Genomic DNA, 57,671 nt, shown 5'->3' with positions numbered 1-57,671 from the left:
ACCAGCATGACAATCAGTACGGCGGTAAACACCCCGCCGGGCATGGCTTCAAAATAGCTGTGAATCAACTCTTCACCATTGAAGCCACGAAATACCAGGGAAAAAATGGAAGCTCCAATCAAAATCATGAACACCATGCAGGTGACCTGTGTCGTTGAGCGAACCACCTCTCTCAGCGTTTTGATACTGAGCTGTCGGCGCAGAATCGCCAGCAGGATCGCACCAACCGCACCGACACTGGCCGCTTCGGTTGGTGTTGCGGCACCCGCCAGGATCGAGCCCAGAACCGCGACAATTAACACCAGCGGTGGCAACAGACAGGATAACAGGGAACGGTTGCTGCCCATGGACGCCAGATCGTTGTCGGTCAGTGCCGGTGCAGCATCCGGTTTAACGCGGGCAACCACCACCAGATAGACGACATAACAGAAAACCAGCAGCAAGCCGGGAATGATGGCACCAACAAACAGATCGCCAACAGACACCGTATCCGGTGAGAAGACACCCATCTTTATCTGTGACTGCTGGTAGGCACTGGATAAAACATCCCCCAAAAGAACCAGGGCAATGGACGGCGGAATAATCTGCCCAAGGCTCCCCGTGGCACAGATCGTACCGGTTGCCAGTGCCGGGGAATAGCCCCGACGCAGCATGGTTGGCAGGGATAACAAACCCATGGTGACGACTGTAGCGCCGACAATGCCGGTACTGGCGGCCAGCAGCATGCCAACCACAATCACCGAGAGACCAAGGCCGCCCCGGGTTTTGCCAAACAGGCGGGCCATGCTTTCCAGCAGACTCTCTGCCACTTTGGATTTTTCCAGCATTACGCCCATAAAGACAAACAGTGGAACCGCAATCAGGGTCTGGTTGGTGATAACACCAAACAGCCGACTGGGCAGGGCGTTCATCAGCGAGAAATCAAATACGCCAAACAGTGATCCGGCTCCGGCAAACAGCAAGGCGGTACCTGCCAGGGAAAACGCCACGGGATAACCAGCCAGCAGCACCAGGCAGACGGTGGCAAACATCAGAAAAGGAATGGCGTCCATCATGATCTGTCCTCCTGACGGCTTTCTTTACCGCTAAGGATCATGAGAGAACGCATCAGTTCGGCTACACCCTGAAGCACAAGGGTAACCACCATCACCAGGAGCAGGCTTTTCAGCAGATAGATAAAAGGCAGTCCTCCGGGATCCTGGGACTGTTCCAGAATGTGCCAGGAACGTGCGATGTAATCCCAGCTCATCACACCAATAAACAGACAGACCGGTAGCAACAGGAAAACGGTGCCCAGACTGTTGACCAGTGCCTGCTTCCGTGGGCTCATGGTTCGATAGAAGACATCAACCCGGACATGGCCATTGTGCTTGAGTGTGTAGGCGCTGGCACCCAGGAAGACCATGGCGTGCAGATACATGGCCGATTCCTGCATGGCGATGGAGCCGAGGTTGAGCAAGTAGCGCAAAACCACCACGGTACAGACGACGAATACCAGCAGTAATGTCAGCCAGCTGATTAATCTTCCGGTGTGTTCTGTGAATTGGTCGATGGCGGCTACCACCGACCTGGCATGTTTCCAGGCGGGATTCATACTGTCTTTCCCCCGGCAGCCAGAGCATTTGATGCTGGCCGCTTGTTATTATCATTATTTTTCAGTGTTCCATTACCAGGCCCTGAAAGGGGCATTTTGGTGTTTGCTTGAACTTGAAAAAGTGCAGTAAACAGAACACGTTAAGCGAAGCCATTATAGGCTTTCCCATGAGGGTTGAGCAATTTCACTATCTCACACGACCACTCATGATCTTTCTTGATGGAACCGGGCGGAGATTCCGGCCCGAAATATCGCTATGGGCTGAATTCAACTTGCATAGCTTCGTCCAAAGACATGCCAGCAGCGACAAGACGCCAGATTTCCACGGTGTACTTGCCACTTAAGGTCACCACCTGCCTGCTATCAACACTGAAGTCGGCATACTGAACCGGGTCGGCATGCTTCAGAACGGTCTTCTTCTCCCAGTCGCCTTTGGGATTCCGGCCCAGGATTATTGCAGTGCCATCCGCGCTTGCGGTCACTAAAAGGCTGGCATTGGCGTTGAAGTGTGCACAGTTGATCGGGCCGTTATGGGTGATAGTGGCTCTTGGTCGCCAATTGCCATGCTCATCGCGACCGTAGATTTCTGCCTGATATTCGGTATTCAAGTTCTTTTCGTTGCAACAGAAAGAGACAATATGACGGCTATCAGCACTGAAACTGGCCTTAATGTGTAGCAATCCCCAGTCATGGTTAGGGCTAATGGTGGCTTTTTCTATCCAGCCTTTGGCTCCGTTATAACCGTATATGTAGCAGCGGGCACGATAACCATTGGGGATGACTGTCACATGGCTGCTGTCGGGACTGAAAAAGGTTTTTCCTATTGTTTTCCAAGAGGGATCAGAAATAGAGTTATGTATCCAGTTGCCGTGTTTGTCATGGCTGAGGATTGCTACGCTACAAAGATCTTCTCTAGCCATTACATGGCAGCTATCGGGGCTGAATTGGGGGTATAGGATAGGATGATCGTGTTCCAAAATGGGGATATGGTCAGTTTTCCCTATCCAGTTACCGTTGCCGTCATGACTGAAGATTGTTAGGGTTTTGCTCCTGGTTCCGGGTGTTTGGTTGACGGTAAAGACATGGCGACCATCGGGGCTGGCTGTAGCATGCGTGATCCTGTAGTCATCGTTATCGAGTTTGATGCTCTCCATCGTGATGCCATCTTTTTTGTTCAGGCGAAGGATTTTTGCCATCTCCCTGGAACCGAACATCAGTAACGGGTTGCCATTGGGGCTAAACCTGACGAGTTTAGCACTGGGGTCGCCAATGGTTTCTGATGTCCAGCCACCCTCCTCATTCTGACTGAGGATTTTTGCGCACGGGCCGGGGGGCCTGGGGGACAATGGACGGGCCAGTACCTGACTGCCATCGGAGCTGAAGCAGGCCTTCCAGCACGTGTCATCGGCAATGTCGGCTGTTAACGTCCAGTGACCAGTGTCGTTCCAGCGGTGGATTTTGATACTGCCATCATTACAGGTAATGACTGCCTGATGACCATCGTAACTCAGGTCAGCTGATATGATCCTGTCTTCATGGACCAGAGTGAGTTGCTCTGTGCAGCTGTGATCGGGTTTGTATGCAAAGATTTTCGCAGTATGGCGGTCATCCCAGGTCAATACATGACGGCCACGGGCGATGAAGCTGGTCATGGGGGCGGTTGAAGCAGGTTCTTCGGGGGTGCACCAGGAGCGATAGCTAAAACCAGCTTGTTCATTCCATTGGCCGTTCCCTGTGCAGCCAAGGATTGTCCCGGTATTACTGCTTCTGAAGATCACTAAATGGTTGCCATGGGTGCTAAAGCTGACGTCAATGACTTCCGGCTTTTCAATAATAATGCGCTTTTCCAGAACCGGATCGAATTGTTGACAGCCAGCCATGAGTTGACCCACCTTGTAAAACAGGGCATGGGGGAAGTATTTGTTTTTTTGTGCTTCACCGGTTTTAAGACTATCGTCTGTTGTTTGCTCTGGAAGGAATTGGCTGAGGAGTTCATCGGCTGCTGTTGCATTCGTGGTAAATTGTTCCAGCCAGTTCTGCAGGTCATGATTACTGATGTCCCGGGCAATCTCTTTGAACTGGTTTTGCTGGTGTTCTGCCAATGTTGCAAACCACCTTTTGGCCAGCAGATGTTCACTGGTGATTACCTGATTAAAAAACTTACACGTTTTTGCGATGGCGAGTATATCCCGTGAAGATAAGCAGCCCAGCAGCTTGAGTATGGGAATCCGTGGTATTTTCAGAAATGAACTCTGGTCTTGGTCGGTAACAATCGACATACCGCTGCTGCTCCACACACAACGGGACGCCTCAGGTGTTACTTCGGCACAGTCCGGACTGCTGCCATAACTGCCGTTGTTGTTCTCGTTAATGGGAAATCCCATGGTTAATTGCCCTCGTCTGGTGATTGCTGATCAGTTACCTTGGATGGAAAAGTTGGTCAAAAGTTCAAGGTATTTGGAATGATCGTTTAGAGGATACCTGTCTGCTATCGACTCTGAAGAAGGCGGGATGGGGTTTAGTGCGGATTGTCCAGAACCATGCCAGCAGCGAAAAGGCACCAGATTTTTACGTTGTCCGAGCCATTTACGGTCACCACCTGTTTGCTATTGACACTGAAGAAGGCAGAATTGATCCGGTAGTCATGTCTCAGAATGACCTTATTCACCCAGTTGCCTTCGGCATTGCGGCCAAAGACTACTGCAGTACCATCCTCGCTTGCGGTTACCAGATGGGTGCCATCGGCGTTGAAGCGTACGGAATAGATCGGGCCGGCATGTCTGATAAGGGCTTTTGGCAGCCACTTGCCGTGCCCATCGTAACCGTAGATTGTTACCTTGAATTTGCTACGAACGTTGTCATTCGAAAGGCTAACCGGGCACCAACAGAAAGTGGCAATGTGTCTGCTATCAGGGCTGAAGCTGGCGTTATTGTATGGCCCTTGAAAGTCATGGGGAATGATGGCGCTTTCTGTCCAGCCTCTGGCTTCATCATAACTGTATATTCTGGCAGTGTGATCATCAGAGCTAATGATTGCCGCATGTCTGCTATCGGGACTGAAGAAGGCTCTTTTACTCTTTTCCAGACAGGGAATAGAGGTCGGTATCCAGTTGCCGCGTTTGTCATAGCTGAGGATTTCAAGGTTAGATGTATTTTTGCTAACCATCACATGACGGCTATCGGGGCTGAATTTGGGCCAATGCTGGGCACCATTGTGGATAATAATCGGGATATTGCCGGTTTTCTCTGTCCAGTCGCTGTTGCTGTCACGACTGAGGATTTTCATGGTTATGCTGTCAGTTTCACCGTCTTTCCGGTTGACGGTAATGACATGGCGACCATCGGGGCTGGCTATAACGCGTATGACCGAGCCTTCGTTGTGAGTGAGGGGGTTACTCTCCAGCCAGCCACCATCTTTGTTCAGGCTGAGGATTTTTGCGGTCTTTGCGACGATCCCCTCCTGATAACAGTTGAACATCAGCACATGGCTGCTATCGGGGCTGAAGGTGACTGAGTCGGCATAGAAGTCACTGGTGGCCTCTAATGTCCAGTCACCCTCCTCGTTCCGTCCGTGGATTTTTGTGCATGAGTCTGAGTGGGTCAGTACCCGGCTGCCATCCGGACTGAAGCGAGCCTTCAAGTTCCGCCTGAAATCGGTAATATCCGCTGCCAGCGTCCAGTGACCAGTGTCGTTCCAGCTGTGGATTCTGGCGCTGCCATCATCACAGGTAATGACGGCATGATGACCATCACAACTTAAATCAGCTGAGCTGATCTTGCCTTCATGGATAATGGCGAGTTGCTCCGTACAGCTCTTGTCTGCGTTATATGCGAAGATTTTTGCGGTATTTTTTCTACAGGCCAGCACCTGATGGCCGTGGGTCTTAAAGTTGGGCTGAGGAAAACCTGTGCCGAAGTCGTAATCGAAGCTAAATCTGGCTTGTTTATGCCATGAGCTGTTCGCTGTGTAGCCAAAAATTATCCCGGTTTGATAGTTTTTCAAGATCACTAAATGGTCGCCATGGGTGTTCAAGCTGATGGTATTATCATGAATACGAAGAATTTTCCCTGCCAGAACCGGTTTGAATTGTCGACAGTCAGCCATCAGTTTACTCACCGTGTAAAACAGGACCTGGGGGAAGTATTTCCTTCTTTGTGCTTTACATGTTTTAAGACCATCGTTTGTTGTCTGCTCTTCAGGGCATTGGTTGTAAAGTTTACCGACTAGCGTTGTATCCGTGGTAAATTGCCCCAGCCAGTGCCGCAGGTCACGATCACTGATGTCACGGGCAATCTCCTTGAACTGGTTCTGCTGGTGTGTTGCCAATTTTGCAAACCACGATCTGGCCAGCAGATGTTCATCGGTGATTACCTGGTTTAAATACGTACACGTTTTTGCGGTGGCGAGTATCTCCCGGAAAGATAAATAGCCCAACAACCTGAGCAAGGGAGGCTCAGGCAAATGCAGTAATGGACATTGGTCCTGGCAGGGCACAACCGACATACCGTTGCTGTTCCACACATAACGGGATATCTCAGGTGTTACTCCGGCGCAGTCCGGGTTATCGCCATAATTGCCGCTGGTGTTCACGGTAATGGGAGGTTCCATTGTGAATTGTGATCTTCAGGTGGTTGCCATTCAGATATCTTGGATGGGGTTGCCGGGCAAAAGTTCACAGCAAACGGAATGATCGTATAGCACCAATTCCGCCTTCATAGAATTATCATATTGGAGCTCTAAATTTGATTCCCGGAAGTCAAGCAAGGAGGCTCACGCTGAAATGAACTCCCCAATCGCCTTGTCATGCAACTCCTCGGAACGAGAAAAACATATCGTTCTGCGGGTTAATCGTTTGAGGCGGGTACGGAGTGTCAGGTTTGTTCTCTCAATACTTTGCCACTTTGCCGTGAAAAATATTTTCACGCGCCAACGATCCCTCATGATCTTTCTTGATGGAACAGGGCGCAGATTCCGGCCCGAAATATCGCTATGGACTGAATTCGGCTTGCATGGTTTCGTTCAAAGACCTGCCCGCATTGACAAGACGCCAGATATTCACAACGTGTTTGCCACTTACGGTGACCACCTGCCTGCTATCAACACTGAATATGGCAGATCGGACCGCAAAGCTATGCTTCAGAATGGACTTATTCACCCAGCTGCCGTCGGCATACCGGCCCAGGATTACTGCAGTACCATCCGCGCTTGCGGTTACTATATGGCTGCCATCGGCGTTGAAGCGTGCTGAACGGATCGGGCCAGTATGGGTGATAATGGCTCTTTCTCGCCAATTACCGTTCCCAGTACGACCATAGATTTTTGCGTGATAATTGGCACTGCCATGGGCTCGGCAAGAACAGCCACAACAGAAAGTGACAATATGACGCCCATCAGCACTGAAGCTGGCGTCAATTTGTGGCCTGTTGTGGTCATGGCGAATGATGTTTTTTTCAATCCAGCCTCTGGCTGCGTTAAAGCCGTATATGCTGGCGGAGCGATGACCTGGGACGATTACCACAGCATGGCTGCTGTCGGGACTGAAGAAGGCTCTTTTAATTTTTCCCCTCAAGGGAATAGAGTTCTGCATCCAGTTGCCGTGTTTGTCACAGCTGAGGATTTCAAGGTTAGAAAGATCTTTGGCTGCCATCACATGGCAGCCATCGGGGCTGAACTTGGGGGGCAGGTCAGGGTCAAGGGGGTTAATAATGGGGATATTGCCGGTTTTCTCTGTCCAGTTGCCGTTGCTGTCACGACTGAAGATTTTTAGGGTTATGCTGTCAGTTTTTGCGTTTTGGTGGTTGACGGTAATGACATGGCAACCATCGGGGCTGATTGTAGCCCGTATGATCCAGTTTTTGTTGTTACCGAGGGTAGAGCTATCGAGCCTGCAGCCATCTTTGTTCAGGCTGAGGATTTTTGCCATCCCCCTGACACCGAACATCAGAACCTGGTTACCATCTGGGCTGAAGGTGACAGATTTGGCATCGAAGTTACTAGTGGCCTCCAATGTCCAGCCACCTTCCCCGTTCCGCCTGTGGATTTTTGTACATGAGTCTGAGTGGGTCAGTACCCGACTGCCATCGGGACTGAAGCAAGCCTTCAAGCCCCGCCCGCTATCAGCGATGTCCGCAGCTAACGTCCAGTGACCAGCGACGTTCCAGCTGTGGATTTTGGCACTGCCATCATAACAGGTAATAACTACCTGATGACCATCGTCACTTAAGTCAGCTGATATGATCCTGTCTTTATGGACAATGGAGAGTTGTTCTGTGCAGGTGTTATCGGCGTTATAGCCGAAGATTTTTGCGACATGGTATCCATCCCAGGCCAAGACATGATGGCCGCTGGTCATGAAGCTGGTCTCGACGGTGGGGGAAGGAGGGTTGACCCAGGAATGATAGCTGAAACCCGCTTGTTCATTCCATTGGCAGTACGCTGTGAAGCCAAATATTGTCCAGGTATGATTGTTTCTGAAGATCACTAAATGGTCGCCATGGGTGCTAAAGCTGACGGTATTGACATCAGGGTTATTAAGAATGCTCTTTGTCAGAACCGGTTTGAATTGTCGACAGTTAGCCATCAGTTGACCCACCGTGTAAAACAGGACCTGGGGGAAGTATTTCCTTTTTTGTGCTTCACAGGTTTTAAGATCGTCGTCTGTTGTTTGCTTTCCAGGGCATTGGCTACAAAGCTTATCGGCTATCGTTGTATCCATGGTAAATTGTCCCAGCCAGTACTGCAGGTCAGGATCACTGATGTCCCGGGCAATCTCTTTGAACTGGTTTTGCTGGTGTGCTGCCAATGTTGCAAACCACCTTCTGGCCAGCAGATTTGCATTGGTGATTACCTGGTTTAAATACGTACACGTTTTTGCGGTGGCGAGTATCTCCCGGAAAGATAAGTAGCCCAGCAGCTTGAGTATGGGAAGCTGTGGCAAGTTCAGTAATGAACATTGGTCTTTGGGCACAACCGATATACCGTTACTGCTCCCTGCACTCCCCACACAATGGGGTGCCTCAGGTGTAACTCCCGCGCAGTCCTGGCTGCTGACATAACTGCCGCTGGTGTTCACGGTAACGGGAGGTTTCATTGTTAATTGTCATCGTCAGGTGACTGCCAATCAGATGTCTTGGATGGGGTTGTCGGGTAAAAGTTCAAGGCATTCGAATAAACCTGATTAATCTTCCCGTGCGTTCTGTGAATGGGTCGATAGACCGACCCGACATGTTTCTCAATTCTGTCTGTTTGCTTCCGGCTTTTGGTTGCCAGCATGCAGAACAACACCCTGGCCAGTCGCAGCCTGTGGGGTTCCGGGCGGATTGTCCAGAACCATGCCAGCAGCGACAAGACGCCAGATTTTCACGTTGTGCGAGCCATTTACGGTCACCACCTGTCTGCTATCGACACTGAAGAAGGCAGAATTGACCCGGTAGTTATGTTCCAGAATGACCTTAGTCACCCAGCTGCCGTCGGCACAGCGGCCAAGGATTACTGCAGTACCATCCTCGCTTGCGGTTACCAGATGGGTGCCATCGGCGTTGAAACGTGCGGAATAGATCGGGCCGGCATGGCGAATAAAGGCTTTTGGCAGCCACTTGCCGTGCCCATTGTAACCGTAGATTTTTACCTTGAATTTGCTACGAACGTTGTCATCCCAAAGGGTAACCGGGTACCAACAGAAAGTGGCAATATGGCTGCTATCAGGACTGAAGCTGGCGTTAGAGCATGACCCGTCAAAGCCGTGGGGAATGATGCCGCTTTCTGTCCAGCCTCTGGCTTCATCATAACTGTATATTCTGGCAGCGCGATAATCAGCGCTAATGATCGCCGCATGTCTGCTATCGGGACTGAATTTGGGCCAATACTGGGCACCATTGTGGATAATAATCGGGATATTGCCAGTTTTCTCTGTCCAGTCGCTGTTGCTGTCACGACTGAGGATTTTCATGGTTATGCTGTCAGTTTCACCGTCTTTCTGGTTGATGGTAATGACATGGCGACCATCGGGGCTGGCTATAACCCGTCTGACCGAGCCTTCGTTGTGAGTGAGGGGGGCACTCTCCAGCCAGCCACCATCTTTGTTCAGGCTGAGGATTTTTGCGATCTTTGCGATGATCCCCCGATAACAACTGTACATCAGCACATGGCTGCCATCGGGACTGAAGGTGACTGATTCGGCATAGAAGTCACTGGTGGCCTCTAATGTCCAGCCACCCTCCTCGTTCCGTCTGTGGATTTTTGTGCACGAGTTTGAGTGGGTCAGTACCCGGCTGCCATCCGGGCTGAAGCGAGCCTTCAAGCGCCGCCTGACATCAGTAATATCCGCTGCCAGCGTCCAGTGACCAGCGTCGTTCCAGCTGTGGATTCTGGCGCTGCCATCATCACAGGTAATGATTGCCTGATGACCATCACAGCTTAAATCAGCCGAGCTGATCCTGCCTTCATGGAAAATGGTGAGTTGCTCCGTGCAGCTGTTATCTGCGTTATATGCCAAGATTGTTGCGGTATGTTTATCACAGGCCAACACATGACGGCCGTGGGTCTCAAAGTTGGAGATAGGAAGATCTGCGGTGAGCCAGTAATCGAAGCTAAAACTGGCTTGTTTATGCCATGGGCTGTTTGCTGTGCAGCCAAAGATTGTCCCGGTATGATGGTTGCTCAAGATCACTAAATGGTCGCCATGGGTGCTCAAGCTGATGGCATAACCAGGAGTGTCAAGAATTTCCTTTGCCAGAACCGGTTTAAATTGTCGACAGTCAGCCATCAGTTTACTCACCGTGTAAAACAGGACCTGGGGGAAGTATTTCCTTTTTTGTGTTTCACAGGTTTTACGACCGTCGTCTGTTGTTTGCTCTGCAAGGTATTGGCCGCAAAGTTTACCGACTACCGTTGTATCCGTGGTAAATTGCCTCAGCCAGTGCTGCAGGTCACGATCACTGATGTCACGGGCAATCTCTTTGAACAGGTTCTGCTGGTGTGCTTTTAATTTTGCAAACCACGATCTGGCCAGCAGATGTTCATCGGTGATTACCTGGTTTAAATACGTACACGTTTTTGCGGTGGCAAGTATCTCCCTGAAGGATAAATAGCCCAACAACCTGAGCAAGGGAGGCTCAGGCAAATGCAATAATGAATATTGGTCCTGGCAGGGCACAACCGACATACCGTTGCTGTTCCACACATAACGGGATACCTCAGGTGTTACTCCGGCGCAGTCCGGGTTATCGCCATAATTGCCCCTGGTGTTCACGGTAATGGGAGGTTCCATTGTGAATTGTGATCTTCAGGTGGTTGCCATTCAGATATCTTGGATGGGGTTGCCGGGCAAAAGTTCACAGCAATTGGAATGATCGTCTGGGAGGCTGACCGAAAACCGCTTTGGCAGTTTAGCCACAACCTTTCTTGCCCTGTGTACAACCTTTGCCTACGATAGTATTACTATTTCAATATAGTAATACAGAAAGAGGTGTGACGTGCATAAATTAACGACCAAAAGACAAGTGACTATTCCTCAAAGTATCTGCCAAAAGCTCGGGCTAAAACCAGGCGACTTTATACAGGTTTTCGAGCGCGATGGTGTGGCACATTTGGTAAAGATGACCTCCGATGACCTTTCTGGCACCATCAAATTACCTGGTGATACCCATCAACACCTAACGCGAGAGGACACTAGGAAGGCCATCAAAAACAAAACCGCCAGAAAATTCGCGGGCGAATCATGATTGCTGTTGATACAAATGTACTGTTGCGTTATCTGATAGCGCCGGTCGATGCCCGTAACCCGCCCTGGCAAGCGAGAGTGGCGGCTGAAACCATTAATTCTGCTGACTCCGTTTACCTCTCAGACATTGTCCTGGCCGAAACCGAGTGGGTGCTGGAAACCGTCTTTGAATTAACCAAAGCAGAAATACACTCCGTTCTCAAACAGCTCGCCAGTAACACCCGGTTCATTTTTGAAGACTGGAGTGCCCTGCAGAGCGCGCTTATGGATTACAGCGAAACTCCCAAAGTGGATTTCTCTGATTGTCTGATTGCCCGACGTGCCACCAGCAAAGGCACCCAAACGCTCTACAGCTTTGAAAGCCGCAAAAAGCTGGGGGCTTTATCCATCGTCACCACGCTGGTAAAGGAGCAAGTTGGGAGTGACTGAGAAACGCCTCCTGCTCCCCGTAAAGCTACCGTCTTAAACCTCTTAAAAAATGAAAGACCCGGCCACGGTTTGCTCTCTTCACTTTTTAAAAAGTGGGTGTCCTTTTTCTTTTCATAGAATTGTCACATTCAAGCTCTATATTTGATTCCCGGAAGTCAAGCAAGGAGGCTCACGCCTCAGATCAACCTTTGATAGCCCTTAATGATGAGAAGGTGCTGTTAATCGAACAGGGCGCGTAAATCCTGGAGAGCAAATGATGAAAATAACAACACACGTAACGGCATTTAAGCGAGTCCTGGCTGTGTCTGCTACCGCAGCGCTGGCGTTGGCCAGTGGTACTGCCATGGCCAGCCAGCTGGATCCATCCCTGCCAAAGTACAGTAAGTCCAGTGGCGTGTCCGGTAACCTGTCCTCCGTGGGTTCAGACACGCTGGCAAATCTGATGACGCTCTGGGCCGAAGATTTCAAGCGCATTTATCCCAATGTGAATGTTCAGATTCAGGCGGCGGGTTCTTCTACTGCACCTCCCGCTCTGACCGAAAGTACCTCAAACTTCGGCCCCATGAGTCGGAAAATGAAGGACAAGGAGCTGGAAGCATTTGAGAAAAGGCATGGTTACAAGCCAACGGCCATTCCTGTGGCGATTGATGCGCTGGCGGTCTTTGTTAACAAAGATAATCCCATCAAAGGCCTGACCATGGCCGAAGTGGATGCGATTTTCTCGTCAACCCGCAAGTGTGGTGCAGGCAGTGAAGTGAAGACCTGGGGTGATATTGGCCTGAGTGGATCCTGGCAGAACCGCTCTGTGCAGCTGTACGGACGTAACTCGGTATCCGGCACTTATGGCTACTTCAAAAAGAAGGCCCTGTGCAAGGGGGATTTTAAAAACAGTGTGAATGAGCAGCCAGGTTCCGCCTCGGTGGTTCAGTCGGTTTCTGCATCGCTGAACGGCATTGGCTATTCCGGTATTGGTTACAAAACCTCCAGCGTGAGAACCGTTGCACTGGCGAAGAAAGAAGGCCACTCCTTTGTTGAGGCGACGCCGCTGAATGCGGTTGATGGCAGCTATCCTCTGTCGCGCTTTCTGTACGTGTATGTGAACAAGCAGCCTAACAAGCCACTGTCTCCCCTTGAGCGCGAATTTGTTAAGTTGCTGCTCTCGAAACAGGGGCAGGAAGTGGTTGTGAAGGATGGCTATATCCCACTGCCAGGCAAGGTGGTTGATAAATACCTGGCTAAGCTCGGACTGGATAATACAACGATTGCCAGCAAGTAATGTGATTGCTGAGTTGATATAAAGCCACTGTCTTCAGTGGCTTTATTTTTTGGTTAACACTTCAAAGGATACGCCTTGATTACAGAATCATTGCCGCGATCCAGGCAAACAGGATCATGGGAATGTTGTAGTGCATAAACGTTGGAATAACGGTGTCACGGATATGGTCGTGCTGGCCATCCACATCCAGCCCGGCGGTGGGGCCAATGGTGGAGTCGGAGGCTGGAGAGCCTGCGTCACCCAGCGCGCCGGATGCACCAACAAGCGCTGCGGTTGCCAGAGGTGAAAAGCCAAGAGCCAGTGCCAGTGGGACATAAAGTGTGGCAATAATGGGAATGGTTGAGAAGGAAGAACCAATGCCCATGGTGATCATCAATCCAACAGCCAGCATCAGAAATGCGGCCAGTGCCTTGCTGCCATAAACCAGCTCTTCAATCATGGCCACCAGGGCAGGAATATCCCCGGTTGTCCGAAGTACTTCGGCAAAGCCAGAGGCAGAGATCATGATAAATCCACACAGAGCCATCATTCTTACACCCCGGGCAAAGACATCATCCGCTTCCCGCCAGTGCACAATGCCGCCGAGAATCATCATCATAAAGCCTGTGGCTGCACCCATGGCCATGGAGTCGGTGAACAGTTGCACGCCGAGTGCTGCCGCAATGGATACCAGGGTAATCAGCACGGCCTTTGGCTCCATGGATGGCTGCTGTTCCTTAGCGGTTTTCAGGGCGCTCTCTGCAATGTGGTAGTGGCGGGGTTTACGGTAAGTCCAGAACACGGCCACAAGCAGACCAATAAACATGCCGAGTACTGGTAGAGCCATGGCCGATGGCATCAGGTCAGGGTCAATGTTCAAGCCATTATCGTTGAGATTGCCCGCCAGGATCTGGGTCAGGTAGATATTGCCGAAACCAATGGGAACCAGCATATAGGTGGCGATCAGACCAAACGACAGGGTGCTTGCTACCGCCCTGCGGTCCAGCTGCAAGGAGCTGAAAACACCCAGAAGCGGTGGGATCAGAATAGGAATAAAGGCGATATGCACAGGGACCACATTCTGAGAGGCAAAGGCCATCAGCAGAATGCTTCCCAGGATCGAGATTCTGAGGCCAGCTGTTTTGTGGGTCTGTGCTACCCTCTGAATAATTCGATCGGCCAGCCACTGGGGAATCCCGGATGCGGATATAGCCATGGCAAAGGCACCCAGCATACCGTAGCTTATGGCGATGCTGGCACCACCCCCCAATCCTTCGGCAAAAGCGGACAGTGTGGCATCAAACCCCAGTCCACCGGCAAGACCTCCACCAATAGCCCCTAAAAAAAGGGCAAGTACAACGTTTACACGCAAGACACTCAAGGTCAGCATGATGGCAACAGCCAAAATGACAGCGTTCATAATAATCCAGTTTGTGTTCTTTTGAGTTATAAGCGGTTTGCGATACTTCAATCCACAGCATTATCCAAAGCACGATCTATAACAGATCAGTCTAAAGCAGATCAGTGCAGAGCTCGTCAGGAGCTATCGCATTCCTTGATTGGTTGTGCCTTGAACTCTTTTTTCTAGTTGTAAATTAATATATTACACATTGAGGCTAGAAGCTCAGGCGATAAAAGTAAATGTATTCGATCAGGGTCGAATCAGTACTTCAATGGTGATGATGGTGTCGGTGGGCATGCAGGGAAGGGATCATGGAAAGGGCAGAGCTACACTGTTCTGATTGAGTGTCAGTACCGGGTATTGTTAGCAGATTTCTGGGTAACATCGTTATTTTCTCTGATCATGATGCACTTGCTACAGGCCTGTAAGCATTGAAATTCAGGCTTACATCAGTCAATGGCCGTCACTAAATTACAATGATCCGTCGGCCCGGGCAATGATTTTTTCCCGGTGTCACATTACTGTCATATTGATTCTGTAAGTTACGGGCATGATTTAATCAGACTTGCGCCATGTATCAAAATTCGATGGATAACAGCCCGGGTATTGATTTCAATACACCGGCACTAAAAAAATATCGTTCTCTGCGCTTCTTGAAAGACCGTCTCGCCCGTTGGGGGGTTGCCTCCGGTGGTCTTGGCGTGATTGTGGCGATTCTTCTGATTTTCTTTTACCTCCTCTACGAGGTCCTGCCGCTATTTAACCGCGCTGAGATTAACCAGGTTGCTTCATACCCATCGCCCGTGACTGTCGTTGATGAGCCAGTTGCTACGAAAAAAGCACCGATATTTCTCGCCGTTGAAGAGCAGGCAGAAGTGGCCATGAAAGCAGAGGCTTCCGGTAATCTGCGTTTTTTCTCCACCCAAACCGGTGAATGGCTACAGAATGAGTTGCTGCCAATACCTGCGGGCAGTGAGGTGGTCAGGGTGGTCAGGGATGCTGCTGGTTCCAATCTGATGGCGGCCGGTCTGACAAACGGTGAGGTCATACTGTTCGATCAGGGCTATAGGATTACCTGGCCAGATGACCGTCGAAAGATCACACCGGAAGTCAGCTACCCCTATGAGCGGCAGCCCTTTGCCATCAAGGACTTTTCGGCTCCGGTTGCACAACTGGCCATCAGTGACGGTGAGGAAAAGCTGTTGATGGCCGCCAGCAGCAATAACCGGCTGGTGATGGAGGTTGTCCATAAGGAAGCGGATTTTTTAACCGAATCCGTCACTGTTGATCAGCAGTCCGTCGCCCTGCCGGTTATCAGTGGACTTTCTGCGCAGGGTGGCCTGGATATCCGCCAGTTGCTGATTGATCCGGAACAAACTTGGCTTTATGTCCTCAGCGGCAGCAATCAACTGACGGTGATCAATATCAGCGATATTGACCGTCCCTATATCCATGAGACGCTCAACCTGACCGCTAAGGGAGTGGACGTTACCGCGATGACGTTTCTGTTGGGTGGGGTGTCCCTGCTGGTGGGTGACTCAGAAGGCAATATCGCCCAGTGGTTTATGGTTCGTGAAGATGGCCGTCTGAATTTGCACAATATTCGTTCTTTCAGCCTCGGCAGTGATCCCATCGACAAGATTGTTCCGGAGCATCGGCGCAAGGGCTTTCTGGCGTCGGATGTGAAGGGTCAGGTCGGTCTGTATTACACCACGGCAAACCGTTCTTTGCTGGTGGAGCCCTTGGCTGTGGGTCGAATTGATCAAATGGCCGTAGCGCCAAGAGGCAATTATCTGATTCTGGCAAGTCAGGGTGAGACTCAATTCCTGAAAATCGACAATGAGCATCCGGAAATATCCTGGTCTGCCCTGTGGGGTAAAGTCTGGTATGAGTCTTACAATCAGCCGGATTACATTTGGCAGTCCTCGGCATCAAACAATGATTTCGAGCCCAAACTGAGCCTGATGCCACTGTCGTTCGGGACGCTCAAGGCGGCGTTTTACGCCATGTTGCTGGCAGCGCCGCTGGCCATTTGTGCGGCTATTTACACCGCCTACTTTATGGCTCCGGGCATGCGCAGAAAGGTAAAGCCGGTGATTGAGCTGATGGAGGCCCTGCCTACGGTCATTCTGGGTTTCCTGGCGGGACTGTGGCTGGCCCCGCTGATTGAAAATCAGTTGGTGGGTATTTTCGCCCTGTTGCTCTTTGTGCCAGCGGGCATCCTGATGTTTGCTTTTGCCTGGGATGGCTTGCCTTCAACTATACGTCACCGGATTCCTGACGGAATGCAGGCCGGATTGCTGGTGCCCGTGGTGTTACTCAGTGGTGCCCTGGCCATGTCACTCAGTTCCAGTCTGGAACTCTGGCTGTTTGACGGTGATATGCGCACCTGGCTGACCACCGAGCTGGGCATTCCCTACGACCAGCGTAATGCCCTGGTGGTAGGACTGGCCATGGGTTTTGCCGTTATTCCAACCATATTTTCCATCGCAGAGGACGCGATATTCAGCGTACCCAGGCACCTGACCTATGGTTCCCTGGCGTTGGGAGCAACGCCCTGGCAGACCCTGACCCGGGTAGTTCTTCTGACCGCCAGTCCGGGTATTTTCTCTGCGCTGATGATTGGTATGGGAAGGGCCGTGGGTGAAACCATGATCGTGCTGATGGCCACAGGGAATACGCCCATTATGGATGCCAATATCTTTGAGGGCATGCGGACGCTGGCGGCCAATATTGCGGTTGAGATGCCAGAGTCTGAAGTGGGCAGCAGCCATTACCGAATTCTCTTTCTGGCCGCCCTGGTGCTTTTCCTGTTTACCTTTGTGGTGAACACGGCGGCGGAGATGGTGCGTCATCGACTCCGCAAGAAATACAGCTCGCTCTAAGAAGGGAAAGAGGATAGGAAATGACCATGAATAATTCCCTTCAAAGCCCCGGAAAACGCTCTGTTGGTGCTTGGATTAACAGCGGTGCTCCCTGGGTCTGGCTGAATGCCGGTGCGGTTGCCATCAGTCTGGTTCTGGTGATCGGGCTGCTGGGGTTGATTGCTGTGCGGGGGCTGGGGCACTTCTGGCCGGGCCAGATTATGGTGGCTGATTACCAGCCTCCTGGGCAGGCTGTCCGAATGGTTGCCGGAGAGATTACTGACAGTGAAGAGGTTCCTGCGGCTCGTTTGGAGTCGTCCGGCCTTGAAGTGGTCAACGGCCAGGAGCTATATACCCGTGATCTGCTGAAGCAGGGCAATCGGGACCTGAGTGGTGCTGACTTTGTCTGGATCGTCGATGAGTGGCTGAGTAACCGCCAGTACCCTGAAGACATCATGGTGCTTGAGCGTCGTGAATGGGGCAATTTCTACGGTTTCCTTGAGTCCGTTCAGGAAGATGGTGCCACCATTGCCAGTGGTGAATCGGCCTGGACCGTTTTCAATGAGCGTTTGGATCGGGCTCTCGGGATTTATCAAGCAATCTATCAGATTGAAAAGCACGACATTGGCTCAATTAACGCCGCAATTGAGCAGTTGCGGCTGGCCGAGCGTCGTTTGGAACTGAGCGGTGATATGGACCCTGTCCGTCAGGCAGAGATTCAGGCTGAGCGAAAACGACTGAATCAGGAATATCAGCAACTGGAAACCCAGCTGGGTGATCTTTACCGGGCGTTCAACCGCGACAGCTTTGTGGCCAGAACCGTTGCTGGTCAAACCCTGGAACAGCCAATCAGTAAGGTGGTTCGTGCCTATCAGCCCAATACCCTGTCACTGACCGATAAAATCGGCTTCTACTTTGACAAGGTCGGAGAGTTCATCCTAGATGACCCCAGGGAAGCCAATACCGAAGGCGGCGTATTCCCCGCCATCTTTGGCACAGTGATGATGGTAATTCTGATGTCCATTATGGTGACCCCTTTTGGTGTTATTGCTGCTGTCTATCTGCGAGAGTACGCCAGTCAGGGCTGGATGACCCGGGCCATTCGGGTGGCAGTTAATAACCTGGCGGGGGTTCCCTCCATCGTTTACGGGGTTTTTGGTCTTGGTTTTTTCATCTACTTTGCCGGGGCAAAAATCGATAATCTGTTTTTTGCCGAGGCCCTGCCATCCCCCACCTTTGGTACTCCGGGGCTGCTGTGGGCATCCATCACCCTGGCTCTGCTGACCCTGCCGGTGGTGATTGTCGCTACTGAAGAGGGGTTGTCCCGCATTCCCCGCTCCGTTCGGGAAGGGAGTCTGGCCCTTGGTGCCACCAAGGCAGAAACGCTGTGGCGGGTGGTGCTGCCCATGGCCAGCCCGGCCATGATGACCGGTTTGATTCTGGCGGTTGCCCGTGCGGCTGGGGAAGTAGCACCACTGATGCTGGTGGGTGTTGTTAAGCTGGCTCCCAGCTTGCCGCTGGATGGCAACTACCCCTATTTGCATCTTGATCAGAAGTTTATGCATCTGGGCTTTCATATTTTTGATGTGGGCTTCCAGAGCCCGAACGTGGAAGCTGCCAGGCCGCTGGTGTATGCCACTGCGTTGCTGCTGGTGATGGTTATTGCTGTGCTGAATCTGTCCGCCGTAGCGATTCGCAACCGGTTACGGGAAAAATACAAGAGCCTTGAGGACTGAACACGATGTCTGCGGAAGAGCTTTATAACGTCATCGATAGAAAGCCGGAAGGGGATGAAAAAAAGGATGAAAGCCTGAACAAGACTCTGAGAGAGGCTCTTACTGTGAAAACCGCCATAACGTATCCTGAAGACAGCCCTGAGAAGTACGCCAGTGTTACCGCTGATGGTCGTGCTGAACCGGCTTCCGCACTTCCCGGGGCTGTTAATCCTGAGTCTCTCGGGCGTGGTCGTTCTGTACTGAATCTTGAGCTTGAACCGACCAGTATGGAGGTGTCTGGGCTGAACCTGTTCTATGGCGAAAAACAGGCGCTGTTTGATATCTCCATGAAGATACCGCAACAGCGAGTAACGGCGTTTATCGGGCCTTCGGGTTGTGGTAAATCCACGCTGCTACGCAGTATGAACCGGATGAATGATCTGGTGGATGGCTGTCGTGTGGATGGGCAGATAGGGCTCACCGATACTTCCGGTGTGCAGCAAAATATCTACGAGAAATCCGTCAATGTGGCTGATCTTCGTCGTCGGGTGGGGATGGTGTTCCAGAAGCCCAACCCATTCCCAAAGAGTATTTATGAAAATGTTGCCTATGGCCTGAGAATTCAGGGCATCAATAAAAAGCGGGTACTGGATGAGGTTGTGGAGTGGGCGCTGAAAGGGGCTGCGCTCTGGAATGAAGTGAAGGATCGCCTCCATGAAAGCGCACTGGGCCTGTCCGGCGGGCAGCAGCAGCGTCTGGTTATTGCCCGGACCATTGCGGTGGAACCCGAAGTATTGCTTCTGGATGAGCCGGCATCTGCACTCGACCCCATCTCCACATTGAAGATTGAAGAGTTGATCAATGAGTTGAAGTCCAGATTTACCATTGTGATTGTCACCCATAACATGCAGCAGGCGGCACGGGTGTCGGATTACACTGCATTTCTGTATATGGGGCGGATGATTGAGTATGGCGACACCGACAGACTGTTCACCAACCCCCGCAAGAAACAGACTGAAGACTACATTACTGGCCGTTATGGCTGAAGTTCTTTCCTGAATCTCAACAGCTTCTGGCCGCCTCCAAGGATTACCCATGCCTAACCAAAGCGATTTGCTGACCCACCATATTTCTCAGCAGTTCAACCATGAACTGGAAGAGCTTCGCAATAACCTGTTGTCCATGGGCGGCATGGTCGAGAAGCAGGTCAGTGATGCCATTGAGTCGCTGATCAATGCCGACAGTGACCTGGCCATCGTTGTTTGTGAAAAAGACACCGACATCAATTTTATGGAAACGTCCATTGATCAGGAGTGTTCCAGAATTCTGGCCCGCCGCCAGCCTGCAGCCAGCGACTTACGTCTGGTTCTGGCATGCACCAAAGTGGCGACGGACCTGGAGCGCATTGGTGATGAAGCGGCCAAAATTGCGCGATTTGCCATAAAATTGTCAGAACAGGGGGAAGCACCCAAAGGCTATATTGAAACCCGTCATATTGGCAGCCATGTCCGCCAGATGACTCAGGATGCGCTGAATGCCTTTGCCCGGTTTGATGCAGAGCAGGCCCTTGCGGTGGCCAAAGAGGATAAAGCGGTTGATCGGGAGTATAAAAGTGCCACCCGGGAACTGGTCACTTATATGATGGAAGATCCCCGCTCCATTACCCGTGTTTTGAATATTATGTGGGTATTACGCTCTCTGGAACGTATTGGTGATCATGCCAGAAATATTGCCGAGTATGTTATTTATCTGGTAAAAGGCAAGGATGTCAGACACATTGGTCTTAAACGGATGCAGGAAGAGGTGTTTGATAAGCAGCTGGATGATTGAAGCAGTAATGTCTTTTATTTAATCAAAATGGTTTAGGGGAATTTAATTCCCCGGTTTTTATTTCTGATATGAACACTATTTAAAAATTTGGTTTTCAATTTTTTATTTTTCAATTAGCTGTTTGGTATTTTGCGCTAATCTTTAGTTATTAATACCTTTCAGGCAATCATGCTGTTTGTTTCTGAATCAATCTATTGTAAGAAAACACGGATGAAACAATCAGCAGGTAGCTATGAATTACTCCAGTACCCTTCATGACGGCTGGGATATCCCTGATGAACAACCCGTCAGCAGCGATGACCTTCTTGAATGCCTCGCCTTGTTAACCCGCCATTATGGCAATCCGTATTCACGGGAATCTTTAAAAGCTGGAATGCCCCTTGAGAAAGGCAAATTTACAGCAGAAGTATTTATTCGATCGTCCGAAAGAGCGGGGCTGGCCTGTAAAGTTCATAAGCGAGAGATTGCCGAAATATCGTCACTGGTTGTTCCTGCCGTGTTGTTACTGAATAAACGCAAAGCCTGCATTTTGTCGGATATTGACCATGCAAAAGGCACTGCCCGGATTATTATGCCGGAAACCGGTGAGGGCACGACAACAATCAGTATTGAAGAATTAAATGAATTTTACAGTGGCTATGTTATCTATGTCCGTGAAAAGCATCGTTATGATCGTCGGACCCCACAGAAATTAACGGTTAAATCCAGACACTGGTTCTGGGGAACTATTCTCGGTTCATGGAGAATTTACCGTGATGTTTTACTGGCATCACTGTTGATCAACGTCTTTGTGGTTGCCAGCCCGCTGTTTGTGATGAATGTTTATGACCGGGTGGTTCCCAACCAGGCGTTTGATACACTCTGGGTTTTGGCCATTGGTGCGTTTATTGTTTTCAGTTTTGATTTTATTCTGAAAATGGTGCGCAGCTATTTTATTGATCTGGCCGGTAAAAAGTCCGATATCTTGCTCTCTTCTGCCATCATGGAGCAGGTTCTGGGGTTGAGCATGACGGCTAAGCCCGCTTCTGTTGGTTCCTTTGCGAAAAACCTTCAGGATTTCGAAAGTATTCGGGAGTTTATTACCTCTTCAACGGTCACTGCGCTGGTTGACCTGCCGTTCACCTGTATCATTCTTTTCGTGATATTTATGCTCGGTGGGCCGACGGCCGTCGTACCTTTGGTCGCCATGCTCATCATTGGCCTCTACAGTTTCCTTATTCAGGAGCCTCTCAAAAATTCCGTTGAAAAAACACTCCGTTCCAGTCAGCAGAAAAATGCCACATTGATTGAAAGCCTCTCAGGAATGGAAGCCCTGAAAATTGCCCAGGCCGAGAGTGATATTCAGTACCGTTGGGAAAAAGCCGTTAGCCATATTGCCACCTGGAGCATTAAAACCAAACTGCTCACTTCTTCTGCCACCAGCTTCAGTGCCTATGTTCAACAAATGGCCAATATAAGTATGGTTATTCTTGGGGTTTATCTGATTGCTGAAGGCGAGTTGAGTATGGGGGGGCTGATTGCCTCGGTCATGCTTTCAGGCCGCTGTCTGGCACCCATGGCTCAGATTGCCGGGCTGGCAACCCGCTATAACCAGGCCAAATCGGCTCTGGATGGCCTGAATCAGATCATGGACATGCCAACCGAACGTCCTGAAGACAGGGATTACGTTAATCGTCCGGACCTGAAAGGCAGTATTGAATTTGATGGGGTTAACTTTTCCTATCCGGAGCAGGAAATTCAGGCCTTAAGAGATGTCAGCCTGAGAATTAACGCCGGTGAAAAGGTTGGGATTATCGGGCGGATTGGTTCGGGCAAGACGACCATCGAAAAGCTGATACTGGGACTTTATGAACCGGGAGAAGGCGCGGTTCGGGTTGACGGTGTTGATTTACGACAGATCAATCCCACTGACCTGCGCTCCAGTATTGGCTGCGTTAGCCAGGATATCACACTGTTTTACGGCTCCATTAAAGACAATATCACCCTGGGGGCAAACCATGTTGACGACAGCCAATTACTTGAGGCTGCTGAGATTGCCGGAGTAACGGAGTTTGCCAATAAGCACCCTAACGGGCTGGATATGATTGTGGGTGAGCGCGGGCAAAACCTGTCCGGAGGGCAGCGACAAAGTATTGCCCTGGCCCGCGCCCTGCTGATGAATCCACCGATTCTGGTGATGGATGAGCCATCCAGTTCTATGGACAACACCACAGAGCTGCGAATGAAGGAGCAGCTGAAGACCAGGTGCAACGGCAAGACGTTGATATTGGTTACCCATAAGGCCTCAATGCTGGATCTGGTGGATCGACTGATTGTAATGGACAGTGGACGTATTGTTGCGGATGGACCCAAGGATCAGGTACATGCGGCGTTAAGGCAGGGCAAACTCAAAATAGGATAGGCTGGAATGAGTAGCAGCGATGATAAGGACGTAAAGGGCTCGACAGAGGCTCCTGTGAATCAGACTGAACCGTCAGAAGGCCACATTACCAAGTCGGTTGAGTCAGAACAGTTGATGCCAAGCCTGGCATTTAGTGTTGCTGATGGCGAGGAGCAGAATGCTTCTGAGGATGGCAAAAGGGAGGATTCTCTGGAGAACTCTTTAGAGGCTTCTTCAGAGACCTCTTCAGAGAACTCTTCAGAGTCGGCTGAGTCAGAACAGGCATTTAATGTTGCTGATGGCCAAGAGCAGAGTACTTCTGAGGAGGGCAAAGGAGAGGATTCTCCGGAGAACTTCTCAGAGACTTCTTCAGAGGCTTCTTCAGAAAACTCTTCAGAGAACTCTTTAGAAAAGATAGAAGACACAGTGCTACCAGATGATATGGAATATATCTCTGATACTAATGTCGCCATGCTGATAAGAACGCCAAAAGGTGGCCGTTTACTGATATACACTATGCTGCTGGCGCTGTTCTCCTCCATCGTCTGGGCCAGTGTTGCCCGGCTGGATGAAATTACCAGGGGCCTGGGGATCGTCATTCCATCGTCGCGGTTGCAGGTGGTGCAAAATCTGGAAGGTGGGATTCTGGAGCAGATTTTTGTTGCAGAAGGTCAACAGGTGCACTCCGGGCAACCGTTGATGCAGCTGGATGATACCCGTTTCTCTTCCAGCTTTCGGGAAAGTGCCATTGAGTATTACAGTGAGCTTGCCAAAGCGGCCAGACTGAGAGCCGAGTTGTCTGGTGAAGCATTGAACTTCCCGGCTGAGTTGGACGACTATCCGGCTTATATGGAGCGAGAGCGGGAAATTTTTTATCAGCGTGCCGACCGCTTCATCGCAGAACTCAATGTCGCCCGGGAGCAGGCTGTCCAGGCTGAGCATGAGTTAGCCACCACAGAAGATCAGCTGATATTTTTGACCACCAGCTTTGAACTGGGACAGGATGAACTTGAGTTGACTGTTCCTCTGGCAGAGCAGGGTGTTGTCTCCAGGGTTGAGTTGATTCAGTTAAGACAGCGGGTGAATGACCTTGAGTCACAAATGCGAAGAACTGAGCTGAGTATTCCAAAGTTACAGGCGGCCCATCAGGAGGCACTGTCCCGTAAAGAAGAGGTTGTTCAGGAATATCGTGCTGATATTGTTCAGGAACTCAAGGAAACTGAAGTCCATCTGGATCAGTTAGGTGAGTCTAATCATGCCCTTGAAGACCAGGTAGACCGGACTCTGATTAAATCACCCATGGATGGCATTGTTAAGAAAATCCATGTCACTACGCTGGGTGGGGTCGTTCAGCCCGGCATGAGTCTGCTGGAGATTGTGCCACTGGAAGATAACCTGATGATTGAGGCGCAAATTCAGCCCAAAGACATTGGTTTTCTGCGCCTGGGGATGAAAGCTGTGGTTAAGCTGACGGCCTATGACTTTGCGATTTATGGTGGGCTTGAAGGCGAGGTTGAGCATATCAGTGCTGATACCATCAAGGATGAGAAAGGCGAGAGCTTTTATATTGTCCGAATCCGGACCAAAAATAACTTCGTCGGCTCAGAAGATAAACCGCTTATGATTATTCCCGGTATGAGAACCAATGTGGACATTATTACCGGAGATAAGACGCTGATGGCCTATCTGCTTAAGCCGATTCTCAGGGCCAAACAGAATGCGTTGACAGAAAGATAAACAGGATGAGGCTGGTTTTCCGGTGTGATCATAGCCACTGAAGCGGCCAGCCTTACTCAATCATTGTATCCGGTGCGATTCGGGTATTGTGCAGTTGCCACTGATCAATATCTGAGTCTTTGATAATGCTTCCGATAAAACAACTCTGGCTGAAGTGTGCATCGGTGAGGTCGGTATGTTCGATCAATAAATGATTCAGGTGGCAATGGGTAAAGGTGGGTGCTTTTTCCACACTGAAGCAGTCGGTGAAAACGCCTTCATTGAAGCTGACCTTGTTGAATACCGCATTATCCAATTGGGCGCTGGTTAAGCTGACACGTTCCCAGACACACTGAGATATTTCAGTATTGGCCAGACTGACAGACCGTAGTTCACAGTCAGCCATGGTTACTTCACTCATTGTTGCCCCGGAAAAAGAGGGGCCTTCATCAAAACTTTCACACCCTTTGAAGGATGCGTTTTGGATCGCCGCATTGTTGAATGAGGTTTTGGTCAGGGTACAGTGACGAAACTCCATATCCTGAATCTCTGCCTGTGAGAAATCAGTATTATCAAAGAATCCGTGGATGATATGACTGTTGTATAAACGTATTTCCCGGCAGGAGCTGTTGTGGAAGGTTTGTGCGGTCATATCACAGTTTTCAATCACCGCCTTATCCAGCACGGCATGATCAAAATTTGCTGCTGAGAGGTCGGAATCAATGACTCTGGCATTGGCCAGGTTGGCGTGACGAAGGTCGGCCCCATTCAAATTACAGCCATCCAGAATGCAGTCCCGCAGATCGGTATGGCGAAAATCGGCACCACGCAGGTCACAGTTTTTCCAATAAACGCCACGCAGTTTGCCGGACCGGAATTTACAGCGCTGCATCAGGCTGTTTTTAAAGCGCATGCGCTCCAGATCCCGATGATTGAGAGATAGCCCGGTAAAGTCGGATTGCTCCGGGGCGGTCCATCCGGGGTGCAGACTTTCCAGCAATGCCCGTTGCCGCGCAGCCTTCTCTTTTTCCTGCTCAAATTGAGAAGCCAGCCCTGATGTCTGTTGGACCTGATATTTGCCAACCTCTTTATTCACCAGAATGCTGTTATTGGCTCTTAAGCCAGAGGTTTTGAGCCCATCGGTATCCAGAATGTTGTGGTTACCCGACGTTGTTGAAACCTTCTTTTTTGGTGAAGACTTCTGTTCTGAAGACTTCGATGATGGGCGTTGTTTCTGTGGCACAGGTGGAAATCTCCGGACAAACTCATTTTATTCTGAGTCGCCCGGATAGGTTAAAGGTTTAGGCCCTCTTTTTATTTCGCAATAGCCTGAGAGCATTGGCGGTGACCAGGGCTGTGGCACCGGTGTCGGCAAGGACAGCAACCCAGAGTCCGGTCATGCCCAGCAGGGTAGTGACCAGGAACACGGCTTTACTGCCCACGGCCAGGAAAATGTTCTGGCGGATAACGGACATGGTGGCGCGGGAAAGACCAATAAGGTCAGCAAGTTCTACCACACGGTTATGGGTCAGCGCACAGTCTGCGGTTTCAAGAGCGACGTCGGCACCCGATCCCATGGCAATGCCGATATCTGCCGTCTTCAGTGCAGGGGCGTCATTGATACCGTCACCGATCATGGCAACCCGGCCTTGTTTTCGTAGCGACTCTATTTCAGCAGACTTATCTCCGGGCAGGAGATCCGCGCGATAGGCCATTCCCAATTGGCTGGCGACGGCTTTCGCAGCCCGTGGGTTGTCACCAGTGAGCATGATACTGTTGATACCCATGGCCTTAAGGGCTGCGATGGCATTCGGAGCCTCGGCTTTTGGCTCATCCCGCAGGGCAATAAAGCCCACCAAATGCCCTTCAACCGTCACCACCGCAATGGTATTACCCTGCTCTTCAAGCTGTTCAAGTTTTTGTTGAGCGCCTGTAATCAGATCAATACTGTCCTGTAAGTGTCGTGGTGAGCCAACGACCACGGCTTTACCTTCAACCTGACCTTGCACACCCAGTCCGGCTTTGGCCACAATGTTCCCGGCGGCAGGGATCCTGATATTCATCTCCTCAGCTTTGGCGACGATGGCTTTGGCCAGTGGATGTGTTGAACCTGACTCGACGGATGCAGCCAGTCGCAGGATTTCCTGTTCTTGGTTGAGTGTTGAGCGGTCAAAGGATGCTATGTGAGTAACTGCAGGCTTTCCTTCAGTCAGTGTGCCGGTTTTATCAAAAGCGACCGTTGTGACCGAACCCAACAGCTCAAGGGCAGCACCACCCTTGACCAGTGCACCGTTGCGAGACGCTCTGGCCAGGGCCGAGGTAACAGCAGCAGGTGTTGAAATCACCAGTGCACATGGGCAGGCGATCAGTAACAGTGCCAGTGCCTTGTAGATCCATTCTACCCAGAGCCCGGCAAACACCAGCGGAGGAACAACAGCCACCAGTGCCGCCAGAAACATCATTAATGGTGTATACCAGCGGCTAAATGCATCAATAAAACGTTCAACGGGCGCTTTTCGCTCTTCTGCTTCTTCGATCAGACGGATGATACGGTCAACCGCACTCTCTCCGGGCTTTGAAATCACCCTGAGTCGGGCAACCCGATCCACAGATAGCGAGCCAGCCATTACACTCTCACCGGGGTTATGTTCAACAGGGACGGATTCGCCGGTCAGTGCGCTTTCATCAAAGCTAACGTCAGGCGTTAAGAGTTCACCATCAACGGGCAGGCGACTGCCCGGTAATATTTCGATGATGTCTCCCGGTGTCAGCGTATGGGCAGAAACCTCTGTTTTATGTCCATCGCGGTCAATACGGTAAGCCGTTTCTGGCGTCAGTGCCATCAGCTTCTGGACACCCTGTCGAGCCCGCCCTGCCGCAAACGCCTCCAGATGCTCACCAATCATGAATAGCAGAAGCACCATGGCGGCTTCAACGGTTTCACCCAGAAACAGGGCACCAATGGCCGCGATGCTCATCAGGGTTTCGATGGAAAAGGGAGAGCCACTCCTGGCTAATTGCCATGCTTTGGTCGCAACAGGGTAGAGCCCCCAGAGTGTCGCCAGGTAAAAAAACACGTTGCCAGCAACGGGAAAGGTGCCCTGAATCAACACCGCGACCAGCATAAATAAGGCCAGTGATATAATGCGCCAGTATTTTTTCAGGACACTGTCAGCTGCCGTTTCTGAAACGGCGTCGTCCTTAACCGAAAAGCCCAGTTCTTTGAGAGTCTTAAAGATGTCATCACTGATGCCTGCTCGATTTTCGACCTCTACCAGCAGGCGCTCCGTTGCAAAGGTGACCCGAGCCTGAGTAACACCGTTCAGCCCCTTTACGGCATTCTCAATTTTGGCGGCACAGCCCGGGCAGTCCATGCCGGTGATGATCCAGCTTAGCTGCATACTATCGGATACCGAAGAAGTCTGACTTTCTATTGTAGAAGCTTCTGATTGAGTGTTATTGCCGCAGCATGAAGATGCAGCACAGCTACTTTTCATTGTGTCACTCTGTGGGCTGTCACTGTGGGTTGCTGAGCAGGATGACATGACTTCACTCGTATTAATATAAAAATAAGTTTATATAAAAATAATTTTATATTTATGGTGAGTCAAGCCATGAAAATGAATATTGTTAAGTGCATTGTGTAATTATTAAGCGTCTGTTCGATTAATCCTTCCTTATTATGGACCAGAGCATAAACCCGTGTTTGATTCACGGAGCGTAGCGCAGTAACCACTCTGTGGAGAAATCCACTGCTAAGCTGAATACCAGAAATAATGGATTTTTGAATCAGGCAGAATGGTTATCAGGAGAAAGAATAATGAGCATTAACCCCACAGGTCCTTCATCACAATTGACTATTCCAGATAATGACATTGTGTCTGATTCTCCGGGTAAAACCGCTGACAATAAACAGGTGACTTCCACTGAGGCCATCAAGCAGATACCAGAAGCCTCGGGGGAGAACACTAAACCATCAACCTCACTGGCGGAGCGAAAGATAGAGCATAGTTCAGACATTGCCACACCGGATGAATTTCAGGCCAGAATTGACGAAATGATGTACTTAAATTCGATTGGCGAATTGATAGAAGAATCTTTCAGTTCTCATGGTGTACAAAACGGCAAGTCTGAAAAAAACCATGCCACTGCCGCTGGTGCCTCGGTATCAGCTGCCTTCAACTCTATAAACCATGCCAGTGGTGAAAGAATGGAGGCATACGATTTTAATGGCGCTTATTGCGTGGATACGACTCCTGCTGAGGGTGCAACTACCCATGGGGCAAGAGTTCACCTTGAAAATGCATTCGGCCACATCAAAGAGATGCAAAAACAGAAAAACAAGCTCAATGAGTTTTCCAAAGTGGATATTGCCTTGTCTATGACTCAACATAAAAACAGATCCATCCTTAGACCTCATATTGAAGCAGCTTTCAGCATCCAGGAAAATAAACTCAAGCAATAACCCGTACTATCTTACTGACGCTCCTTAACATGATTAGCCATATCAAGAATGACATGACGGATATGGTGGTCATCCAACTCATAGAGTACCTGCTTTCCTTTGCGGGTTGATCGCAGGATTCGGGCTTCCCGCAAACTGCGCAGATGATGGCTGGTTAAAGGTTGCGACATGCCCGAAATTTCCGATAGACAGCATACAGGCTGTGGCTCTTCCAGACAGGCAATGACCAGCTGCAGTCTTTTGGTGTCTCCCAGCAGCCGGAAAATTTTTGCCAGTCGCCCCATGTCCTGTTCAGACAGCTCAGGCAGCAGAGAACAACAGGTTTGATGCATATCGACCATAGGCTTGTCCGAACCTTAAGAAAGTAATTATTGGTAATGGTATTGTGCCATGAAGGCTTAGTCTATTTTCCCGGGTTTGCACCATCAGTCGATAAACGCTTTTCGAGCTTTGCTGCTGGTGGCAAAATGATCTGAGCAAAAAATCAGGCGACAATGATAAGCCGCTGATAGCGGTATAAGCCTTCACCAATAATAATCGGGCCAGCCTGACAAAAGGATGGCCACAACAAGCCGGGTTGTGCACTGTGAAAACCAAAGCGCTTCGAGCAGATATTCTACTACTGGGGGTGTCTGCCATATGGGGATTTGCCTTTGTTGCCCAGATCAAAGGCATGGAGCATCTTGGACCATTTCTGTTTAATGCCTGCCGTTTTGCTCTGGGCTTTATTTCGTTATTACCGGTTTATTTTCTATTGGAAAACATCTCCAGAAAGAAAGTCTCCGGCCATAAAAAGCAATACGACAGTCAATTGCTGCTGAAATGGGGGCCATTGACCGGTGTCGTACTTTTTCTTGCTTCATCCTTTCAACAGGTTGGTCTGTTGTATACCACAGCGGGTAACTCTGGCTTTATCACCGGTTTCTATATCATTCTGGTACCAATACTGGGGATCTGGTTTGGGCATAGTACCCGCCCTGCAACCTGGCTGGGTGGAGCCATTGCGCTGGCGGGCCTGTATTTCCTGACCGTACAGGATGGCCTGAACTTCAATAAAGGTGACGTGCTGACGTTAGGCTCTGCCCTTATGTATGCCGTTCAAATACTGCTTATTGGCTGGCTTTCCCGGCATGTTCATCCGCTGAGGCTGTCATTAATACAGTTTTTTATGACCGCTTTATGCAGCATGATGGTTGCTCTTTATCTTGAACCTATCAGCCTTGATGCCATTCTAAAAAGTGCAGGGCCTCTGCTGTTTGCCGGCGTTCTTTCTACCGGTGTCGCCTTTACGATGCAAATCATTGCCCAGAGAGATGCAGCTTCTTCTCATGCGGCTATCATTATGAGTCTGGAAGCTGTTTTTGCGGTACTGGGAGGCTGGTTATTGCTGGACGAGCAGCTTGGACTGAGAGGTTTTTTAGGGTGCGGCCTGATGATGACCGGGATGCTACTGTCGCAGCTTAGACGCTCCAAGGCCTAAAAGGAAAACAAACAGATGGGTTTGCAAGCTGTGTGGAAAATAGCTTTATTTAACTTCCATATTCCCAGTTTTGCCTGGCCGCCTTTCCGATATTACTCCGGATTTAGCTGATCTTCTAAGCGCTCTGGTATCCCTGTTGGTGCTGTGTCCGCAAAAAAGCACCTTGTAAACCCATCTGCTTGTTACTGCCGACTCTTTATTGTTCTTGTTATAAAACGCTCTGATGAGTCGGCACCAAACCCTGTTATTGTTTTTATGGTGGGTGTTTTGTTCTTGTTGCTTTCACTAATACAACTGCTGTGCCAAAAATAGAGACAATTCCCTGATGCCTTGCTGTACGTGGTTTCCGAATGATGACGTGTTTTTTTATGATTAAATAATGCACAGTTCGTCGGTTGTGATTTGTTACCTGGCTACCACAAAATGTGACAATGCTCCTGCAAGGTAACAAATACCAGTTCTTAGCCTCAGGGCAAAATCCACCAAATCTTTGAGACAGTCTGTTTTTCAGACAGTTGCTGCCGACGATATACATGTTTGATTATTTCGGTTATTCCGTTTGTTCTGCTCCTGCACTAAGGATTATCCTTTGTGCACCTGCTGACACTGCCTGTTATATCAGCAGTTGCGGTTACACTTTTGTTGAAAAAACGGCTGACACATCGGCCGAAAAAACGTAGGAAAACAATGAGCGAACACGACCAAAGCATCCATACTGGCCTCACAGGCCGTTTGTTGCTGGAAAACTCCCTGTTGAACAAAGGGACCGCTTTTTCTATGGAGGAGCGGAGTGAGCTGGACCTTCATGGTCTTCTGCCGCCAAGGGTAGAGTCGATGGAGGAACAATGTCGTCGAGCTTATAAGTCTTTCTCCGTCAAGCCTACGCCGATACTGAAGCACATCTATCTGCGCGCATTGCAGGATACCAACGAAACACTGTTTTATGCTCTCCTGCAACGTTATCTTCAGGAAATGCTGCCTATCATCTACACGCCGGTTGTAGGGCAGGCCTGTCAGCGCTTCAGCGACCTCTACCGTCGACCAAGAGGCATCTACATTTCCTATCCCCAGCGTGAACATATCTCAGCCATGTTGGCCAACTTCAAGCGCAATATTGAAGTGATTGTTGTCACGGATGGTGAGCGTATTCTGGGCCTGGGCGACCAGGGTATTGGCGGTATGGGGATCTGCATTGGCAAGCTGTCTCTCTACAGTGCGGTGGGTGGCATCGCACCGAACAAAACACTGCCTATCGTCCTGGATTGCGGCACCAATAACCGACAGTTACTGAATGACCCGAATTACCTGGGCTGGCGTCATGAGCGAATTGCAGATGATGAATACTATGCGTTCGTGGACGACTTTATTCGTGCACTGAAACGTCGCTGGCCGAAAGCACTGTTACAATTTGAAGACTTTGCAATCGACCATGCAACACCACTGCTGGAAAAATACCGGGATGAACTCTGTTCTTTCAATGATGATATTCAGGGCACAGCCGGTGTTACTGCCGCATCACTGCTGGCTGCGGCCAAAGCCGCAGGCAAGTCCATTGAGGAGATGACAATTGCCTTCCTTGGTGCCGGCTCAGCCGGTTGCGGTATTGCCGAGCAGCTGATCCGCTTGATGGTTGGCCGGGGACTCAGTGAAGAAGAAGCCCGTCAGCGAATCTTCATGGTTGACCGCCATGGCGTGCTGAATGATCAGATGGCAGACCTGCGGCCGTTCCAGCAGCGCCTGGTACAAAGTTGTGAAGAGCTCCGTCAATGGGGGTGTGATGAGAATCCCGGATTGTTAGACGTTGTCACCTACGCCAGACCAGACGCTATCATTGGAGTATCAGGTCAGCCAGGCCTGTTCACCCGGGAAGTCATTGAAAAAATGGCTGAGAACCATGAGCGCCCCATTGTCTTCCCACTGTCCAACCCCATCAGCCAGGTTGAAGCCACGCCAGAAGATATTATTCAGTGGAGTGAAGGTCGGGCGTTGATTGCTACTGGTAGCCCATTTGATCCGGTTGAGTACAATGGTAACCGTTACCCTGTCGCCCAATGTAACAATATCTATATCTTCCCGGGGCTGGGTCTTGGTGTCTTGGCCAGCGATGCTGAAAGAGTATCTGATGGTATGCTGGATGCAGCGGTGGAAACACTGGCCATGGCCTCGCCAGCGGTTATGAATCCGGACGCCGCTCTTCTGCCTGAATTGAACCGTATTCATCAGGTGACCTGTGATATAGCGATTGCCGTAGCCAGAAAGGCGCAGGAAGAGGGGCTGGCACCTAAATGTGAACAAACTACACTGGAAGCCAGAGTCAGAAGCAAGCGCTGGAGCCCTGAATATTGCAGAGTTTATCTGTCTGATTCTTGAAAGTAGTACCCAGATTTACGTTACAGCGTAGAAAAGGATAAGCAGATAAGTTTACAAACTACCAGGCATCTTTATTGTTGTTATTGACTGACAGATGTCTGGTATGTCCCGTTGCCTTCCTGATGGTGCAGTCTTTAAAAAAGCTGCGGCAATCTTGTTTACATTCCAGCACTTTGCCAGTTGATGTCCTTCAGTATCATGCAAACTTATCTGCTTTAATCACCGACCTGTTGTTTTTGTTATTGGTGGTCAGGATTTGCCATGTAGTTGTTATTATTTGGCATTTTTTTGTTTGCGACTGGTTATATACAAAGGGTGTGCCAATAACTTCTGTCGTTGCTTAACTGGTTGATATTTAAGGAGATGATTTTTCCTGTACCGTTCAGGCCATGCCATGGAAAAAGGGTAAACTGTTACTTGTTGAGTACTGGGTTGTGAAGAGTGTAACCCGGGTAACAGACGAACATGGTTCAGGGTTTATGCACTTCTATACGACTGATCAGACCTTCTTTGGAGAAAAAAATCCTTTCTACACCTGGTACATTCACAGATTCATCCGACGCAATATCAGTACCTGTTCTGACAAACTCAAGTTCTACACAACAGCCATTCAGGCTGCGGTAGCTGTTAACATGCCAGTTCACATCAGGGATTTCTGAAAAAAAAGCAGTCATCATATCAAGAATGGCGGCCTTTCCCTGGAAGTCACCAAGAAAGGCAGAGTAGTAGCTGGCACTTTCATCAAACATTTGAGATATCCAGTCCAGCCTGTGCGCATTGGACAGAGCAATATAGGCTCTGGCAGCTTCGATTTGTTCATCGTTGGTCATAATTTGAGATACCAATGGTTTGTGAGTAGATACCCAAAATTCACAACATAGCACTAACTCGACATATCGACCTGCTTCAAGTTGTCACAGGCTGGATTCCGGGGAGTAAAGAAGAGAGTTAAATAAGAAAGGGGGGGAGAAGTTTATAGAATGAAAAAATAAACAAACAAACAGGTTTACAGATACGCAGAAGCTCTTTATTTCTTCCCTGTCGAATGCCCGCGCTGCCTTTTGTCGCCTGTTACCAGACTCAGTCAGTCTTCTCGGCTTTCTTATCCCTGTTTGTCGGCTACCTTAAAGTACCGTGCAAACCTGTCTGCTTGAGTGGCCCGGCCATATATTATTATTTTTGTAGGCTGGGAGTCGTCGTTGTTATTGTTGTTATGTTCTGACGATTTTTGTTCTCGCCTGACATAATACAAGCGGTGTGCCAGCTTTTATAAATGTCTCTACAGGCCTTGGTAAATAAGGAGTAAGCAGGTCATTCATATTTTATAGCCAGATGTCTGGTGCAGTTTTCCTGTTACTGCGTTTACCCTCTGGATGTAACCTTCGGAATAGATGTAACAAATATGATTTCATTTGGTTAGGTATCAAATGCACATTAATACTTTAAATCGGGCAGTTTGACCTTATAGTACTCAGAGACTTTCACGGGGCAGGCTTATGTCGGCTCTGCAATGATCAGGACAATAAAATGACGGCATCAAACCACTTTGATTATCTGGTAATCGGCGGCGGAAGCGGTGGTATCGCTTCAGCAAATCGTGCAGCTATGTACGGGAAAAAAGTGGCGCTGGTAGAGGCTAAGCATCTGGGAGGAACCTGCGTAAACGTAGGGTGTGTTCCCAAGAAAGCCATGTGGTTTGCCGGGCAAATTGCTGATGCCTGTCGTTATGGGCCTGACTACGGCTTTGATATCAGCATTGACCAGCAGTTGCAGTCATTTAGCTGGAGCAAGCTCGTCGATAGTCGGGAGGCTTACATCAGTCGTATACATGCTTCTTATGAACGGGTTCTTGGCAATAATAAAATTACCGTAATAAACGGCTATGGACGATTTGTTGATGCCAGAACAGTAGAGGTGAATGGTGAGCATTACACAGCGGACCATATCACCATTGCAACCGGTGGTGAGCCCCTGATTCCAGACGTTCCCGGAGCCGAATACGGTATCGACTCGGATGGGTTCTTTGAGTTGACTGAGCGCCCTGGCCGGGTGGCTGTATTGGGTGCGGGTTACATAGCTGTTGAACTGGCCGGTGTGCTACACGCCCTGGGCAGTGAAACGCATTTGCTGGTTCGTAAACACAAGCCATTGCGTAATTTTGAAGCGATGCTGTCTGATACGCTGGTAGAAGTAATGGCGTCCGAAGGTCCTCAGCTTCATACCCATTCAGTACCAAAAGAAGTTGTAAAAGAAGACGATGGAAGTCTGACCGTTCATTTGGAAAACGGTAACTTATTAAATGTTGATACGGTGATCTGGGCTGTAGGCCGTAAGCCACATACTGCGGGTATTAATCTTGATGCAGCAGGTGTTACGGTGGACGCCCGGGGTTACATTCCGGTTGATAAATACCAGAATACCAATGTTGCTGGCATTTATGCCGTGGGTGACAACATCGGCAAGGTTGAATTGACACCGGTTGCTGTTGCTGCGGGTCGCCGCCTGTCAGAGCGCCTGTTCAATAATAAACCGGATGAGCATTTGAACTACGACAATGTGGCCACGGTTGTCTTCAGCCACCCTCCGATCGGTACAGTGGGTTTAACGGAACTGGCTGCCCGTGAAGCTTACGGTGATGATAATGTCAAAGTGTATACCAGCCAGTTTACGGCCATGTACAGCGCATTGACCAGTCATCGCCAGCCATCACGAATGAAGCTGATAACTGTCGGTGCAGAGGAAAAAATCGTCGGTATCCATGCGATTGGTCACGGTGCGGATGAAATGCTCCAGGGTTTTGCTGTTGCTTTAAAGATGGGAGCTACCAAGGCTCAGTTTGATGACACCGTTGCCATTCACCCAACCTCCGCTGAGGAGTTTGTTACTATGCGGTGAGCCAATTGGTGGAGGATGATTATTGTTTGGGTGAAAGTCTCATACTGAGCACAACTACAGACCCCGGAGCATAGGATTTACGTCCCGGAGCCAAAATACCCAAACAGGAGAGGCGACCAAACGCAGCTATGATTTTCATGTGACAAAAGAATCATCTGCGAGAGGCCGCCCTATGGAAGTATGTCAGCTACTGACCATTCCCGCTAGAATTCTGCCCTGCGATCGAGATGCTGCAACATCGGTTATCTCTTCTTCGCCAGTCATGCCATGGGCTCCACTGGGAGGATTACGAAAATGAACTACCATTGATCCTAACTCTGATTACGAGGGTTTGATGGTCAGGAAGGATGCGGCACGTTGGTTGAACAAACTGGTCGATTACGGCTACCTGGCTCAGGCACAGCAGGCACAGAAATAAGCCTGAGTTTTTTATTAATACGAAAGTTTTTTGTTCTGTACAGGGCGGTTGCTTGCATCTTGAGTTCCGGGATTTTCACGGTAAAGAACACGGTTTCGATGCCTCCATTGTGCGCCACGCCCTGTTTGCCATCCACGAGAGCATCAAACAGGAATCCGCGCCCAACAGGGCATAAACTACCTGAAAACCGGGGTGTCCACCTTCTGGAACGACCGGAAAAAGCTGATCGAAGTCCTCCGCTACCTCAGCCGCCTCGCCCATATCGACCATATGGAACACGGGGAAACCGACGCCGAAGCCGCCAGCACCCTGACCGGGGCGCTGGAAGATACCAAAGGTTGATAAAAGCAGAGGAGGCAGAGGAGAACGTTGTGGGTTGGACCGGGCTGAAAGTCACTTAAACTTGCACATTCAGCCCCGGCGGCTACATCTTTAGCAACAGGCCTGTAACAGTGCCCATTCATATATTTAGCGAATGGCACGGTTGCAGGCTTTTTGCGTTTCCGAGGATGTATGCACAAAATAGCCTTCTTTATTGACGGTGGTTACTTTATTCGCCGTGTTCGTTTCTTCCCTCAATAAGTAAGTTGGAATTCCATGGCCCAGCGCAGGCCGATGCCACGCTACAAATAACAAAACGCCACCCTGAAAATGGGTGCCCCCTGATGGATTTGCAGTAGAAACCACTGATCATAAATGTACCTACAGCTGATTTTCAGCAGATTGATAAGTGTCACCTCCTTGGAAAAAGGGCTGAAGTTAGTTTGTGGGTAAACCCACGGGCAGTGACGTTATTAGTTAGCTGGCTGGCTTGGGAATACGTATTATGTGCAGCTGTTAATGTGCCGAAGCGTTTTCGAATATTTCGTTTATTGCTATTTCGTTTATTTCGATTAGACTGTAAGAAGTAACCTTATTCAGGAAGCCAGTCTTCAGGGATTTATTATGACGATCAAAGACAAACTGGCGTTGCCCACCGCCGAAGAAGTGGCCATAGCGCAAGAGTGTAGCCGGGAGATTTCCGCCTATCTGGAAACCGGGGGGGAGACCCAGCAGATTGATATCAGTGCCAGAGATGGGAAGAAACACGCTATTTCCATCCCTACCCGAGCCTTGAGTTTGTTGGCTGATATCCTTGCTCAACTCGGGCAGGGTAATGCGGTAAAAATTATTCCTATTCATGCTGAGCTAACGACCCAGGAGGCGGCAGATATTCTCAATGTTTCCCGGCCTTATCTGGTCAGGATGCTGGAACATGGGGAAATTCCCCATCATAAGGTGGGGCGTCATCGGCGGGTTCGCTATCAGGATTTGATGGACTACAAGATGGCTGTGGATGCCAGGCGGTCATCTGCGCTGGATGAGCTTTCTGCCCTGTCCCAGAAGTATGATCCGGAGTATTGATGGCCTCTCAGTTTACGGTAGTTTATGATGCCTGTGTGCTTTACCCGTCTGTCCTCCGGGATGTTCTGATGCGACTGGCCCTGACCGATACCTTCCGGGCTAAATGGACAGAGGCAATTCATGATGAGTGGACGCGCAACCTGAAGGCAAACAAGCCAGACATTGATGAAGGCTACCTGCAACGTACAAGGGAGTTAATGAATGCCCATGTTCGTGATGCCTTGGTGGAAGGCTATGAACATTTGATTAACTCAGTTGTCTTACCGGATGAGGATGACCGGCATGTGGTCGCTGCTGCCATTGCTGCCAGTTCCGATGTGATCGTAACGTATAATCTGAAGGACTTTCCGGATGACGCGCTTGAGCCTTATGGACTTCAGGCCATACATCCGGACAGCTTTATTCATGATTTGATCGATTTACATCCGGCAGAGGTGATCGGGGCCATACGTTCAGCAAGAGCTGGCTTGAAGAATCCGCCCGTCACCGTTGATGAATACCTTTATAAACTCAGAAAGCAGCGATTGCCGGAATCTGTAGCCTGGTTTGAGTCTATCAGACTGGCCTTGTAACACTGCCCATAAAAAGCCCGCCAATCAACCTGAATCGTTTCGAAAAGCTCTACGAGTTTCTGTCTGCCGGAAAAAAGGAGGTCCGTTCTACCCTATTTTCCTAATCTGCGATTAGTGCAAGGAACTCATCTAAAAGAACAAGCAAATCATCCTCTTGAAGAACGACAGCGGAAGGTCGGTTAAAATGGTCTTTTAAACGTTTTGGAGGTAATTTTAATTGGGTCATGGGGTCATCTTGCTGATTAGCAGGCGTAAGCATCAGCTCATAGTAAGGCTGCCTTGTCTCAGAATAGATATTATATTGATAAGTCACCCAAATTGGAGGAGTGGCATCATTCCTTTGATGCGCTGCCAGCCAGCTAAAGAATATTTTTCTTATTACTTCGTTGGAATCACTATCCTCTACACTCTCAGATATTTCGCTAATTACTGGCTTTAAGCCGGATTTTATTTTTTCAGCAATCTTATTATTTACCGCTTTTCTGGACAAAGAAGTACAGTCGAAAATAATAGGTTTGTAGCTTGTAGATTTTGATACGTTCAGGAAAGCAGCCTCGCCGGACATGAGTTTTTCAGGGATGATAACGCTATTGCCCACAGGCTGGTAGTGGAGTTGTTGATGGATGCGAGGCTGGGATAGTCGCTCCAAAAGGGAGCTGCTCATGGTCATCGTTTTGATAAGGTTTATGCAGTGCTGTGAAAATTGTGGATCTGCGCCTTCAAGAAGGCCAACTCTATCGGGCCTTAGAGAATAAGACTCAAGCATTCCTTTTAACCGGCCTTTTAACTGACAGGAATCACAGGACCCAGAGAGCGTCTGTAAGATGGCCAATAATATATATTTCAGAAATTGAGGCACTGAGCGGTAAAGGTCACATAGCCAGTTCAAATAGTGCACATCAGGCTCTTGTGCATGTATCAGTCGAAATAATAGCTTCAGTTTATTTTTGAGTTCTCCTCTCATAATCTGCCTGTCTACTGAATAATTCCAGGCACTTTTTTCTATGATACGTTCCCAGTCTTGTATGTTGTCACCAAACAGGCAAAACATTTGTGGTGATAATAGTATCACCCAATTTTCCGGCAAATCGCTGGAGTGAACAGGTCCTATGTTGAATGTAGAGTAGTTATGTTTAAGTTGGTGCATAATATCAGTCAGCACTGATCTTTTATTGGACGACTGTAATAAATCTGCAAGACACTTGAGAGAATTCTCAATTTTGCGCAATAACTCAGAGCCTCTTTCCGTTGAATTGATAAATTGGTCAGAAGAGGCATACCCTCTTGTAGCGGGTCGTTTCAAGTCAGAATTACCTGGTTTATGATACCCCTCCCAGTTGGGCTCTGTGATAGTGACCTGTTGTTCGCCACCACCGAGTTGGTATTGTCGCCAGGTGTGGCCGCCATCGGGGCTGATCTCAACAAAACGGTGCGAAACATTCCCTACTTGCCGAGCTGGAATACCCTAATAGTGGCAGAGTACCTGGAAGATCATCGCCTTGTGTCGGCAAACCCCTTGTTTCTCCCTGAGCATATTCAGCAAAAGTTGTTCATCTTGTCCGGTCACATTTTTGCTATCGGAGAATGTATCCAGCCAACCCATCAACGCCCTGAGTCGTTGCGGGATATTCCTGATCCTATGGATGTCACGCAGCTCGGCATCGGCTTTGCAGGTGTTGGTTTTGGGATAAAAAATCTGCTTTGCCAGTAGATCTGCAAGCTGTTGACTGCACAATCCCTCTTGTAATGTCAGCAGGTCGCCCGGTTTCAGTTGAGTAAAATAGGCTTGCTCGGGGGCAATGATAAAGTCCACCGTTACCGATGATGCTGCAGATGCCAGACTTTTGATTAACAGTTGTCCTGTCAGCTCGCTTCGGGCCAGCTCAATGGGGGTGTCCGGTGTGCAGCGCAGTGCCCGGAGCTGGTCTTTGGGCGTCAGGGCAGGCAAGGGCTGCCATTGGTTATTCAGGGTCAGCGCAATGTTGCTGGGCAGTTCATCTGGGCCAAGGTCGATTCGCCAGACGAGATCAACAGGCCATCCTGGCACAGAGGTTATCGTGCCGTTTGTCCAGTCGATTGGGTAGTTGCGCAACCGGCCGTCTTCATCCAGACGGGTCTGGAGAAACCAGAGACGATATTGGCGGGCATCGTAAGGGTATTCCGGGTAGTACCTGGTGATCATGTAGTGACGGGGAACCACAATATCGCCAAATTCACAAGGGTAAACCGAATGACCGGTTTTTTGCGGGTCAACAGAGCTTACCGTTGACCCGCTACTGCGGCTGATCTCCATGCCTTTTTGCATGGCCTGCACAATCGTCATGACGTCCTGAACGGTTGCCTCCGGTGTCACTGTGATTTCACGATCACGACAACGGGGTACAGGCCCGAACTGTACCGTGATGGGCGTCAACAGTCCGGGCATGCTATTGGCGCTGGCCTCAAGGTCCCGGCGCTGTTGTTCTTCCTGCTTGATTCGTGCCAGGCGTGCGGTATCCTCCTTCAGCGGCGGCAGCGGCGTCTTTAAAGCGCGTAAGGGCAGTGACAGGTGTTGTTTCAAGGCGTGATCCCACTGTTCAGGGCGGTGACCGGCCAGATGCCGGGCGCTGCTGAACAGGTCGTCCATTGCCAGTTGCACCGGGCAGTTCTGCTGATGCAGCGCTTCGGCCAGTTGGTGGAAGTGACCCGCCAGCCATTCGGGCAAACCGTCCGGTATGTCGGGCAATCCCTGCACCAGCCCTGCCAGGTCCTCCGGGGCAAGGCTGGCCAGCCTGATTTGGGTGCAGCGGCTGGTCAGGGCCTTGCTCAGCGCTTCCCGTCCGGCAAAATAGCTGGGATTGATGGTGGCAAACAGGCGAAATCCCGGCGCTGCATGGCCGGTCAACACATCATTCAGCAACCCTTCTACGTAGTGGCTGGGAATCAGGTTAAGCTCACTGACGGCGATCAGTTGCCCCTGGCTCATGGCCTGTTTAATGCGCTCGGTCAGAGTGGTCCACTGGTTCGGGTTGGCGTTGATATGGACAAACCGTTGCTTCACCCTTTGCTGTTCTTGCCAGAGCCGGATGGTTCTGTCCAGCACAAAGTCCTTGCCCCAGCCTGTCGGGCCTTCCACCAGAACGGCGGTTCGCCCCGAGTCATCCTTGTCCAGACTTTGCCAGTAGTGGTAGACCAGTTGCTGGACAGGCGCTGGAGAAAAGTCACCATCGGGGTTGACGGCCTGCAGTTGCTTCAGAAAAACAGCAAAGCTCTGGTCGACCCCTGCTATAAAGGACAGATCTTCCGGGTACTGGCCCTGGTACCAGAGGTTGAGGGTGTCCAGCTGCTGCTGGTATTCCTTGGTGACGGCACCGGCCAGGCTGTCCATAAATGCCCGCCGGACCAGGGCGTTGACTTGCTCTGGCGTGCTCAAGGTAGTGGCACAGTGCCGGAGAATCTGGCGAACGGTGGCCAGCACATCGATGATATCTCTGGGTGTGGTCTGGTCCAGCAGCTCCCGAAACTGGTTGTACAGGGTTAACAGCCGGTCACGGGCCTGGTGTTTCAGGTGCTCAGGCCAGGCTTTCGGCAGGTTGGGCAGAATGATGGCGTTGGCCAGCACGCTGTCCGGCAGGGGGTTGTAGAAGAAAGTGGGAATCCGTGATTTTAATGCGTTATCCAGGTGACGTCCCGAATAATGGTCCGGATTACCGGTGAGAATAATCCGGTGCCGGTCGGACAGTGTGTACTCCCGGCCCTGATAATGGAGCACCGGCGGCTGCCGGGTTAAACCGGCCAGGGGGGCAAGCAGGCCCTCTGGCACCAGGTTGGCTTCATCGAGCACCAGCAGGGGCGGATTGTCCGTTAATGCTGCCCACTGCAGCAGTGGCCCTTTGCGAAATTCGGTGCGGTGATCCTCCGTTCTATTGCCCGTTGGATAACTGACCAGCTGTTGTCCACCAAACAGGGCTTCCTGTGTGTGGTTGGGCCCAAGCTGAAGCACCTGACAGTCCGGATAACCAGCCCTGGCAGCAATGGCCCTGGCCATAAAGGTCTTGCCGGCTCCGGCCTCGCCCTGCAGGAACACCAAGGGATGCTCCCGGACCCTCCGGGCCAAATGCACCAGACGCCGCTCCTGCCGGGACCGGTCAGGGCGCTGCCGGGCAAGGAGGGCGTCGGGCAGGTCCTGACACTGCCCGGGTAACTGATCATTCTCAAAGGCCGTGGCCAGTACCTCCCGGATCTGTTGTGATTTCTGTTGATCGGTCTGATCTTTCATCACAATGGCGGCAATCTGGCTCTCCAGCGTCCCGGCCGTTTGGCTGATGATGGTGTCTTGCCTGAGTAATGACCGATAAGCGATCAGGGTATCTTTTAAGGCTGAGCGCAGGTTCCCGTCAAACAAGCATTTTTGCCGGGCCCGCCTCAGGTCGACCCCCAGTCGCTGCGCCAGGGTCCACTGCTGTGCCCGGGGGGCGGCGGCGACTACACAGGTGGCCAGCTCTTTCACCGAGTTGTTATTTATGTCATCCGGTCCTTTGCTGTCCTGGTGTACTGTGGCCGGACAGTGCCGGGCCAGCGCCCAGAAATCGTCATTGATGTCCCTCAGCTCCGGGGCCGGGTGGTGGGCCAGCCAGTGCTCCAGGGCGAATCGGTCGGCCCGGTTGTCGGCGGGGTGATCCGGATAATAACCGGCAATTTTGGCCTTGATGAAACTGTAAATCTCCGGATCACCGCGATACGCCTTGGCCAACAGCACATGCAAGGCACGGCGTTGATGGCAGGGCAGACGCTCAGGGCTACCATCCAGCTGGCGCTCTGCCTCGGTCTGTTGGTCAAACCGAAGCTGAAAATCCTCCCCGGTCCAGGGCGGCCTGTCCGGATAGCGCCTTTGACAGGAGCGAGGCAGTGACATCAGCAGGGAGTAGACAGGGTTTGCCGGTGCGGGTTGGCTGTCGGAAACGTTGAGCAGGGCGTTGATCAATGCCGAGCCGGTGGTTTGCTGCCCCGGGGGGGGGCATGAAGGTGACCCGTGCCTTTGGCAGATCCATCTTGCGCCCATGAATAAACAGGTATGGGGCAGGCAACAACAGGGTTTCCAGGTTGGCAGCCAATTTCGGGTTGCGCTCCAGACCATACAGGGTAATCGGCGTCCCATTGATCAGGGCAGTCAACAGTGGACTGTTGGTCAGGGAAAAGGTGAAACGGTCCTGGCTGGTGAGGTTGACCTGTTGCAGGGATTCCAGAGTGTCCCCGGGGTTGATCTGGTAGGTGACAGTGGCGCAGTGTTGGTTGTTGTCTCCAGTGGTTGGCCAGTGGTCAGCACTTGCAGCGAGCAACCGGTAGGTTGGCAAATTGGAAAACAGCCATGGTCTTTTACTCTCCGGTAACGCCTCCAGTTGGCACAGTAACCATAACCACTGTGTGTCGTCCAGCTCGCCAGTGAGCACCAGTTGCCTGCAACCTTGCAGCAGATTGACGACCATGTTCGTTTGCACAACGACAGTGCCCTCTATCATCAAATGGCCCTTGAGACGCTCCATTGAGCTGCCGTTGATCACCACAAACGGGTTTTGGGGTTGGAATAGTGTGTTGTCGCTGATCGTCTGCTCTTTCCGGGCGTTGAGTTCGCTTGCACAGACATGGGCTACGGACAGGGATATCTGCTCAGGCAGCCTGACCCACTGCCGGTTGGCGGTGAATCCGCCATCCCGTATGGCCGTTGCCAGGGCTGTCTGGAAGCCAGCGTCTTCCCAGGGTGCATTGTTAAGCACCAGGTGGGTATTCTCTTTCAGGTTGGCCAGGGCTCCGTCAGAAAAAACCAGCTGCCCCCGATCATTGAGGGTGATACCACCAAACAGTCGGCGGTACCAGTGGTCGGTGGTGGCAAAGTCGAGGGTGATTCGGGGGGCATTGGCCGGGATATCTGCCGTGGTTTTTTGGGCCAGCAGGGTTTCGTCGGTCACCGAATCGGCAATGGCAATATAGTCAGCTTCTGCGACGACCTTTTCCGGCATTCGCCCCAATCTGCGCCAGAGATCGGGGTTAGCGGGCCGGCTCCCGTCCAGCATCCCGTGGTTGACCAGAAATACCCGCCGGATGCGGTCGCCCAGTGGTTTATCGTTACACTTGGGCCCCGCCTGAAGCAGGTCATTAAAACTGGCGATATCACCGGGTATCATGGCAGTCAGGTCAAACACCAGGGTCATCGGCTCATCAATAAATAGTCGGCCTTCGGCTTTGTGTAACTCGCCGTTCTCTAGCCAGATTTGTTGCATCAGGCCGTGTTTTTCCAGATCATCCAGCGTGCGAATGCAATAGGTTGTCGGCTGTTCAAGGCGTAGTTGATCGATAATTCGCTGTTGGGTTAATGGATCATTGGCAAAATAGAACTCACCGGTGCTCTGGCTCTGATGGATCGTTTCCTGATCCGTGGGAGAGTGGCCATTTGGCAAGTGACAGGTAGCTTGACAGGTAGCAGCAGGCCTTTGTGCCAGGTCAGGCATTGGGACTGACCGGGATTCTGTTAAATTTATTCGCTTGACTGAAGGTTGTTGAAGCCTGACTTCTCCATCGGAAAAGCCTGATGTTTTCCTTATATCTCCCGCCACTGCAGAGCGCTTGACTGTTTGACCGGGAAAGAAGGGGGAATTGGTGGCTTCAGTTGTTTTGTCCATTAAACCATCTATGTCTGATTTACGATTGCTGGTGTCTGGACAAAATTGGACAACAAGATAATAAGAAGGTTCCTTTCACGCCAATCCTGTAAGCATCTGTCAAATCGTATATTTCTGGCTAAGTGGGCAGTTACTATGCAGGGCGCAACCCAGGAAGCTGTCCGAGAATAGACTGCATGGATGCAGGATCTTGTTTTTGTTATACCCTTTTCCTAAATTGCGATCTGTGCAAGAAACTCATCTAAAAGAACAAGCAAATCATCCGCCTGAAGAACGACAGCGGAAGGCCGGTTAAAATACTCTTTTAAACGTTTTGGAGGTAATTTTAATTCGGTCATGGGGTCATCTTGCTGATTAGCAGCTGTAAGCAACGGCTCATTGTCAGGCCGCTTTGCCTCAGAATAGATATTATATTGTTGAGTCACCCAAATTGGAGGAGTGGCATCATTCCTGTGATGCGCTGCCAGCCAAATAAAGAATATTTTTCTTATTGCTCCGTTGGAAACACGAACCTTTTCACTCTCACATATTTTGCTAATTACTGGCTTTAAGCCGGGTTTTATTTTTTCAGCAATCTTATCGTTCATCGCATTTTTGGACAAAGAAGTACAGTCGAAAATAATAGGTTTGTAGTTTGTAGATTTTGATACATTCAGGAAAGCCGCCTCGCCGGAAATCAGTTTTTCAGGGATGATAATGCTATTGCCCACAGGCTGGTGGTGGAGTTGTTGATGGATGCAAGACTGGGATAGTCGCCCCAAAAGGGAGTGGCTCAAGGTCATCGTTTGGAAAAGGTTTATGCAGTACTGTGAAAATCGTGGATTTTCGTATTCAAGACGCCTATCTGTTCCGGGTCCTGGAGAATAAGACTCAACCATTCCTTTTACCCGGCTTTTTAACTGACAGGAATCACAGGACCCGGAGAGCGTCTGTAAGATGGTCAATAATTCATATTTCAGAAATTGAGGCACCGAGCGGTAAAGGTCACATAGCCAGTTCAAATAGTGCACATCAGGCTCTTGTGCATGTATCAGTCGATATAATGGTTTCAGTTGATTTTTGATATCTTCTCTTCCAATATCCCTGACAACTGAAAAATTCCAGGCACTTTTTTCTATGATACATTCCCAGTCTTGTATTTTGTCATCAAACAGGCAAAACATTTGTGGCGATAATAGCACCCCCCAATTATCCGGCAAAGCGCTGGAGTCTTCCGGTCCTCTGATGAATGTAGAATAGTCATCTTTAAGTTGGCGCATAAGATCAGTCAAGACTGATCTTTTATTGCACGACAGTAATGAAGCTTCAAGACACCCAAGAGACTTCTCAATTTTGCGCCGTAACACAGAGCCACTTTCCGTTGAATTAATAAATCGGTCGGAATAGGCATACCCTCTTGTAGCGGGTGGCTTCAGGTCAGAACCACCTGGTTGACCATACTCCCCCCAGTCGGGTTCTGTGATATCTGCAGTAACCCGTCCGCCACCACCGAGTTGGTATTGTCGCCAGGTGTGGCCGCCATCGGGGCTGATCTCAACAAAACGGTGCGAAGCATTCATTACTTGCCGGGCTGGAATACCCCAATAGTGGCAGAGTAGCTGGAAGATCATCGACTTGTGCCGGCAAACCCCTTGTTTCTCCCTGAGCATATTCAGCAAAAGTTGTTTATCTTGTCCGGTCACATTTTTGCTGTCGGAAAATGTATCCAGCCAATCCATCAACGCCCTGAGTCGTTGTGGGATATCCAGGACCCCATTGATACCACGCAGCTCTTCATAGGCTTTGCAGGTGTTGGTTTCGGAGTAAAAAATATTTTCTTCCAGGACTTCTACAAGCCGTTGACTGCACAATCCCTCTTGTAATGTCAGACACTCGCCCGGTTTCAGTGGGGTAAAATAGGTTTGCCCGGGGGCAATGATAAAGTCCACCGTGACCGGTGATGAGGATCCCTTACTTTTGATTAACAGTTGCCCTGTCTGCTCGCTTCGGGCCAGCTCGATGGGGGTGTCCGGAGTGCAGCGCAGTGCCCGGAGTTGGTCCGAGGGCGTCAGGGCAGGCAGGGGCTGCCACTGGTTATTCAGGGTTAACGCAATGTTGCCGGGCAGTTCATCGGTGCCAAGGTTGGCCCGCCAGACGGTATCAACAGGCCATCCTGGTACAAAGGTTATCGTGCCATGGGTCCAGTCGATGGGGTAGTCGCGCAACCGGCCGTCTTCATCCAGACGGGTCTCCACAAAGAAAAGACGATATTGGCGGGCATCGTAAGGGCGTTCGGGGAAGTATCTGGTGACCTGGTAGTGGTGGGGAGCCACAATATCGTCAAATGTGGAGGTGTAAGCCGAATGACCGGTTTTTTTCGGCTTTACCGTTGACCTGCTCTTGCGGTTGATCGCCGGGCCTTGTTGCATGGCCTGCACAATCGTCATGATGTCTTGATCTGTTGTCTCCGGTGTCACGGTGATTACCCGGTCACGACAACGGGGTACAGGCCCGAACTTTACCGTGATGGGCGTCAACAGACCGGGTATGCTATTGGCCATGGCCTCAAGGTCCTGGTGCCGTTGTTTTTCCTGGTTGATTCGTGCCAGGCGTGCGCTATCCTCCTCCTGCAGCGGCGGCAGCGGTGTCTTTAAAGCGCGAAAGGGCAGTGACAGATGTTGTTGCAAGGCCCGATGCCACTGTTCAGGGCGGTGACCGGCCAGATGCCGGGCGCTGCTGAACAGGTCGTCCAGGGCCAGTTGCACCGGACGGTTCTGCTGATGCAGCGCTGTGGCCAGTTGATGGAAGTGACCCGCCAGCCATTGGGGCAACCCGTCGGGTATGTCGGGCAATCCCTGCACCAGCTCTGCCAGGTCTTCCGGGGCAAGGGCGGCCAGCCTGATTTGGGTGCAGCGGCTGGTCAGGGCCTGGCTCAGCGCTTCCCGTCCGGCAAAATAGCCGGGATTGATGGTGGCAAACAGGCGGAATCCCGGTGCTGCCTGGCCGGTCAACACAGTATTCAGCAACCCTTCTACGTAATGGCTGGGAATCAGGTTAAGCTCACTGATGGCGATCAGTTGCCCCCGGCTCATGGCCTGTTTGACGTGCTCGGTCAGAGTGGTCCACTGGTTCGGGTTGGCATTGATATGGACAAATGGGCGATTCATTCCTTGCTGTTGTTGCCAGAGCCGGATGGTTCTGCCCAGCACAAAATCCTTGCCCCAGCCCGCCGGGCCTTCCACCAGAATGGCGGTGCGCCCCGAGTCATCCTTGTCCAGACTTTGCCAGTAGCGGTAAGCCAGTTGCTGGACAGGCTTTGGCGAGAAGTCACCATCGGGGTTGGCGGCCTGCAGCTCCTTCAGGAAAACAGCAAAGCTCTGGTCGACCCCTGCGATAAAGGACAGGTCTTCGGGGAACTGGCCCTGGTACCAGCGGTTGAGGGTGTCCAGCCGCTGCCGGCAGTCATGGGTGACCGCACCGGCCAGGCTGTCCATAAATGCCCGCCGGACCAGGGCGTTGACTTGCCCTGGTGTGCTCAAGGTAGTGGCACAGTGCCGGAGAATCTGGCGAACGGTGGCCAGCACATCGATGATATCTCTGGGTGTGGTCTGCTCCAGCAGCGCCCGGAACTGGCTGTACAGGGTTAATAGCCGGTCACGGGCCTGAAGTTTCAGGTGCTCAGGCCAGGCCGCTGGCAGGTTGGGCAGAATGATGGCGCTGGCCAGCACGGTGTCCGGCAGGGGGTTGTAGAAGAAGGTGGGAATCCGTGATTTTAGTGTGTTATCCAGATGCCGTCCTGAATAATGGTCCGGATTGCCGGTGAGAATAATCCGGTGCCGCGGGTTCAGTGTGTACTCCCGGCCCTGATAATGGAGCACCGGCGGCTGCCGGGTTAAACCGGCCAGGGGGGCCAGCAGGCCTTCTGGCGCCAGGTTGGCTTCATCGAGCACCAGCAGGGGCGGATCTTTCAATAATGCCCACTGCAGCAGTGGCCCTTGACAAAATTCGGTGCCATGATCCTCCGCCCTATTGCCCGTTGGATAACTCACCAGCTGCGGTCCGCCAAACAGGGCTTCCTGGGTGTGGTTGGGCCCAAGCTGAAGCACCTGACAGTCCGGATAACCAGCCCTGGCCGCAATGGCCCTGGCCATAAAGGTCTTGCCGACTCCGGCCTCGCCCTGCAGGAATACCACAGGATGCTCCTGGACCCTCTGGGCCAAATGCTCCAGACGCCGCGCCTGCCGCAACCGGTCAGGGCGCTGCCGGGCAAGGAGGGCGTCGGGCAGATCCTGACACTGCCCGGGTATCTGATCATTCGTAAAGGCCGTGGCCAGTACCTCCCGGATCTGTTGTGATTTCTGTTGATCGGCCTGATCCCCCGTCAGAATGCCAGCAACTTGGCTTTCCAGCGTCCCAACCGTTTGGCTGATGATGGTGTCTTGCCGGAGTGATTGCCGGTGAGCGATCAGGGTATCTCTTAAGGTTGATCGCAGGTTCCCGTCAAACAAGCATTTTTTCCGGGCCAGCCGAAGATCGACCCCCAGTCGCTGCATCATGGGCCCCTGCCGTGGGGGGGCGGCAGCGGCGACCACATAGGTGGCCAGCTCTTTCACCGAGTTGTTGTTTATATCATCCGGTCCTGTGATGTTTTGGTGTACCCTGGTCGGACAGTGCCGGGCCAGTTCCCAGAAATCGGCCTTGATGTCCCTCAGCTCGGGGGCCGGGTGGCGGGTCAGCCAGTGCTCCAGGGCGGATCGGTCGGCCCGGTTGTCGGCGGGTTGATCCGGATAATAACCGGCAATTTTCGCCTTGATGAAACTGTAAATCTTCGGATCGCCCCGATACGCCTTGGCCAACAGCACATGCAAGGCACGGCGTTGATGGCAGGGCAGAAGTTCAGGGCTGCCATCCAGCCGGCGTTCTGCCTCGGTCTGTTGGTCAAACCGAAGGTGAAAATCCTCCCCGGTCCAGGGCGGCCTGTCCGGATAGTGCCTTTGACGGGATCGGGGCAGTGACATCAGCAGAGAGTAAACCGGGTTGGCCGGTGCGGGTGGTTGGCTGGCGGAATCGTTGATTATGGCGTTGATCAATGTCGAGCCGGTGGTTCGTTGCCCCGGGGGTTTCATAAATGTGACCCGCGCCTTTGGCAGATCCATCTTATGCCCATGAATAAACAGGTAAGGGTCAGGCAACAACAGGGATTCCAGATTGGCAGCCAATTCCGGGTTGCGCTCCAGACCATAAAGGATCGTTGGCGTCCCGTTGGCCAGGGCATCCAACAGTCGAGTATTGGTCAGGGAAAAGGTGAAACGGTTCTGGCTGATGAGGTTAACCTGTTGCAGGGATTCCAGGGTATCCCCGGGGTTGATCTGGTAGGTAAAAGTAGCACAGTTGCAGGCTTCCATGTTTGGCCGGTGGTCAGCCCTTGCAGCGAGCAACCGGTGGGTTGGCAAATGGGCAAACAACCATGGTCTTTTACTATCCGGCAACTGCTCCAGTTGGCACAGTAACCATAACCACTGTTTGTCGTCCAGTTCGCCAGTGAGCACCAGTTGCCTGCAACCTTGCAGCAGATTGGCGAGCATATCCGTTTGCACAACGGCAGTGCCCTCTATCATCACATGGCCTTTGAGACGCTCCATTGAGCTGCCGTTGATCACCACAAACGGGCTTTGGGGGCAAAAAGCTGTGTTGTCGCTGATCGTCTGATCTTTCCGGGCCTTGAGTTCGGTGTCACAGACATGGGCTACGGACAGGGAGATCTGCTCAGGCAGCCTGACCCACTGCCGGTTGGTGGTGAATCCGCCAACCCGTATGGCCGTTGCCAGGGCTGTCTGGAAGCCAGAGTCTTCCCAGGGTGCGTTGTTAAGCACCAGGTGGGTATTCTCTTTCAGGTTGGCCAGGACTCCGTCAGAAGAAACCAGCCGACCCCGATCATTGAGGGTGATACCACCAAACAGTTGGCGGTACCAGTGGTCGGTCGCGGCAAAGTCGATGGTGATGCGGGGGACATTGGCCGGGATGTCTTCCGTGGTTTTTTGGGCCAGCAAGGTTTCATCAGTGACCGAATCGGTAATATAGTCGGTTTTTGCTACGACCTTTTCCGGCATTTTCCCCAATCTGCGCCAGAGATCGGGGTTGGCGGGCTGGCTCCCGTCCAGCATCCCGTGGTTGACCAGAAATACCCGCCGGACCCGGTCGCCCAGTGGTTTATCGTTACATTTGGGCCCCACCTGAAGCAGGTCATTCAAGCTGGCGATATCACCGGGGGTCATGGTGGTCAGGTCAAAAATCAGGGTTATCGGCTCATGAGAAAATAGCCGACCTTCTGCGTTGCGTATCTGGCCGTGCTCCAGCCAGGTTTGTTGTATCAGGCCGTTTTTTTCCAGATCATCCAGCGCACGAATGCAATAGGTTGCGGACTGTTCATGGCGTAAGTGATCAATAATTCTCTGTTGGGTTAACGGGGTATTGGCAAAATAAAACTCACCGGTGCTCAGGCTCTGATGGACCGCTTCCTGATCCGAGAAGCAGGCGGGAGAGTGATCAGCTGGCAAGTGACAGGTAACTTGACAAGCAGCAGCAGGCCTTCGTGCCAGATCAGGCGTTGGGACTGACTGGGATTCTGTTAAATTTATTCGCTTGACTGAAGCTTGCTGAAGCTTGACGTCTCCATCGGAAAAACCCGATATTTTCCTTATGTCTCCCGCCCGATGTAATAAAGAATGGGTTATTGTTTGATTTGGAAAGGAGTAGTAGTTGATAGCTTCATTTGTTGTTTTGTCCATTTGATCATCCGTGCCTGATTTATAAATGCCGGTGTTCGTGATTCAAAAAATTCTTGGACAAAAAGATAATAAGAAGGTTCCTTCCACGGCAAACGCATGAACATTCTCGAACAGCCACTTGGGTGACTCATTGTATGGTGGCAAGCCATCTTATTTTTGTCATACCCGGAAGGCTTTTCCCTTTCCCCAATTTTCCTAATCTGCGATCAATGCAAGAAACTCGTCTAAAAGAGCAAGCAGATCATCCTTTTGAAGAACGACAGCGGAAGGTTGGTTAAAACAGTTTTTTATATGTTCCGGGGGTAATTTTAATTGGGCCATGGGATCAACATTGTGATTGTTATACGTAAGGAGCATCTCCCAGAAAGGCTGCGCCGTAACATAATAGAAATCATAAAGGTGAGTCAACCAAATGGGAGGAGTGTCATTCATGTGGTGTGCTGCCAGCCAATAAAAGAATGTCTTTTTTATTAACTTGTCTAACGCTACAAAACTCTTTTCACTCTCATATATTTCTCTAATTTCTGACCTTATTCCGGATTTTCTTCTTCGAATAATCTTGCTGTTTACCTCTACTGTTGGTAAAGAAGTGCAATCGAAGATAATGGGTTTGTAGCTTGTAGATTTTGATATGTTCAGGAAAGCCGCCTCGCCGGACATAAGCTTATCAGGGATGATAACGCTATTGCCCACAGGCTGATGGTGGAGTTGTTGATGGATGCGATGCTGCGATAGCCGCTCCAAAAGGGACCGACTCATGGTCATCGTTTTGATAAGGTTTATGCAGCACTGTGAAAGTCGTATATCATCATTTCTTCTTGGCCTGAGACTATTAGTTTTTATAGGCTTTAAAGAATAAGACATAAGCAATGATTTTATCCGGTCTTTTAACTGACAGGAGTCGCAGGACCCAGAGAAACTCTGTAAGATAGCCAATAATATGTATTTCAGAAATTGAGGCACTGAACGGTAAAGGTCACATAGCCAGTTCAAATAGTGCACATTAGGCTCTTGTGCCCGTATCAGCTGAGATAATATCTTCATTTGACTTTCAATGAAGCAACCTTTCATACCGCTATTGCTTTTATTCTCCGCCATACGCCAAGTGCTTTTTTCTATGATACTTTCCCAATCTTTTATGGTTTCACCAAACCGATAAAACATTTGTGGCGATAACAGTATCCCCCAATTTTCCCCAAAATCTCTGATACAAATGTCGGAGTCTTCAGGTATTCTGTTGAGTGCAGAGTAGATATCTCTAAGTTCGTGCAAAATTGTGGTAAAAAGGATTGCGCTTTTGCTTAACTGCAATTGTTTTGTAAGACAATCCAGATAAATGTTAATTGAAATAATGATGTCTTTCGTTGAATCGCTAAGTTGGTCGGAATCGGCATACCCCTCGATTGGTATCAGCTCACAATAGCCTGGTTGATGATAATCCCCCCAGTCGGGTTCTGTGATATCTGCAGTGGACCGTCCGCCGCCACCGAGTTGGTATTGTCGCCAGGTGTGGCCGCCATCGGGGCTGATCTCAACAAAAAGGTGCGAAGCATTCTCTACTTGCCGCGCTGGAATACTCCAATAGTGGCAGAGTACCTGGAAGATCATCGTCTTGTGTCGGCAAACCCCCTGTTTCTCCCTGAGCATATTCAGCAAGAGTTGTTCATCTTGTCCGGTCACATTTTTGCTATCGGAAAATGTATTCAGCCAACCCGTCAACGCCCTGAGTCGTTGCGGGATATTCAGGATCCCATGGATGTTACGCAGCTCTGCATAGGCTTTGCAGGTGGTGGTTTTTTTGGAAAAAATCTTTTCTGTCAGCAGACCTGCAAGCCGTTGACTGCACAATCTCTCTGGTAATGTCAGCCACTCGCCCGGTCCCAGTCGGGTAAAATAGGCTTGCTCGGGAGCAATGATAAAGTCCACCGTTACCGGTGATGCTGAGGATGCCTTACTTTTGATTAACAGTTGCCCTGTCAGCTCGCTTCGGGCCAGCTCAATGGGGGTTTTTGGGGTGCAGCGAAGTGCCCGGAGCTGGTCTTTGGGCGTCAGGGCAGGCAGGGGCTGCCACTGGTTATCCAGGATCAGCGTAAACTTGCCGGGCAGTTCATCTGCGCCAAGGTCGGTCCGCCAGATGATATTATCAGGCCACCCTGGCAAAGGTGTTACCGTGCCATTTGTCCAGTCGATGGGGTAGTTGCGCAACCGGCCGTCTTCATCCAGACGGGTCTCCAGAAAAAAGAGACGATATTGGCGGGCATCGAAAGGGTGTTTGGGGAAGTACCTGGTGACCTTGTAGTGGCGGGGAACCACAATATCGCCAAATTCACAACGGTAAGCCGAATGGCCGGTTTGTTGCGGGTTTACCGTTGACCCGCTATTGCGGCTGATCTCCATTTCTTCCTGCATGGCTTGCACAATCGTCATGACGTCCTGATCTGTTGCCTCCGGTGTCACCGTGATTACCCGATCACTACAACGGAGTGCAGGCCCGAATGTTACCGTGATGGGCGTCAACAGTCCGGGCATGCTATTGGCCATGGCCTCAAGGTCCCGGCGCCGTTGTTCTTCCTGCTTGATTCGTTCCAGGCGTGCTGCATCTTCCAGCAGCGGAGGCAGCAGTGCCTGCAAGGCACGAAAGGGCAGTGACAGGTGTTGTTTCAAGGCCTGATTCCAATTTTCAGGCCGCTGACTGGCCAGATGCCGGGCACTGCTGAACAGGTCGTCCAGTGCCAGTTGCACCGGGCAGTTCTGCTGATGCAGTGCGGTGGATAGTTGGTGGAAGTGACCCGCCAGCCATTGGGGCAACGCGTCGGGTATCTCGGGTAATCCCTGCACCAGCCTTGCCAGGTCTTCCGGGGTCAGGGCAGCCAGCCTGACCTGGGTGCAGCGGCTCGTCAGGGCCTTGCTCAGCGCTTCCCGTCCGGCAAAATAGCCGGGATTGATGGTGGCAAACAGGCGAAATCCCCGTGCTGCATGGCCGGTCAACACATTATTCAGCAACCCTTCTACATAGTGGCTTGGAATCAGGTTAAGCTCACTGATGGCGATCAGTTGCCCCCGGCTCATCGCCTGCTTGACGCTTTCTGCCAGGGAGGTCCACTGGTTCGGGTTGGCATTGATATGGACAAACGGGCGTACTGGCCGTTGTTTCCTCTCTTGCTGTTGTTGCCAGAGCCGGATGGTTCTGTCCAGCACAAAATCCTTGCCCCAGCCTGACGGCCCTTCCACCAGCACGGCGGTGCGTCCCGAGTCATCCTTGTCCAGACTTTGCCAGTAGTGGTAGACCAGTTGCCGGACAGGCTCCGCAGAGAAGTCTCCATCGGGGTTGGCGGCCTGCAGTCGTTGGATAAAATCAGTAAAGCTCGAGTCAACCCCCGCCAAAAGGGAAGGATCTTCCTGGAACTGGCCCTGGTACCAGACGTTGAGGGTGTTCAGCCGTTGCTGGTATTCCGTGGTTACAGCACCGGCCAGACTGTCCATAAATGCCCGCCTGATCAGGGCGTTGACTTGCGCTGGCGTGTTGTCCCCGGTAGCGGAACAGTGACGGAGAATCTGGCGAACGGTGGCCAGCACATCGGTGATATCTCTGGGGGTGGTCTCCAGCAGCTCCCGGAACTGGTTGTACAGAGTTAATAGCCGGTCACGGGCCTGTTGTTTCAGATGATCAGGCCAGGCCTGGGGTAGATTGGGCAGAATGATGGCGTTGGCCAGCACGGTGTCCGGCAAGGGGTTATAAAAGAAGGTGGGAATTCGTGATCTCAGCGTGTTATCCAGGTGTCGTCCCGAATAATGGTCCGGATTGCCGGTGAGAATAATCCGGTGCCGGTCGGTCAGTTTGTACTCCCGCCCCTGATAATGGAGCACCGGCGGCTGCCGGGTTAAACCGGCCAGGGGGGCAAGCAGGCCCTCTGGCACCAGGTTGGCTTCATCGAGCACCAGCAGGGGCGGATCGCGCAATAATGCCCACTGCAGAAGTGGCCCTTCACGAAATTCGGTGCCATGATCCACCGCCCTGTTGCCAGTTGGATAACTGACCAGCTGTTGTCTACCAAACAGGGTTTCTGAGGTGTGGTTGGGCCCAAGCTGAATCACCTGACAGTCTGGATACTTAGCCTTGGCAGCAATGGCTCTGGCCATAAAGGTCTTGCCGGCTCCGGCCTCACCCTGCAGGAACACCACGGGATGCTCCCGGACCCTCCGGGCCAAATGCACCAGACGCCGCTCCTGCCGGGACCGGTGATGGTGCTGCCGGGCAAGGAGGGCGTCGGGCAGATCCTGACACTGCACTGGTAACTGATCATTCTCAAAGGCCCTGGCCAGTACCTCCCGGATCTGTTGTGACTTCTGTTGATCGGTCTGATCCTTCATCACAATGGCGGCAATCTGGCTCTCCAGCGTCCCGGCCGTTTGGCTGATGATGGTGCCTTGTTTGAGTGATAGCCGGTGAGCGATTAGGGTATCTTTTAAGGTTGAGCGCAGGTTCCCATCAAAAAAGCGTTTTTGCCAGGCCAGCCGAAGATCAACCCCCAATCGCTGCGCCAGGGTCAACTGCTTTGCCCGGGGGGCGGCGGCGACCATATAGATGGCCAGCTGTTTCACTGCTTTGCGAGATACAGGATGCGGGTCCTGGCTGTTCTGGTGTACCTTGGCGGGACAGTGCCGGGCCAGCATCCAGAAATCGGCCTTGATGTCCCTCAGTTCCGGGGCAGGGTGGTGGGCCAGCCATTGTTCCAGGGCGGATCGGTCGGCCCGGTTGTCGGCGGGTTGATCAGGATAATAACCGGCAATTTTCGCCTTGATGAAACTGTAAATCTCCGGATCGCCGCGATACGCCTTGGCCAACAGCACATGCAAGGCACGGCGTTGATGGCAGGGCAGAAGCCCTGGGCTACCGTCCAGCAGGCGTTCTGCCTCGGCCTGTTGCTCAAACCGAAGCTGAAAATCCTCCCCGGTCCAGGGCGGCCTGTCCGGATAGCGCTTTTGACAGGATTGGGGCAGAGACATCAGCAGGGAGTAGACCGGGTTTGCCGGTGCAGGTGGTTGGCTGTCGGAAACGTTGAGCAGGGCGCTGATCAATGCTGAGCCGGTGGTTTGCTGCCCCGGGGGGTTCATGAAGGTGACCCGTGCCTTTGGCAGATCCATCTTGTTCCCATGAATAAATAGATATGGAGCAGGCAACAACAGGGTTTCCAGGTTGGCAGCCAATTCCGGGTTGCGCTCCAGACCATAAAGGGTCGTTGGCGTCCCATTGACCAGGGCATCCAGCAGTCGACTGTTGGTCAGGGAAAAAGTGAAACGGCTCTGGCTGATGAGGTTGACCTGTTGCAGGGATTCCAGGGTATCCCCGGGGTTAATCTGATAGGTGAAAGTGGCGCAGTGTGGGCTGCAGGCTCCCGTGGTTGGCCAGTGGCCAGCCCTTGCAGGGAGCAACAAATCGGTTGGCAAACTGGCAAACAACTGTGGTCTTTTACTCGCCGGTAATTCCTCCAGTCGGCACAGTAACCATAACCACTGTTTGTCGTCCAGCTCGCCAGTGAGCACCAGTTGCCTGCAACCTTGCAGCAGATTAGCAAGCATATCCGTTTGCACAACGACAGTGCCCTCTACCATCACATGGCCTTTGAGACGCTCGATTGAGCTGCCGTTAATCACCACAAACGGGCTTTGGGGACAAAAAACGGTGCTGTCGCTGATCGTCTGGTCTTTCCGGGCATTGAGTTCGGTGGCACAGATA

The 57,671-nt window shown here is 51.1% G+C and carries 33 protein-coding genes and 1 pseudogene (1 of these 34 running past the window's edge); 16 read left to right on the top strand and 18 right to left on the bottom strand.

Annotated elements, in window-relative coordinates:
* The 7 genes and pseudogenes from J7439_RS15755 to J7439_RS15725 all read right to left on the bottom strand — a co-directional run.
* Positions 1 to 1,055, bottom strand: partial view of a TRAP transporter large permease gene (locus J7439_RS15755; RefSeq protein ID WP_286198387.1) — the 5' portion only. 322 nt of this gene lie to the left of the window's left edge; the window shows 1,055 of its 1,377 coding nt (coding positions 1-1,055); the start codon lies at positions 1,053 to 1,055; its stop codon lies off the left edge, out of view.
* Positions 1,052 to 1,594 (bottom strand): TRAP transporter small permease subunit, encoded by a 543-nt coding sequence (locus J7439_RS15750; RefSeq protein WP_209202930.1) that lies wholly within the window; start codon positions 1,592 to 1,594, stop codon positions 1,052 to 1,054. Before J7439_RS15750 ends, J7439_RS15755 begins: the two co-directional genes overlap by 4 nt.
* A gap of 254 nt (positions 1,595 to 1,848) precedes the next feature.
* Complete coding sequence (locus J7439_RS15745; protein ID WP_209202929.1) at positions 1,849 to 3,978, bottom strand: WD40 repeat domain-containing protein; 2,130 nt, start codon at positions 3,976 to 3,978, stop codon at positions 1,849 to 1,851.
* Positions 3,979 to 4,112: 134 nt separating this feature from the next.
* Complete coding sequence (locus tag J7439_RS15740) at positions 4,113 to 6,203, bottom strand: WD40 repeat domain-containing protein (protein ID WP_209202928.1); 2,091 nt, start codon at positions 6,201 to 6,203, stop codon at positions 4,113 to 4,115.
* Positions 6,204 to 6,365: 162 nt separating this feature from the next.
* A pseudogene (locus tag J7439_RS15735) lies at positions 6,366 to 6,584 on the bottom strand (IS1 family transposase); the annotation flags it as partial.
* Entirely contained in the window at positions 6,583 to 7,182 is a 600-nt protein-coding gene (locus tag J7439_RS27520) for a WD40 repeat domain-containing protein (RefSeq protein ID WP_502950426.1), read from the bottom strand. The pseudogene J7439_RS15735 and the gene J7439_RS27520, both read right to left, overlap by 2 nt.
* A 1,644-nt stretch (positions 7,183 to 8,826) precedes the next feature.
* The gene (locus tag J7439_RS15725; RefSeq protein ID WP_209202926.1) at positions 8,827 to 10,863 is read right to left on the bottom strand and encodes a WD40 repeat domain-containing protein; all 2,037 of its coding nucleotides are present in this window, start codon (positions 10,861 to 10,863) and stop codon (positions 8,827 to 8,829) included.
* Positions 10,864 to 11,068: 205 nt separating this feature from the next.
* On the opposite strand from J7439_RS15725, the gene J7439_RS15720 reads away from it, so the two are divergent.
* The 3 genes from J7439_RS15720 to J7439_RS15710 all read left to right on the top strand — a co-directional run bounded on the left by J7439_RS15720 (position 11,069) and on the right by J7439_RS15710 (position 13,021).
* The gene (locus tag J7439_RS15720; protein WP_163370422.1) at positions 11,069 to 11,317 is read left to right on the top strand and encodes an AbrB/MazE/SpoVT family DNA-binding domain-containing protein; all 249 of its coding nucleotides are present in this window, start codon (positions 11,069 to 11,071) and stop codon (positions 11,315 to 11,317) included.
* Complete coding sequence (locus J7439_RS15715; RefSeq protein WP_101747564.1) at positions 11,314 to 11,745, top strand: type II toxin-antitoxin system VapC family toxin; 432 nt, start codon at positions 11,314 to 11,316, stop codon at positions 11,743 to 11,745. Before J7439_RS15720 ends, J7439_RS15715 begins: the two co-directional genes overlap by 4 nt.
* A 256-nt stretch (positions 11,746 to 12,001) precedes the next feature.
* Positions 12,002 to 13,021, top strand: coding sequence for a PstS family phosphate ABC transporter substrate-binding protein (locus J7439_RS15710; RefSeq protein WP_209202942.1), 1,020 nt, complete (start codon positions 12,002 to 12,004; stop codon positions 13,019 to 13,021).
* Positions 13,022 to 13,100: 79 nt separating this feature from the next.
* Here J7439_RS15710 and J7439_RS15705 read toward each other — a convergent pair whose 3' ends face one another.
* Positions 13,101 to 14,420 carry a Na+/H+ antiporter family protein gene (locus J7439_RS15705; protein ID WP_209202925.1) on the bottom strand — a complete coding sequence of 440 codons (1,320 nt, stop codon included), beginning with the start codon at positions 14,418 to 14,420 and terminating at the stop codon, positions 13,101 to 13,103.
* A 554-nt stretch (positions 14,421 to 14,974) separates the two neighbouring features.
* On the opposite strand from J7439_RS15705, the gene J7439_RS15700 reads away from it, so the two are divergent.
* The 6 genes from J7439_RS15700 to J7439_RS15675 all read left to right on the top strand — a co-directional run bounded on the left by J7439_RS15700 (position 14,975) and on the right by J7439_RS15675 (position 24,928).
* A complete protein-coding gene (locus J7439_RS15700; protein WP_209202924.1) occupies positions 14,975 to 17,287 on the top strand; it encodes an ABC transporter permease subunit in 2,313 nt (770 codons plus the stop codon).
* Between the two features lie 26 nt (positions 17,288 to 17,313).
* Positions 17,314 to 19,002 (top strand): phosphate ABC transporter permease PstA, encoded by a 1,689-nt coding sequence (gene pstA, locus J7439_RS15695; protein WP_209202923.1) that lies wholly within the window; start codon positions 17,314 to 17,316, stop codon positions 19,000 to 19,002.
* 5 nt (positions 19,003 to 19,007) lie between these two features.
* Complete coding sequence (gene pstB, locus J7439_RS15690) at positions 19,008 to 20,027, top strand: phosphate ABC transporter ATP-binding protein PstB (RefSeq protein ID WP_353623072.1); 1,020 nt, start codon at positions 19,008 to 19,010, stop codon at positions 20,025 to 20,027.
* Between the two features lie 49 nt (positions 20,028 to 20,076).
* The gene (phoU, locus tag J7439_RS15685; protein WP_163370418.1) at positions 20,077 to 20,811 is read left to right on the top strand and encodes a phosphate signaling complex protein PhoU; all 735 of its coding nucleotides are present in this window, start codon (positions 20,077 to 20,079) and stop codon (positions 20,809 to 20,811) included.
* Positions 20,812 to 21,043: 232 nt separating this feature from the next.
* Positions 21,044 to 23,212, top strand: coding sequence for a type I secretion system permease/ATPase (locus J7439_RS15680; RefSeq protein ID WP_209202922.1), 2,169 nt, complete (start codon positions 21,044 to 21,046; stop codon positions 23,210 to 23,212).
* 6 nt (positions 23,213 to 23,218) lie between these two features.
* Positions 23,219 to 24,928 carry an HlyD family type I secretion periplasmic adaptor subunit gene (locus J7439_RS15675; RefSeq protein ID WP_209202921.1) on the top strand — a complete coding sequence of 570 codons (1,710 nt, stop codon included), beginning with the start codon at positions 23,219 to 23,221 and terminating at the stop codon, positions 24,926 to 24,928.
* A 52-nt stretch (positions 24,929 to 24,980) separates the two neighbouring features.
* Here the strand turns inward: J7439_RS15675 and J7439_RS15670 are convergent, their stop codons facing one another.
* Entirely contained in the window at positions 24,981 to 26,150 is a 1,170-nt protein-coding gene (locus J7439_RS15670; protein WP_209202920.1) for a pentapeptide repeat-containing protein, read from the bottom strand.
* Positions 26,151 to 26,208: 58 nt separating this feature from the next.
* Positions 26,209 to 28,404, bottom strand: a complete 2,196-nt coding sequence (locus tag J7439_RS15665; RefSeq protein ID WP_209202919.1) for a zinc/cadmium/mercury/lead-transporting ATPase — start codon at positions 28,402 to 28,404, stop codon at positions 26,209 to 26,211.
* A gap of 323 nt (positions 28,405 to 28,727) precedes the next feature.
* Here J7439_RS15665 and J7439_RS15660 point away from each other — a divergent pair, with 323 nt between their 5' ends.
* Entirely contained in the window at positions 28,728 to 29,372 is a 645-nt protein-coding gene (locus J7439_RS15660) for a hypothetical protein (RefSeq protein ID WP_209202918.1), read from the top strand.
* An 11-nt stretch (positions 29,373 to 29,383) separates the two neighbouring features.
* Here J7439_RS15660 and J7439_RS15655 read toward each other — a convergent pair whose 3' ends face one another.
* Positions 29,384 to 29,704, bottom strand: coding sequence for an ArsR/SmtB family transcription factor (locus tag J7439_RS15655; protein WP_286198385.1), 321 nt, complete (start codon positions 29,702 to 29,704; stop codon positions 29,384 to 29,386).
* Between the two features lie 254 nt (positions 29,705 to 29,958).
* On the opposite strand from J7439_RS15655, the gene J7439_RS15650 reads away from it, so the two are divergent.
* Both J7439_RS15650 and J7439_RS15645 read left to right on the top strand, forming a co-directional pair.
* Entirely contained in the window at positions 29,959 to 30,852 is an 894-nt protein-coding gene (locus tag J7439_RS15650) for a DMT family transporter (RefSeq protein WP_209202917.1), read from the top strand.
* Between the two features lie 687 nt (positions 30,853 to 31,539).
* Entirely contained in the window at positions 31,540 to 33,222 is a 1,683-nt protein-coding gene (locus J7439_RS15645; RefSeq protein ID WP_209202916.1) for an NAD-dependent malic enzyme, read from the top strand.
* 470 nt (positions 33,223 to 33,692) lie between these two features.
* Here J7439_RS15645 and J7439_RS15640 read toward each other — a convergent pair whose 3' ends face one another.
* Positions 33,693 to 34,052 (bottom strand): nuclear transport factor 2 family protein, encoded by a 360-nt coding sequence (locus J7439_RS15640; RefSeq protein ID WP_209202915.1) that lies wholly within the window; start codon positions 34,050 to 34,052, stop codon positions 33,693 to 33,695.
* A 697-nt stretch (positions 34,053 to 34,749) separates the two neighbouring features.
* Between J7439_RS15640 and gorA the strand changes: the two genes are divergently transcribed.
* The gene (gorA, locus tag J7439_RS15635; protein ID WP_209202914.1) at positions 34,750 to 36,117 is read left to right on the top strand and encodes a glutathione-disulfide reductase; all 1,368 of its coding nucleotides are present in this window, start codon (positions 34,750 to 34,752) and stop codon (positions 36,115 to 36,117) included.
* A 338-nt stretch (positions 36,118 to 36,455) separates the two neighbouring features.
* Here gorA and J7439_RS15630 read toward each other — a convergent pair whose 3' ends face one another.
* Positions 36,456 to 36,671 carry a hypothetical protein gene (locus J7439_RS15630; protein ID WP_209202913.1) on the bottom strand — a complete coding sequence of 72 codons (216 nt, stop codon included), beginning with the start codon at positions 36,669 to 36,671 and terminating at the stop codon, positions 36,456 to 36,458.
* A gap of 56 nt (positions 36,672 to 36,727) precedes the next feature.
* On the opposite strand from J7439_RS15630, the gene J7439_RS15625 reads away from it, so the two are divergent.
* The 3 genes from J7439_RS15625 (at position 36,728) to J7439_RS15615 (ending at position 38,511) form a co-directional block, all read left to right on the top strand.
* On the top strand, positions 36,728 to 36,877 hold the full coding sequence (locus J7439_RS15625) for a hypothetical protein (protein ID WP_209202912.1): 150 nt from the start codon (positions 36,728 to 36,730) through the stop codon (positions 36,875 to 36,877).
* Between the two features lie 603 nt (positions 36,878 to 37,480).
* Positions 37,481 to 37,939, top strand: a complete 459-nt coding sequence (locus tag J7439_RS15620; protein WP_209202911.1) for a helix-turn-helix domain-containing protein — start codon at positions 37,481 to 37,483, stop codon at positions 37,937 to 37,939.
* Complete coding sequence (locus J7439_RS15615) at positions 37,939 to 38,511, top strand: VapC50 family PIN domain-containing toxin (RefSeq protein ID WP_286196706.1); 573 nt, start codon at positions 37,939 to 37,941, stop codon at positions 38,509 to 38,511. Before J7439_RS15620 ends, J7439_RS15615 begins: the two co-directional genes overlap by 1 nt.
* 100 nt (positions 38,512 to 38,611) lie before the next feature.
* On the opposite strand, the gene J7439_RS15610 is transcribed toward J7439_RS15615, so the two are convergent.
* The 5 genes from J7439_RS15610 to J7439_RS15595 form a co-directional block, all read right to left on the bottom strand.
* Entirely contained in the window at positions 38,612 to 39,814 is a 1,203-nt protein-coding gene (locus tag J7439_RS15610; protein ID WP_209202909.1) for a hypothetical protein, read from the bottom strand.
* 162 nt (positions 39,815 to 39,976) lie between these two features.
* Positions 39,977 to 42,769: an ATP-binding protein gene (locus J7439_RS15605; RefSeq protein WP_286198388.1), complete on the bottom strand. Its 2,793-nt coding sequence runs from the start codon at positions 42,767 to 42,769 to the stop codon at positions 39,977 to 39,979.
* Between the two features lie 556 nt (positions 42,770 to 43,325).
* The gene (locus J7439_RS26575) at positions 43,326 to 45,167 is read right to left on the bottom strand and encodes a hypothetical protein (protein WP_286198383.1); all 1,842 of its coding nucleotides are present in this window, start codon (positions 45,165 to 45,167) and stop codon (positions 43,326 to 43,328) included.
* Between the two features lie 212 nt (positions 45,168 to 45,379).
* Positions 45,380 to 51,703, bottom strand: coding sequence for an AAA family ATPase (locus J7439_RS15600; protein ID WP_209202907.1), 6,324 nt, complete (start codon positions 51,701 to 51,703; stop codon positions 45,380 to 45,382).
* A gap of 426 nt (positions 51,704 to 52,129) precedes the next feature.
* Positions 52,130 to 57,547 carry an AAA family ATPase gene (locus J7439_RS15595; RefSeq protein WP_209202906.1) on the bottom strand — a complete coding sequence of 1,806 codons (5,418 nt, stop codon included), beginning with the start codon at positions 57,545 to 57,547 and terminating at the stop codon, positions 52,130 to 52,132.
* Positions 57,548 to 57,671: the final 124 nt, after the last annotated feature.

It is taken from the genome of Salinisphaera sp. G21_0 (genome assembly GCF_017744115.1).
Taxonomy (GTDB): domain Bacteria; phylum Pseudomonadota; class Gammaproteobacteria; order Pseudomonadales; family Endozoicomonadaceae; genus Endozoicomonas.
This window is presented reverse-complemented; position numbering and strand designations above follow the sequence as displayed.

What these genes read in the sequence shown, in the direction of transcription:
- J7439_RS15750 (WP_209202930.1), bottom strand. Translation starts at nt 1,594, where the DNA reads ATGAATCCCGCCTGGAAACATGCCAGGTCGGTGGTAGCCGCCATCGAC.
- J7439_RS15745 (WP_209202929.1), bottom strand. Translation starts at nt 3,978, where the DNA reads ATGGGATTTCCCATTAACGAGAACAACAACGGCAGTTATGGCAGCAGT.
- J7439_RS15740 (WP_209202928.1), bottom strand. Translation starts at nt 6,203, where the DNA reads ATGGAACCTCCCATTACCGTGAACACCAGCGGCAATTATGGCGATAAC.
- J7439_RS27520 (WP_502950426.1), bottom strand. Translation starts at nt 7,182, where the DNA reads ATGCAGAACTCTATTCCCTTGAGGGGAAAAATTAAAAGAGCCTTCTTC.
- J7439_RS15725 (WP_209202926.1), bottom strand. Translation starts at nt 10,863, where the DNA reads ATGGAACCTCCCATTACCGTGAACACCAGGGGCAATTATGGCGATAAC.
- J7439_RS15715 (WP_101747564.1), top strand. Translation starts at nt 11,314, where the DNA reads ATGATTGCTGTTGATACAAATGTACTGTTGCGTTATCTGATAGCGCCG.
- J7439_RS15710 (WP_209202942.1), top strand. Translation starts at nt 12,002, where the DNA reads ATGAAAATAACAACACACGTAACGGCATTTAAGCGAGTCCTGGCTGTG.
- J7439_RS15705 (WP_209202925.1), bottom strand. Translation starts at nt 14,420, where the DNA reads ATGAACGCTGTCATTTTGGCTGTTGCCATCATGCTGACCTTGAGTGTC.
- J7439_RS15700 (WP_209202924.1), top strand. Translation starts at nt 14,975, where the DNA reads ATGTATCAAAATTCGATGGATAACAGCCCGGGTATTGATTTCAATACA.
- pstA (WP_209202923.1), top strand. Translation starts at nt 17,314, where the DNA reads ATGAATAATTCCCTTCAAAGCCCCGGAAAACGCTCTGTTGGTGCTTGG.
- pstB (WP_353623072.1), top strand. Translation starts at nt 19,008, where the DNA reads ATGTCTGCGGAAGAGCTTTATAACGTCATCGATAGAAAGCCGGAAGGG.
- phoU (WP_163370418.1), top strand. Translation starts at nt 20,077, where the DNA reads ATGCCTAACCAAAGCGATTTGCTGACCCACCATATTTCTCAGCAGTTC.
- J7439_RS15680 (WP_209202922.1), top strand. Translation starts at nt 21,044, where the DNA reads ATGAATTACTCCAGTACCCTTCATGACGGCTGGGATATCCCTGATGAA.
- J7439_RS15675 (WP_209202921.1), top strand. Translation starts at nt 23,219, where the DNA reads ATGAGTAGCAGCGATGATAAGGACGTAAAGGGCTCGACAGAGGCTCCT.
- J7439_RS15665 (WP_209202919.1), bottom strand. Translation starts at nt 28,404, where the DNA reads ATGAAAAGTAGCTGTGCTGCATCTTCATGCTGCGGCAATAACACTCAA.
- J7439_RS15660 (WP_209202918.1), top strand. Translation starts at nt 28,728, where the DNA reads ATGAGCATTAACCCCACAGGTCCTTCATCACAATTGACTATTCCAGAT.
- J7439_RS15655 (WP_286198385.1), bottom strand. Translation starts at nt 29,704, where the DNA reads ATGCATCAAACCTGTTGTTCTCTGCTGCCTGAGCTGTCTGAACAGGAC.
- J7439_RS15645 (WP_209202916.1), top strand. Translation starts at nt 31,540, where the DNA reads ATGAGCGAACACGACCAAAGCATCCATACTGGCCTCACAGGCCGTTTG.
- J7439_RS15640 (WP_209202915.1), bottom strand. Translation starts at nt 34,052, where the DNA reads ATGACCAACGATGAACAAATCGAAGCTGCCAGAGCCTATATTGCTCTG.
- gorA (WP_209202914.1), top strand. Translation starts at nt 34,750, where the DNA reads ATGACGGCATCAAACCACTTTGATTATCTGGTAATCGGCGGCGGAAGC.
- J7439_RS15620 (WP_209202911.1), top strand. Translation starts at nt 37,481, where the DNA reads ATGACGATCAAAGACAAACTGGCGTTGCCCACCGCCGAAGAAGTGGCC.
- J7439_RS15615 (WP_286196706.1), top strand. Translation starts at nt 37,939, where the DNA reads ATGGCCTCTCAGTTTACGGTAGTTTATGATGCCTGTGTGCTTTACCCG.
- J7439_RS15605 (WP_286198388.1), bottom strand. Translation starts at nt 42,769, where the DNA reads ATGAAAGATCAGACCGATCAACAGAAATCACAACAGATCCGGGAGGTA.
- J7439_RS26575 (WP_286198383.1), bottom strand. Translation starts at nt 45,167, where the DNA reads ATGGACAAAACAACTGAAGCCACCAATTCCCCCTTCTTTCCCGGTCAA.
- J7439_RS15595 (WP_209202906.1), bottom strand. Translation starts at nt 57,547, where the DNA reads ATGGTAGAGGGCACTGTCGTTGTGCAAACGGATATGCTTGCTAATCTG.